51 protein-coding genes (2 of these 51 cut by a window edge) are annotated in these 57,671 nt (G+C 45.1%); 21 read left to right on the plus strand and 30 right to left on the minus strand.

Features of this window, described 5'->3' with window-relative positions:
- A protein-coding gene (ompR, locus tag L2717_RS04660) for an osmolarity response regulator transcription factor OmpR (protein WP_076497291.1) crosses the window boundary here: on the minus strand, positions 1 to 66 show its 5' end (the start). 660 nt of this gene lie to the left of the window's left edge; only the first 66 of its 726 coding nucleotides appear in the window; it begins with the start codon at positions 64 to 66; its stop codon lies off the left edge, out of view.
- A gap of 357 nt (positions 67 to 423) precedes the next feature.
- On the opposite strand from ompR, the gene L2717_RS04665 reads away from it, so the two are divergent.
- The 5 genes from L2717_RS04665 to L2717_RS04685 all read left to right on the plus strand — a co-directional run bounded on the left by L2717_RS04665 (position 424) and on the right by L2717_RS04685 (position 11,528).
- The gene (locus L2717_RS04665; RefSeq protein ID WP_220772066.1) at positions 424 to 5,310 is read left to right on the plus strand and encodes a PAS domain S-box protein; all 4,887 of its coding nucleotides are present in this window, start codon (positions 424 to 426) and stop codon (positions 5,308 to 5,310) included.
- Positions 5,310 to 6,242 carry a diguanylate cyclase gene (locus tag L2717_RS04670; RefSeq protein ID WP_220772068.1) on the plus strand — a complete coding sequence of 311 codons (933 nt, stop codon included), beginning with the start codon at positions 5,310 to 5,312 and terminating at the stop codon, positions 6,240 to 6,242. The genes L2717_RS04665 and L2717_RS04670 overlap by 1 nt, the downstream gene beginning before the upstream one ends.
- A 73-nt stretch (positions 6,243 to 6,315) precedes the next feature.
- Positions 6,316 to 6,819 (plus strand): transcription elongation factor GreB, encoded by a 504-nt coding sequence (gene greB / locus L2717_RS04675; RefSeq protein ID WP_220772069.1) that lies wholly within the window; start codon positions 6,316 to 6,318, stop codon positions 6,817 to 6,819.
- A 162-nt stretch (positions 6,820 to 6,981) separates the two neighbouring features.
- On the plus strand, positions 6,982 to 9,345 hold the full coding sequence (locus L2717_RS04680) for a Tex family protein (protein ID WP_220772071.1): 2,364 nt from the start codon (positions 6,982 to 6,984) through the stop codon (positions 9,343 to 9,345).
- 218 nt (positions 9,346 to 9,563) lie between these two features.
- Positions 9,564 to 11,528, plus strand: a complete 1,965-nt coding sequence (locus tag L2717_RS04685) for an LTA synthase family protein (RefSeq protein WP_220772073.1) — start codon at positions 9,564 to 9,566, stop codon at positions 11,526 to 11,528.
- A gap of 61 nt (positions 11,529 to 11,589) precedes the next feature.
- Here L2717_RS04685 and L2717_RS04690 read toward each other — a convergent pair whose 3' ends face one another.
- Together L2717_RS04690 and bioH are read right to left on the minus strand one after the other, a co-directional pair.
- Positions 11,590 to 12,150 (minus strand): hypothetical protein, encoded by a 561-nt coding sequence (locus L2717_RS04690; RefSeq protein ID WP_220772075.1) that lies wholly within the window; start codon positions 12,148 to 12,150, stop codon positions 11,590 to 11,592.
- Positions 12,151 to 12,211: 61 nt separating this feature from the next.
- Complete coding sequence (bioH, locus tag L2717_RS04695) at positions 12,212 to 13,006, minus strand: pimeloyl-ACP methyl ester esterase BioH (protein WP_220772076.1); 795 nt, start codon at positions 13,004 to 13,006, stop codon at positions 12,212 to 12,214.
- 32 nt (positions 13,007 to 13,038) lie between these two features.
- Between bioH and L2717_RS04700 the strand changes: the two genes are divergently transcribed.
- On the plus strand, positions 13,039 to 13,830 hold the full coding sequence (locus L2717_RS04700; RefSeq protein ID WP_220772078.1) for a ComFC family protein: 792 nt from the start codon (positions 13,039 to 13,041) through the stop codon (positions 13,828 to 13,830).
- 242 nt (positions 13,831 to 14,072) lie between these two features.
- A complete protein-coding gene (nfuA, locus tag L2717_RS04705) occupies positions 14,073 to 14,651 on the plus strand; it encodes a Fe-S biogenesis protein NfuA (RefSeq protein ID WP_076497282.1) in 579 nt (192 codons plus the stop codon).
- A gap of 110 nt (positions 14,652 to 14,761) precedes the next feature.
- Here the strand turns inward: nfuA and L2717_RS04710 are convergent, their stop codons facing one another.
- Entirely contained in the window at positions 14,762 to 16,126 is a 1,365-nt protein-coding gene (locus L2717_RS04710) for an MATE family efflux transporter (RefSeq protein WP_220772080.1), read from the minus strand.
- 22 nt (positions 16,127 to 16,148) lie between these two features.
- On the opposite strand from L2717_RS04710, the gene L2717_RS04715 reads away from it, so the two are divergent.
- Positions 16,149 to 17,195, plus strand: coding sequence for a polysaccharide deacetylase family protein (locus L2717_RS04715; RefSeq protein ID WP_220772082.1), 1,047 nt, complete (start codon positions 16,149 to 16,151; stop codon positions 17,193 to 17,195).
- On the opposite strand, the gene L2717_RS04720 is transcribed toward L2717_RS04715, so the two are convergent.
- The 5 genes from L2717_RS04720 to L2717_RS04740 all read right to left on the minus strand — a co-directional run bounded on the left by L2717_RS04720 (position 17,196) and on the right by L2717_RS04740 (position 21,163).
- Positions 17,196 to 17,828: an SCO family protein gene (locus L2717_RS04720; protein ID WP_220772084.1), complete on the minus strand. Its 633-nt coding sequence runs from the start codon at positions 17,826 to 17,828 to the stop codon at positions 17,196 to 17,198.
- Positions 17,829 to 17,864: 36 nt separating this feature from the next.
- Positions 17,865 to 18,770 carry a heme o synthase gene (gene cyoE / locus L2717_RS04725; protein WP_220772086.1) on the minus strand — a complete coding sequence of 302 codons (906 nt, stop codon included), beginning with the start codon at positions 18,768 to 18,770 and terminating at the stop codon, positions 17,865 to 17,867.
- Positions 18,771 to 18,784: 14 nt separating this feature from the next.
- A complete protein-coding gene (locus L2717_RS04730) occupies positions 18,785 to 19,762 on the minus strand; it encodes a COX15/CtaA family protein (protein ID WP_220772088.1) in 978 nt (325 codons plus the stop codon).
- Entirely contained in the window at positions 19,762 to 20,307 is a 546-nt protein-coding gene (locus tag L2717_RS04735; protein WP_220772089.1) for a redox-active disulfide-containing membrane protein, read from the minus strand. The genes L2717_RS04730 and L2717_RS04735 overlap by 1 nt, the downstream gene beginning before the upstream one ends.
- 91 nt (positions 20,308 to 20,398) lie before the next feature.
- Positions 20,399 to 21,163 (minus strand): SURF1 family protein, encoded by a 765-nt coding sequence (locus tag L2717_RS04740; protein ID WP_220772120.1) that lies wholly within the window; start codon positions 21,161 to 21,163, stop codon positions 20,399 to 20,401.
- On the opposite strand from L2717_RS04740, the gene L2717_RS04745 reads away from it, so the two are divergent.
- On the plus strand, positions 21,162 to 21,380 hold the full coding sequence (locus L2717_RS04745) for a DUF2909 family protein (protein ID WP_220772091.1): 219 nt from the start codon (positions 21,162 to 21,164) through the stop codon (positions 21,378 to 21,380). The two genes, L2717_RS04740 and L2717_RS04745, sit on opposite strands and share 2 nt — an antisense overlap.
- A gap of 10 nt (positions 21,381 to 21,390) precedes the next feature.
- Here the strand turns inward: L2717_RS04745 and L2717_RS04750 are convergent, their stop codons facing one another.
- The 6 genes from L2717_RS04750 to lexA form a co-directional block, all read right to left on the minus strand.
- Positions 21,391 to 22,266: a cytochrome c oxidase subunit 3 gene (locus L2717_RS04750; RefSeq protein WP_220772093.1), complete on the minus strand. Its 876-nt coding sequence runs from the start codon at positions 22,264 to 22,266 to the stop codon at positions 21,391 to 21,393.
- A complete protein-coding gene (locus L2717_RS04755; protein WP_220772095.1) occupies positions 22,263 to 22,847 on the minus strand; it encodes a cytochrome c oxidase assembly protein in 585 nt (194 codons plus the stop codon). The genes L2717_RS04750 and L2717_RS04755 overlap by 4 nt, the downstream gene beginning before the upstream one ends.
- A 1-nt stretch (position 22,848) precedes the next feature.
- Positions 22,849 to 24,441: a cytochrome c oxidase subunit I gene (gene ctaD, locus L2717_RS04760; protein WP_220772121.1), complete on the minus strand. Its 1,593-nt coding sequence runs from the start codon at positions 24,439 to 24,441 to the stop codon at positions 22,849 to 22,851.
- Between the two features lie 9 nt (positions 24,442 to 24,450).
- Positions 24,451 to 25,992 carry a cytochrome c oxidase subunit II gene (gene coxB, locus L2717_RS04765; protein ID WP_220772096.1) on the minus strand — a complete coding sequence of 514 codons (1,542 nt, stop codon included), beginning with the start codon at positions 25,990 to 25,992 and terminating at the stop codon, positions 24,451 to 24,453.
- Positions 25,993 to 26,393: 401 nt separating this feature from the next.
- Positions 26,394 to 26,909: a cell division inhibitor SulA gene (locus tag L2717_RS04770; RefSeq protein WP_220772098.1), complete on the minus strand. Its 516-nt coding sequence runs from the start codon at positions 26,907 to 26,909 to the stop codon at positions 26,394 to 26,396.
- Positions 26,906 to 27,526 (minus strand): transcriptional repressor LexA, encoded by a 621-nt coding sequence (lexA, locus tag L2717_RS04775; protein WP_220772100.1) that lies wholly within the window; start codon positions 27,524 to 27,526, stop codon positions 26,906 to 26,908. Before lexA ends, L2717_RS04770 begins: the two co-directional genes overlap by 4 nt.
- Positions 27,527 to 27,686: 160 nt before the next feature.
- Here lexA and plsB point away from each other — a divergent pair, with 160 nt between their 5' ends.
- Both plsB and mtr read left to right on the plus strand, forming a co-directional pair.
- Positions 27,687 to 30,110 carry a glycerol-3-phosphate 1-O-acyltransferase PlsB gene (gene plsB / locus L2717_RS04780; protein ID WP_220772102.1) on the plus strand — a complete coding sequence of 808 codons (2,424 nt, stop codon included), beginning with the start codon at positions 27,687 to 27,689 and terminating at the stop codon, positions 30,108 to 30,110.
- A complete protein-coding gene (mtr, locus tag L2717_RS04785) occupies positions 30,110 to 31,366 on the plus strand; it encodes a tryptophan permease (RefSeq protein ID WP_220772104.1) in 1,257 nt (418 codons plus the stop codon). The genes plsB and mtr overlap by 1 nt, the downstream gene beginning before the upstream one ends.
- A gap of 104 nt (positions 31,367 to 31,470) precedes the next feature.
- On the opposite strand, the gene L2717_RS04790 is transcribed toward mtr, so the two are convergent.
- The 5 genes from L2717_RS04790 to L2717_RS04810 all read right to left on the minus strand — a co-directional run bounded on the left by L2717_RS04790 (position 31,471) and on the right by L2717_RS04810 (position 38,573).
- Positions 31,471 to 32,640 (minus strand): ribonuclease T2 family protein, encoded by a 1,170-nt coding sequence (locus L2717_RS04790; RefSeq protein ID WP_220772105.1) that lies wholly within the window; start codon positions 32,638 to 32,640, stop codon positions 31,471 to 31,473.
- 252 nt (positions 32,641 to 32,892) lie between these two features.
- On the minus strand, positions 32,893 to 36,042 hold the full coding sequence (locus tag L2717_RS04795; protein ID WP_220772106.1) for an efflux RND transporter permease subunit: 3,150 nt from the start codon (positions 36,040 to 36,042) through the stop codon (positions 32,893 to 32,895).
- A 9-nt stretch (positions 36,043 to 36,051) separates the two neighbouring features.
- The gene (locus tag L2717_RS04800) at positions 36,052 to 37,581 is read right to left on the minus strand and encodes an efflux RND transporter periplasmic adaptor subunit (RefSeq protein ID WP_220772108.1); all 1,530 of its coding nucleotides are present in this window, start codon (positions 37,579 to 37,581) and stop codon (positions 36,052 to 36,054) included.
- Between the two features lie 21 nt (positions 37,582 to 37,602).
- Positions 37,603 to 37,863 (minus strand): heavy metal-binding domain-containing protein, encoded by a 261-nt coding sequence (locus L2717_RS04805; protein ID WP_220772110.1) that lies wholly within the window; start codon positions 37,861 to 37,863, stop codon positions 37,603 to 37,605.
- A gap of 269 nt (positions 37,864 to 38,132) precedes the next feature.
- The gene (locus L2717_RS04810; protein ID WP_246611714.1) at positions 38,133 to 38,573 is read right to left on the minus strand and encodes a hypothetical protein; all 441 of its coding nucleotides are present in this window, start codon (positions 38,571 to 38,573) and stop codon (positions 38,133 to 38,135) included.
- A 478-nt stretch (positions 38,574 to 39,051) separates the two neighbouring features.
- Between L2717_RS04810 and L2717_RS04815 the strand changes: the two genes are divergently transcribed.
- Positions 39,052 to 39,615 carry a NapC/NirT family cytochrome c gene (locus L2717_RS04815; protein ID WP_248937997.1) on the plus strand — a complete coding sequence of 188 codons (564 nt, stop codon included), beginning with the start codon at positions 39,052 to 39,054 and terminating at the stop codon, positions 39,613 to 39,615.
- A gap of 77 nt (positions 39,616 to 39,692) precedes the next feature.
- On the opposite strand, the gene L2717_RS04820 is transcribed toward L2717_RS04815, so the two are convergent.
- Positions 39,693 to 39,977: a DUF1145 domain-containing protein gene (locus L2717_RS04820; RefSeq protein WP_220774410.1), complete on the minus strand. Its 285-nt coding sequence runs from the start codon at positions 39,975 to 39,977 to the stop codon at positions 39,693 to 39,695.
- Positions 39,952 to 40,605, minus strand: coding sequence for a 16S rRNA (guanine(966)-N(2))-methyltransferase RsmD (rsmD, locus tag L2717_RS04825; RefSeq protein WP_220774411.1), 654 nt, complete (start codon positions 40,603 to 40,605; stop codon positions 39,952 to 39,954). The genes L2717_RS04820 and rsmD overlap by 26 nt, the downstream gene beginning before the upstream one ends.
- A gap of 214 nt (positions 40,606 to 40,819) precedes the next feature.
- Here rsmD and ftsY point away from each other — a divergent pair, with 214 nt between their 5' ends.
- The 4 genes from ftsY to rpoH all read left to right on the plus strand — a co-directional run bounded on the left by ftsY (position 40,820) and on the right by rpoH (position 45,126).
- Entirely contained in the window at positions 40,820 to 42,352 is a 1,533-nt protein-coding gene (ftsY, locus tag L2717_RS04830) for a signal recognition particle-docking protein FtsY (protein ID WP_220774412.1), read from the plus strand.
- A gap of 3 nt (positions 42,353 to 42,355) precedes the next feature.
- Positions 42,356 to 43,072, plus strand: coding sequence for a cell division ATP-binding protein FtsE (ftsE, locus tag L2717_RS04835; protein ID WP_220774413.1), 717 nt, complete (start codon positions 42,356 to 42,358; stop codon positions 43,070 to 43,072).
- On the plus strand, positions 43,069 to 44,034 hold the full coding sequence (gene ftsX, locus L2717_RS04840; RefSeq protein WP_220774414.1) for a permease-like cell division protein FtsX: 966 nt from the start codon (positions 43,069 to 43,071) through the stop codon (positions 44,032 to 44,034). Before ftsE ends, ftsX begins: the two co-directional genes overlap by 4 nt.
- Before the next feature lie 234 nt (positions 44,035 to 44,268).
- Positions 44,269 to 45,126 carry an RNA polymerase sigma factor RpoH gene (gene rpoH, locus L2717_RS04845; RefSeq protein WP_076497255.1) on the plus strand — a complete coding sequence of 286 codons (858 nt, stop codon included), beginning with the start codon at positions 44,269 to 44,271 and terminating at the stop codon, positions 45,124 to 45,126.
- Between the two features lie 86 nt (positions 45,127 to 45,212).
- Here the strand turns inward: rpoH and menE are convergent, their stop codons facing one another.
- From menE to L2717_RS04870, 5 genes are all read right to left on the minus strand, one after another.
- Positions 45,213 to 46,625, minus strand: coding sequence for an o-succinylbenzoate--CoA ligase (gene menE / locus L2717_RS04850; protein WP_220774415.1), 1,413 nt, complete (start codon positions 46,623 to 46,625; stop codon positions 45,213 to 45,215).
- 1 nt (position 46,626) lies between these two features.
- Positions 46,627 to 47,721, minus strand: coding sequence for an o-succinylbenzoate synthase (menC, locus tag L2717_RS04855; protein ID WP_220774416.1), 1,095 nt, complete (start codon positions 47,719 to 47,721; stop codon positions 46,627 to 46,629).
- A 27-nt stretch (positions 47,722 to 47,748) separates the two neighbouring features.
- The gene (gene menH / locus L2717_RS04860) at positions 47,749 to 48,543 is read right to left on the minus strand and encodes a 2-succinyl-6-hydroxy-2,4-cyclohexadiene-1-carboxylate synthase (protein ID WP_220774417.1); all 795 of its coding nucleotides are present in this window, start codon (positions 48,541 to 48,543) and stop codon (positions 47,749 to 47,751) included.
- Positions 48,543 to 50,264, minus strand: coding sequence for a 2-succinyl-5-enolpyruvyl-6-hydroxy-3-cyclohexene-1-carboxylic-acid synthase (gene menD, locus L2717_RS04865; RefSeq protein WP_220774418.1), 1,722 nt, complete (start codon positions 50,262 to 50,264; stop codon positions 48,543 to 48,545). The genes menH and menD overlap by 1 nt, the downstream gene beginning before the upstream one ends.
- Positions 50,265 to 50,431: 167 nt before the next feature.
- A complete protein-coding gene (locus tag L2717_RS04870) occupies positions 50,432 to 51,400 on the minus strand; it encodes a LysR family transcriptional regulator (RefSeq protein WP_248937998.1) in 969 nt (322 codons plus the stop codon).
- Between the two features lie 405 nt (positions 51,401 to 51,805).
- Here L2717_RS04870 and L2717_RS04875 point away from each other — a divergent pair, with 405 nt between their 5' ends.
- The 4 genes from L2717_RS04875 to nrfD all read left to right on the plus strand — a co-directional run bounded on the left by L2717_RS04875 (position 51,806) and on the right by nrfD (position 54,457).
- Positions 51,806 to 52,282, plus strand: a complete 477-nt coding sequence (locus L2717_RS04875) for a DUF2726 domain-containing protein (protein WP_248937999.1) — start codon at positions 51,806 to 51,808, stop codon at positions 52,280 to 52,282.
- A gap of 79 nt (positions 52,283 to 52,361) precedes the next feature.
- Entirely contained in the window at positions 52,362 to 52,829 is a 468-nt protein-coding gene (locus L2717_RS04880; RefSeq protein ID WP_220774467.1) for a nitrite reductase, read from the plus strand.
- Between the two features lie 3 nt (positions 52,830 to 52,832).
- Entirely contained in the window at positions 52,833 to 53,519 is a 687-nt protein-coding gene (locus L2717_RS04885; RefSeq protein WP_220774468.1) for a 4Fe-4S dicluster domain-containing protein, read from the plus strand.
- Positions 53,516 to 54,457, plus strand: coding sequence for a cytochrome c nitrite reductase subunit NrfD (nrfD, locus tag L2717_RS04890; RefSeq protein ID WP_220774469.1), 942 nt, complete (start codon positions 53,516 to 53,518; stop codon positions 54,455 to 54,457). The genes L2717_RS04885 and nrfD overlap by 4 nt, the downstream gene beginning before the upstream one ends.
- A 264-nt stretch (positions 54,458 to 54,721) precedes the next feature.
- On the opposite strand, the gene L2717_RS04895 is transcribed toward nrfD, so the two are convergent.
- Positions 54,722 to 55,153, minus strand: a complete 432-nt coding sequence (locus tag L2717_RS04895; protein ID WP_076497245.1) for an Lrp/AsnC family transcriptional regulator — start codon at positions 55,151 to 55,153, stop codon at positions 54,722 to 54,724.
- Positions 55,154 to 55,404: 251 nt separating this feature from the next.
- Between L2717_RS04895 and yjeH the strand changes: the two genes are divergently transcribed.
- Positions 55,405 to 56,676 carry an L-methionine/branched-chain amino acid transporter gene (gene yjeH, locus L2717_RS04900; RefSeq protein WP_220774470.1) on the plus strand — a complete coding sequence of 424 codons (1,272 nt, stop codon included), beginning with the start codon at positions 55,405 to 55,407 and terminating at the stop codon, positions 56,674 to 56,676.
- Positions 56,677 to 56,692: 16 nt separating this feature from the next.
- Here yjeH and L2717_RS04905 read toward each other — a convergent pair whose 3' ends face one another.
- Positions 56,693 to 57,154 carry a tellurite resistance TerB family protein gene (locus L2717_RS04905; protein WP_220774471.1) on the minus strand — a complete coding sequence of 154 codons (462 nt, stop codon included), beginning with the start codon at positions 57,152 to 57,154 and terminating at the stop codon, positions 56,693 to 56,695.
- Positions 57,155 to 57,252: 98 nt separating this feature from the next.
- Positions 57,253 to 57,671: the 3' portion of a DUF2780 domain-containing protein gene (locus L2717_RS04910; RefSeq protein ID WP_220774472.1), read on the minus strand. The gene runs 112 nt beyond the window's last position; 419 of the gene's 531 nt are visible here — the last part of the coding sequence; its start codon lies off the right edge, out of view — the gene reads right to left on this strand; its stop codon occupies positions 57,253 to 57,255.

A 57,671-nucleotide genomic window follows, 5' to 3' on the forward strand; every position in this document is an offset into this window, starting at 1 on the left:
CTCGAGTAACGCTCGCAGGCGCATATCGTCATCGACGACGAGAATTTTCGAGGTTTCTTGTCCCATGGAATGTCCCTTAATTGCACAAATTGGCGTTTAGTTTACTTCTGAAAAGTAGTTAAGATTAACCAACTGGCTGAAATTGAAAACGAATCTGCCTAATATAGCCGCATTCAACACAGGCGACTAGCTCACCTTAGGGCTTAGGCGTAATAAATGCTGACATTTGTTGGTCAATGTTAATACTAAGCAAATGAAATCGCATGAAAATACTCGCGTTTATTCACGCTAAAGGTGAAATTGTAACTAAATTGGCATGAGTAACAATAGGTACATTTATGGTGCATTTATATAACCTTAGTGGCAAAAGGATTTGTATTAGTCCAGAATCATAATTCAATGATTCTATATTCTTAGGTGTTTATGCACGTGTCGATGAGCTATAAAAATGCCTCAAAGTTGGGCTTATTTATCCTTTTAATTGGGGTAACGCTCAGTGCCGTAGCTGCATGGTGGGTACAGAGAACGAATACCCAAACAATCGCACAAGCCTTACAGGAAAACACCGAACAAATCAGTGCAAATATCATCAACCGTATGACCTTATATCAATACGGTTTACGCGGTGTACTCGGTACGATTGTCGCAGCGGGTGAGCACAATATCAGTCGTGCAGGTTTTGGTCGTTATAGTTTGATACGGGATGTAGATCAAGAGTTTCCAGGCGCCCGTGGATTTGGTTTTATTCGCCGAGTCGCCCGTGCCGATGAGGTTAATTTTTTAACCCGAGTACGACAACATAGCTGGCCTGATTTTACGATTCACCAACTTGGCCCCAATAACGGTGAAAGGTACGTTATTGAATATATTGAGCCAGTAGAGCGCAATCAAGCTTCCATTGGCTTAGACGTCGCCTCTGAATCGCACCGCAAACAGGCTGCAGATGCGGCACTATTATCAGGAAAGGTGCGTTTATCAGCCCCGATTACGCTAGTGCAGGCCGAGGGAAAGACTTCACAGTCCTTCTTAATCTTACTGCCAATTTACCGAACCATTTCAGTGCCTAAAACTGAGACGGAAAGACTTTCAGCGGGTTATGGTTGGAGTTTTGCGCCATTGGTGACTAACGAAGTGCTAGCAGGGTTAGCATTAAATCACAAGATGACCAAGCTGTTACTGAGCGACGTCACGCAAGCTTCAGATCCTATCCCTTTTTTTGAAACTCAGCATGATGCCTCGCCACTATCCTCCTATCACCATAAAGTAATCAAAGAGATATTTGGCCGTCAGTGGCAGATAGAAGTCATTGCTTATCCTGCTTTTATTAAGGCGCTCCATCTTAATAAACCGAGCTTAATATTTATCGGTGGTAGTGTATTTAGCTTACTTTTAGGTGGATTAATTGCAATGTGGTCGTTGAATTCACAACGTAAGCAGCAAGTGATCGCAGAGCAAGCAAGGCGCGCTAGCATGTTGGATCATTCGCTCGATGCGATTATTAGTTATGACACAGACGGTAGCATTACCAGTTGGAACCGAGGCGCAGAACAATTATTTGGTTATACCGAAGAGCAGGTCTTAAACCAATCGAGTTGGGACTTAATTATCCCCTCCAATGGAGTGTTAGAAGAGCAGTTATTATTTGCGGAAGTGATGTCGGGAAAAATTGTATTAAATCGGATATCTAGCCATCAAAAACAGGATGGCAGCCATTTATCGACATCAACTACGGCACTACCTATTTACGATGAGTACGGTGCCATTGTGGGTTTGAGCCAAACTATCCGCGATATTAGCCAGCAGCAAGAGGCTGAGCAGCAAATATTAAACCTCAATGCGAGCCTTGAACAACAGGTGATTGCGCGTACACAAGCGTTGCAGCAAGCATTGTTAGAGCACCAAACCTTACTGAATACGATTAATCAACAGCTGCTTTATTCTGTGACCGATGCAGACGGAATTATTCTAGAAGTGAATGATCATTTTTGCTTTGTCAGTGGTTATTCCCGTGAGCAACTGGTTGGCAGTACCCATGCAATAATGAAGTCGAATGAACACGATAGTGCATTTTGGCAAGCGATGTGGGCGCAAATAACCTCTGGCGAGTCTTGGCATGGTGAGATCTGTAACCGCGATCAAAACCAGCAACTAAAATGGTTCGACACCGTTATTGGCCCTGTTATTGATGAGCAAGGTAAAATTGAGCGTTTTGTCGCGTTAAGAATTGATATCACTGGTCGTAAGCTAATACAGATTGAAAAAAATAACTTAGGGTCATTACTCACAAATGTACTCGATGCGGCCTCTGAAATGTCGATTATTGCGACTGATAAAGCCGGTGTTATTACGATTTTCAATCGCGGCGCCGAGCGCTTATTGGGCTACTCAGCTACAGAGGTCGTAGGTAAATCACGGCCGACGCCTTTACACCTAAAAGAAGAGTTACTCACTCAAGCTGCAGAGATCTCCCGTGAGTATGGCCAAGATATTCAAGGTTTTGATGCCCTCATTTATAAAGCGAAAATTCAAGGCTCCGAAACACGTCAGTGGACTTATGTGCGTAAAGATGGCAGCCAATTTCAAGTATCCCTCTCGGTTACCGCGATGCACGATAGCGAAGGTAAAATTATTGGCTATTTAGGCATGGCAGTCGATATTTCGCAGGTATTACAGCAACAAGAGGCACTCATTACTCTCAGTAACCATTTAAGCAAGGCAGCTGAAGTCGCTAAACTGGGTATCTGGGCTTGGAATGTGCTCGATAACACGCTCGAATGGAACGATCGTATGTATATTATTTATGATCACCCCCTAAGCTTACAAAAGCAGGGCGTCACTTATGAGCATTGGTCTATGCGCGTTCATCCTGACGATCTAGTGTCTGCTAATGCCCAATTAGAAGCCGCTTTAGCGGGAACCGTTCAATATGATCCTATTTTCAGGTTGATTAAAGCGGATGGTTCTACTTGCTATGTACAAGCGGCTGCTACCATAGAGCGGGATAAAAACGGTAATGCAGTAAGAGTGATTGGTATTAATATCGATATTACCGAGCAGCGGCAATTAGAAGCAACTCTCAGAGAAGCTAAATTAGAGGCCGATGCCGCCAGCGCTGCTAAGTCTGCATTTTTAGCAAATATGAGCCACGAAATTCGCACACCGATGAACGCCGTATTTGGTATGTTGCAACTCATGCAACATACCTCTCTTTCCTCGCAGCAGCAGGACTATGTTAGCAAGACTCAAACCGCAGCTAAGTCATTGTTAGGTTTGCTTAATGACATTCTTGATTTCTCTAAAATCGATGCAGGTAAGCTAACACTCGATTTACAGCCTTGCTCTATCGAGCTACTGATGCGCGATCTTGCCGTAGTGCTATCTGGTAACCATGGCAATCAAGATGTTGAGGTAATGTTTGATCTTGATTCGGCTTTACCGCCTTGGTTGTTAGCCGATCAGTTGAGATTGCAGCAAATTCTTATTAATTTAGCGGGTAATGCACTTAAATTTACCCTTAGTGGCCAAGTCACGGTTGCGATTAACTGCTTAGCCCGTGATACCGATACGGTTACGTTACAGATTGCGATTACGGATACGGGAATTGGCATCAGTGATGAGCAAATAGAGCGGATATTTACCGGATTTGAGCAAGCTGAATCATCAACATCACGCCGTTTTGGGGGGACGGGGCTTGGGCTCGCCATCAGTAAAAGGCTGGTTGAGCTTATGGGCGGCCAGTTACAAGTCACCAGTCAGGTCGGTATCGGCAGCCGTTTTTGGTTTGATGTGACTTTCCCAATTATGGTTGTTGGAGAAAGCCAGCAGATAGATCTCAGTGGATACCGTGTTTTAGTGGTTGATGATAACCAACTCACTGCGGAGATTTTACACAAAATTCTGACGGGATTGGGTTGTGAGGTTGAGATCGCGTTAGGGGGATATTCCGCCCTGACTCAATCAGCACTAGCTGATGAAGCGTTACGGCCATTTGACGTTATATTGATGGATTGGCGTATGCCTGAGCTAGATGGCCTACAAACAGCCGAAATGCTGCGTGAGTCGCATTCAAATAATCGTACGCCACTGGTGGTGATGTTAACCGCCTATGGGCACGAAGTGATTGCAGAAAGTCAGCAGATTAAAGACGTACCTTTTGTGAATTTTTTAACCAAACCCGTTACTTCACAAGTCTTAGCTGAAACAATTGTAAATGCCATCCAAGGCAAGCCAATGGATACCCACCCTAAGCCGCGTTCGCAGCGATTGTTAGCGGGCCTCACCATTTTAGTGGTTGAGGATAATCAGCTAAACCGACAAGTGATTGATGAGTTGTTAAGCTATGAAGGGGCAAGCGTGATACTGGCCGAAGGAGGCGTATCAGGGGTTGATCTGGTGCTTGAAAATGAAAACCTATTCGACATCGTCATAATGGACATGCAAATGCCTGATATGGATGGCTTGGAGGCCACTCGCCGTATCCGTAGTGATGAACGCTTTGCGACTTTACCCATATTAGCGATGACGGCTAACGCCTCTCAGTCAGACAGGCAAGATTGCCTCGATGCGGGGATGAATGACCATGTAAGTAAACCCATTGATATGCCATTGCTACTACGCAGTATTTTGCAGTTAGTAGGACGAGAGGTTGCAACCACTCAGCAATATGCAGAGTATTATTCCACGGCAACGGTCAGCCTAGAGGATGAGCCATTACTGGATAATATCGATCTTATCTTGCAGCGTTTTGGCGGAAATGAGTCCTTCTTTCATAAAATAGCGCAGAATTTCTCGCCTGAAATGAACAAGCAACTGGCGCAATTGACGCAGGCGACTCGGGTAGCTGACTATGAAAAGGCGGCCGCCGTAAGCCATGCGATTAAAGGCGTGGCCAGTAGTTTTGGGGCTAGACGCTTAGCGACATATAGCGCTTATTTAGAGCAACAATTTAAGCAAAAATCCTTTGAGCAAGTTGAAGTTGAGCATTGGGTTGATAAGTTAGCTGTGTTAATCCAACAAAGTAGCCAACAAATCGCGACTTATGGCGAGTCTACAGAAGCGAGTATTTTCGCGAATGATGGTACAAATCAACTCAGCCAGCCAGCCACAACGGTACAAAATATAAAATTAGAGCTAAATACGCTAATGACGTTATTAGCAGAAAATAATTTAGAAGCTATAACGCGAGTTGACCAGTTAGCACCATCGTTATCGGGCCACCCACAATGGTCAGTGCTATACACGCAAGTGCAAGCTCTCGAATTCGCCCAAGCATTAGATACGCTACACATTATCGTGTTGGAGGATAAATAATGGATGCTGCAGACATAATGATGCCACTTGAAACTGAGAAAGGTAAAATTCTTGTCGTTGATGATCAACCGCTTAATATAAAAATATTGCATCAACTCTTGCATGAAGATTACGACATGTTTATGGCGACTAATGGCCAACAAGCGATAGCATTGTGTCAACAATTGCAGCCGGATTTAGTGTTGTTAGATATTGAAATGCCGATAATGTCAGGCTATGACGTTTGCCAGCAACTTAAAGCCGATCCGTTAACCGCCAATATAGGGGTGATTTTTGTTACCGCACATTTTGATGAGGTTCAAGAGGTTAAGGGATTTCAGCTTGGCGCCGTTGATTTTATACATAAGCCTATTAACCCCATTATTACTACCGCGCGGGTTAAAAATCAGTTCATTCTTAAGCGGCAAACCGATTTGCTGCACTCCATCGCATTACTCGACAGTTTAACTGGGGTGGCTAACCGACGTCAGTTTGAACAACGTTTACCTGAAATATGGAAACATAGTTGCCGAACCCAATCGCCTTTATCGGTGGTGATGTTAGATGTCGATTTTTTTAAACTTTTTAATGATCGTTATGGCCATCAAGAGGGCGATCAATGCTTACGTCTGGTTGCTAAAGCGATTAGCGCTGCATTAAAGCGTTCGGTGGACTTTGTGGCGCGATATGGCGGTGAAGAATTTATTTGCATTCTGCCAGAAACCCCGTTGCTAGGTGCAGAACATATCGCGCAGAACATAGTCGATACAGTACAGGCCTTGCATCTTGAACACCTTGATTCTAGCTTCAACGAAGTCACCATTAGTGCTGGTGTTGCCAGCATTCAACCCCAAAATGATGTAACCTGGCAAACGCTTATTGAGGCGGCTGATCAACAATTATATCTTGCCAAACAAAATGGTCGTAATCAAATCAGTGGCTTGGTTCTGTAGTTAACCTGTTTTATATTTTTTGGCGATCCTATGGGATACCGCTATTTTTGCTCAGTATGTGGATAAGAGAGTTATGAAAGCACATTTGATCACCCGTCAAGGTTGGCAAGCTTTAGATAAAGAATTGAAGTATTTATGGAAAGAATATCGACCGCAAATCACCCTTAAAGTGCAAGAGGCGGCAGCGCAGGGTGACCGTAGTGAGAACGCTGATTACACTTACAACAAGCGTTTGTTAAGGCAAATTGATGGCCGAGTCAGATACTTAGTTAAGCGGTTAGAAGAATTAAAAATTGTTGATTACTCGCCACAGCAAGAAGGTAAAATTTACTTTGGCGCGTGGTTTGAACTCGAAAACGAAGCGGGTGAACGCGTACGTTACCGTATTGTGGGTAAAGATGAACTCGATACTAAATTGGGCTACATCACCATTGATTCACCGATGGCGCGCGCATTAATTGGCAAGCAAGTGGATGACGAGGTGGTAGTACAAACACCGTCAGGACCAAAAGAATGGTATATCAATCAGATACGTTATTCACCGTTTGAAGATAATCTCACTGGTGTGCCCGAGTAACGATTGGATGGCGCGGGTCAATTTTAGATAACGGCGAAGAAACTCAGGGAAAGATCAAACTCTGTGATTTGAACTTGGCTTTAGCATGAAACTTACCGCGCGCCTGTGGTATCTTTGGCGCAATAACGACTTACTTTATCAGCTAGGCACGACACTTTATTTATGCAAACTCATGCTCATAATATCGCTCAAATTATCGCTCAAGAACTGAATGTTCGTGAGCAACAAGTCACCGCAACCATCACTCTGCTTGACGATGGTGCCACGGTTCCCTTCGTCGCCCGCTACCGTAAAGAAGCCACGGGCGGTTTAGATGATACGCAACTGCGTACCTTGTACACACGTTTAGGTTACCTGCGTGAGCTGAACGACAGGCGTCAAGTGATCCTGTCTAGCATCCAAGCTCAGGGTAAGTTAACGCCAGAATTACAATGGGCGATTGACGAGGCGGACAGTAAAACACGTCTCGAAGACTTATATTTGCCCTTCAAACCTAAGCGCCGCACTAAGGGGCAAATCGCGATTGAAGCAGGATTAGAGCCATTAGCTGATGCGTTATTGGCTGACCGTAACGCCGATATAGACGCTAAAGCGAGCGAATATATTAATAGCGATGCAGGGTTTGCTGACATCAAAGCCGTGCTTGAAGGTACGCGCTATATCCTCATGGAACGTTACGCCGAAGATGCCGAGTTATTGCGTAAGGTGCGTGAGCATTTAGGCCAAAATAGCGTATTAGAAAGTCGCCTAATCGCTGGTAAAGAGAAAGAGGGCGCGAAATTTCGCGACTATTTCGAGCATACCGAGCAGTTAGCTAAAATCCCATCACACCGTGCCTTGGCTATGCTACGGGGCCGCAATGAAGGCTTTTTATCCCTATCGATGAATGCCGATCCCGCTGCGCAAGTGGGTCAAGGTAGTTATTGTGAGGTGATTATTGCTGATCATTTACACCTTAAACTGGGTGATAGCGGCGTCGATCAATGGTTGAAAACTGTAGTTACGGCAACATGGCGCATCAAAATTGCCCTGCAAATGGAAACCGAGTTTATTTCGCAAATGCGTGAGCGCGCTGAAGCAGAAGCGATTAAAGTCTTTGCCCGTAATTTAGGCGACTTACTGATGGCGGCACCTGCAGGCGCAAAAGCCACTATGGGACTGGACCCCGGTTTACGCACTGGCGTGAAAGTGGCTGTGGTGGATAACACTGGCAAGATGTTGTGCCATGCGACGATTTTCCCGCACGCACCACAAAATTTGTGGGAAAAGTCGATTCGTACTTTGGCGAACTTAGTCAAAATGCATAAGGTTGAGTTGATTGCGATTGGTAACGGTACCGCATCGCGCGAAACTGACAAATTAGCCGCTGAGTTAATTGCCAGCGTGAAAGATACCCATCCACAGTTGACCAAAGTGATGGTTAGTGAAGCGGGTGCATCGGTATATTCAGCCTCTGAATTAGCGGCGCTGGAGTTCCCAGATCTTGATGTCTCGATTCGTGGCGCGGTATCGATTGCTCGCCGATTGCAAGATCCGTTAGCTGAGCTGGTTAAAATTGAGCCTAAATCTATCGGTGTCGGTCAATATCAGCACGACGTGAGTCAGAGCCAACTATCGGGTTCGCTCGAAGCTGTGGTTGAGGATTGCGTAAACGGTGTGGGTGTCGATCTTAATATGGCTTCTGCGCCCTTGTTGTCGCAAGTGGCGGGTTTAAATAAAACATTAGCTAAAAATGTAGTGGATTATCGCGATGCCAATGGTCAGTTTAAAAACCGCAAAGAGTTATTAAAAGTACCACGTTTAGGGCCTAAGGCTTATGAACAAGCGGCAGGATTTTTACGCATCAGTGCTGGTGACAATCCACTGGATGCTTCATCTGTGCATCCAGAGGCGTATTCGCTGGTGGAATCAATTGCTAAGGCTAAGCAAGTTGAATTGGCGAGCCTGATAGGTAACTCAGCGCTATTGCGTAGCATAAAAGCGCAGGACTTTATTACGCCAGATTTTGGTTTACCAACCGTGACCGATATTTTGGCTGAGCTTGATAAACCCGGCCGCGATCCCCGTGGCGAGTTTAAAACTGCAACCTTCAAAGATGGTATTGAAGAGCTTAAGCATTTAAAAGCCGAAATGGTGCTTGAGGGTGTGGTGACCAACGTGACTAACTTTGGTGCTTTTGTCGATATTGGCGTGCACCAAGATGGTTTAGTACATATATCTTCATTGACCGATAAATTTATCAGCGATCCCCATACCGTGGTGAAAGCAGGTGATGTAGTGAAAGTTAAAGTAATGGAGGTGGATGTTGAGCGCCGCCGTATTAGCTTAAGTATGCGTTTGGATGAAGCTATCGATCAAACTAAATCCCAATCACGACCCAGTAGCCAAAGTCGAAGTAATAACGCTAAGACCCCCGTGTTGGCAAAACCTATATCTCGACCTGCACAAAAATCGGCACCTAAAGCCTCTGCCAATGCGGCTATGGGAAATGCGTTTGCCGATGCCTTCGCTAAACTGAAAAAGTAACTGCTGTAATATCAAGACTCGGATACAGATTGTGTCCGAGCCATCATTTTTTACTTGTTATTCACAAAATTGTTGCATAAATGCCGCTTTACGGAATATAACGTTGGCATTTAATGCAACGTTAAGCAAAGTCAGTTGTCATAGCATGGCTTATTAACTGATTTTCTCGAATTGACACTCCAAAGCAGAGTGGCTTTTTATATGTTTTGGGGTAACACATGCAAGCAAGTTTATTTTCTCGTGGGCAGAATAAGGCCCATGGGCCTTTTCGTACCGTCTTTATATTTTCGCTATTAGTCATATTGGTTACCACCTTAAGCCGTATCGCTTTGGGGTTGTGGCAGGCCGATCGCGTCGCTGCTGTTGATGGTTGGTCACACCTCTTAATGCAGGGGTTACGCGTTGATATAGCAACTCTGTGTTGGTTATGGGGTATCGCAGCGTTAGGAACCGCACTCTTTTCTGGTGATCATGCCGTTGGGCGTTTATGGCAGTTTATTTTACGCGTATGGTTAACGGTTGGTCTGTGGGTCATCCTATTTTTGGAGGCATCGACGCCTGCATTTATTGAAGAATACGGTATTCGCCCAAACCGTTTGTATGTGGAATACCTGATCTACCCGAAAGAAGTGTTATCTATGTTCTGGGCGGGCCGTAAATTCGAACTCTTTTTCTCGGTATTGTTAACAATTGGCACGCTCTGGGGTGGTTGGATATTAAGCGGTAAACTCACAAAAAATCTTCGCTTTCCACGTTGGTATTGGCGCCCTGTGTTGGCGTTGCTTGTGATTGCTCTCACGATCGTAGGTGCTCGCTCAACTTTAGGCCATAGGCCGATTAACCCTGCGATGGTAGCTTTTGTCGATGATCCATTGGTGAACTCTTTGGTTATTAACTCTGCTTATTCATTAGTTTTTGCAATCAAGCAGATGGGGAATGAAGAAGAGGCGTCAGACGTTTATGGCGATCTAGATGATAAGGATATTATTGCTACTATTCGGCAGGAAAGTGGCCGTCCTGAAAGTGCATTTACCTCAACCGATGTTCCGTCGCTGAGCTTTAATCAAGCCAGTTATACCGGTAAGCCAAAGAATTTAGTTATTTTATTGCAAGAGAGTTTAGGCGCGCGTTTTGTGGGTAGCTTAGGCGGTTTACCCCTCACTCCTAATATCGACGCTTTATCTAAAGAGGGTTGGTATTTCGATAATTTGTACGCCACAGGAACTCGCTCCGTGCGCGGAATCGAAGCAGTAACCACTGGCTTTACGCCGACGCCAGCTCGGTCGGTGGTCAAATTGGGAAAAAGCCAAGTTGGCTTTTTCAGTATTGCCGAACTACTTAAAAATCATGGCTATACCACCCAATTTATCTATGGTGGCGAGAGTCATTTCGATAATATGCGCAGCTTTTTCTTGGGCAATGGTTTTAGCGACATCATAGACCAGAAAGATTATAAGTCTCCGGCCTTTGTCGGCTCGTGGGGCGCATCTGACGAAGACTTAATGCGTAAGGCTAATAGTGAGTTTGAACGCCTGCACAGCGAAGGCAAACCCTTCTTTAGTTTAGTCTTTAGCTCAAGTAATCATGATCCATTCGAGTTCCCCGATGACCGTATTAAACTTTACGAAGAACCGAAACAAACTCGTAATAATGCGGCAAAGTATGCCGATTATGCTATTGGCGAGTTTTTTAAGTTGGCGAAAAATGCCGATTACTGGAAAGACACGATTTTTATCGTTGTTGCTGACCATGACAGTCGGGTCGTTGGTGCAGATCTGGTACCTATATCGCGTTTTCGTATTCCGGGTTTAATCCTTGGGGATAATCTAGCGCCAAAGCGCGATCAGCGCATTGTAAGTCAAATCGATTTACCACCAACACTGTTATCATTGATTGGTATTTCGGACTCTTACCCTATGCTTGGCCGTGACTTAACGCAAGTCAGTGATGATTGGCCTGGCCGCGCGTTAATGCAATACGATAAAAATTTTGCCTTAATGGAAGGTAATGACGTAGTCATTCTGCAGCCAGAAAAAGCTGCACAAGGTTTCCAATATAATAAACACACTAAGCAACTAACACCTCACATCCCAGCGGCACAAGCGTTAGAAAAGAAAGCATTGAGTTGGGCTTTGTGGGGTAGTTTAGCGTATCAAAAAGAGCTGTATCGCTTAGCGAAATAAATATTCAATAGAATAAAAATGCCGCTATTTAGCGGCATTTTTATTTGTGTAAATAAAGAGATTAAATCGACGTCGACAAAGCGGGTTCTTGTTCTGGTTGTGTTTGCCGTTCATAGAACAGGCTAATACGTTGCCCGAGTTGTTGATAGAAATGGTTTGGCTCATCTTGGGGGAATTGCCGCGTAACGCTAATTGTTGTGTTAGCTTTAGCACTATTGTTGATATAACTTGCTGCGTCTTGGCTGACTTTGAGGCGTATATCCTTACGTTGTAGTGCTGCTTGACCTCTTATGGCCATTTTTAGCATTTTGGGCAAAACACGCTCAGCGACTACAAGGGGCGCCTTTCTCTCTTGCTGTTGTTGGCTTTGTTGTTGGGAGGAGTGTTGCTGCTGTTGTTTTTCTTGAACTTGTTGCTGATTATGCTCAAGGGTTTTGGTTTGTTGTTGAGTTTGCTCCGCTGTGCGTTCATTCTGCGGATTAAAGGCACGTTCTTGGTGCCCCTTAGTTGCTGCTTGTGGGGGAATGACCACAGGTTTCAGTTGGTTGTCGACCCGAGCCGAGTCCGTCGCGACATTAGTGGTCGCTAGCGGAACTTGGGGGTAGTTACTGACAACTAACATAGAAAATCCCTTAGTGCATTGATGGTTAAATACTAGCCATTAATCGCTTAAAGATAAAGCATTAGCGTGTCTGTAGTGTTAACCAAGGCATAAATACCTGCAAAAACTCCTGTTGATGGGAAATAAACGGCGCATGGGAGGCTTTGGCTAACATAGCATCTTCAATGTGGCTCGCCATTGGCATTTTAGGTTGCACGCGTTTAGGCACAAGTCCATCAAGTCGCCCCCAAATTCTAAGCCAAGGCAGCTGTAGCTCTGTAAGTTGCGATCTTAAGTCGATGTCAGTCAACATACTTAAGCCCTGTGCTAACGCTGTGGCAGTCGGTAAAGGGCGGGCCAGGACAAGATCGCGCAGCTGTTTGATATCTTCTTTAGCGGTTTCGCTGCCCATAGCTTGAATTGCCAGAAATCGTTCTATCGTGCGAGGTAAATTTTGCTCAAGCTGTTCACTAAATTGATTGAGTACTTGGGGGGGGATACCTGGCCAAGCTTCATCATCTTTCGCCATAAAACAGGGGGATGAGGCGATAGTCATCAAGCCTTTGATTTTTTGTGGATAACTCAGTGCTGCCTGAGTCGCAACAAGCCCCCCGAGTGACCAGCCCGCCCAAATGGCGTGTTCTGGTAATGCTGCCACTAAGGCATCAACCCAAGTGGATAGCCCACCTTCTATCTGCTGACTATGGCCAAAGCCCGGCAAGTCGACATAGTGCACCCTATACTGAGACAGTGACTCATGTAATGGCGTAAACACAGCGCTATTGACTCCCCAACCGTGAAGCATCACCAGATCAGGCCCTTGGCCTATTATTTCAATATGTAAATTGGCTGAATGTGTGGATGTCATTTGGCTCACTTGAGTGCCTCAAAAATCGATTAGGTGAATATATGTCGCATGTTGTCAAAAGGATTTGGCTGCCAGCCGCTTTGCGGATAATGCGTTTAGGATATCAACTTGGTACTACTTGGCTAGCGAGCAGTTTACCTAACCGTTGCTTGCTGTGCCACCAATCGATATCACTCCCCGAGAGCGGCATTTGTGCTATTTGCCTGCATTCTGGCTTATATCACGGCCCGATTTGTTTAGGCTGCGGCAAGTCGATGCAAATTGAGGTCGATTATTGTGGTGAATGCCAAAAACACCAACCGCGAAAAGTGATTGCGCCTTGTAGTTATCATCAAGGTTTAGGCGCTTGGATTGGCGCTATAAAGTATCAAGGTCAGCTTGCGGCTTTACCTGTGTTATGTCGTGCTTTAGTCACGCGTATTAAGGTATTAGAGCAACAAGGATTAATCACGCTTCCCCAAGCCATAATGCCTGTGCCGCTACACCCTAAGCGTTTACAACAAAGGGGATTTAATCAGGCATGGTTAATTGCCCGTGAGTTATCGCAGCTCTTACAGTTGCCGCTGGTGGACGAAGGGCTAACGCGCAGACAAGATACTCGACCGCAGGCAGGGCTTTCGGGTGCACAGCGACGACGCAATTTACATGATGCCTTTATATTAGCGGATGATTTTGCGTTCCAACGTGTTGCACTGGTTGATGATGTGGTCACCACAGGGACTACTGTTTCTGAAATTGCGCGCTTATTTGAGGCGCGCTACGTGCATGTTCAAGTGTGGTGTCTGGCGCGTGCTGAGGCTCCGGGCTTGCTCGATGACCTTGATAGCGAATGAACTGGCAAGTTTGTGGTTCTAGTTGATATCTGATTAAGTGATTGTCTTATTAGAATTATTTCATTTTTATTTATCGATGCTATGCCGTTATATTCATCGAAATAGTAGTGTTAAATGGTGACCGTTATGGCAAAAATCCATAAACTTGCTATCCAAGGGACTACAAAGCAAGGGTGAGTCGGAGTATCATACGGCTAATTCTTACTAAAACACTCAGGTATCCCCTGACGGAGCAGGTTTTCATGATTACTATTTCCGATACGGCTCAAGCCCATTTTGTTAAGTTGTTAGCAGATCAACCTGAAGGCACTCATATTCGCGTATTTGTGATCAGTCCAGGAACCTCGCAAGCCGAGTGCGGTGTGTCTTACTGTCCACCAGATGCTGTTGAAAGTGATGATATTGAAATCGAGTTTACAGGTTTCAAGGCTATGGTTGATGAAAAAAGCGCGCCTTTCCTTGAAGATGCCACTATTGATTTTGTGACGGACCAATTAGGTTCTCAACTTACGCTGAAAGCCCCCAATGCTAAAATGCGTAAAGTGTCTGGTGATGCACCTTTAGTTGAGCGTATTGAATATGTGATCCAATCTGAGATTAACCCTCAGTTGGCAAGTCACGGTGGCAATATTATGCTGGTTGAAATCACGACCGAAGGCGTTGCAATATTACAGTTCGGCGGTGGATGTAACGGTTGTTCTCAAGTTGATATCACCTTAAAGGATGGTATCGAAAAACAATTGTTAGACATGTTCCCAGGTGAGTTGACTGGTGTGCGTGATGTGACAGATCATCAGCATGGCGAGCATTCTTACGCTTAATCTTATTTACTGATTTTAATAAAAAACGCGACCTTTTGGGTCGCGTTTTTCATTTTACACTCGCAAATTATTTTGTGGCACTAATAGGGTTGTTTACGAGCCGTGTTAGTTTAAACCAAGAAATCCTTACTGAAATAATAGTGACCCGCAAGCGTTAAACTTCTCACGATCATAAAGGCGCTAATGGCAGCCCAGAGTGCATGATTACCTTGCTCTGGCGATAATAGCTGTTGCAGTAAATACCAAGTGGGGAAAAATGCGCCGAAGGTAGCAAGTATCATGCTGTTACGCATTACTTTTCCTTTAGCTGCACCTATGTAAACCCCATCGAATAAATACGAGCTAAAGGACCATAAAGGCAAGAATATTAGCCAGATAAGATAGGTTTGCGCAGTAGTTCTGACCTCATTAATGCTGGTTAATAATGCGATAATTTTGCTACCAAAAAGGCCGAAAAAGGCACAAAACCCTAGAGCCGTAATCGCGGACCAACACCAAGCTAAGATCACCGCTTCCTTTAATTGCTTAGCTTGCTTTTGCCCGTAGGCTCGGCCGACTTCTGCCTCAGCGTAATAGGCAATACCATCCAGAGCATAAGAAATTAACAGTAGTAAATTCAGTAACACTGCATTGGCGGCAACGGTATTATCGCCTAAACCAGCACCATGAAATGTCATAAAGGCAAAGGCTATCTGCAGGCACAGGCTGCGGATAAAAATATCGGTATTTAGCCTCAGTAATTTGCCATAACCCGCAAACGTAACATGGGTAAGTAACTGGGATAATTGAAAATCGGTTGCGCGTTTAAGTTGTTGTAACACCATAGTCAGCGCGACGGAGAAGGCGGTCATATCGGCAAATACTGAGGCGAGTGCTGCGCCTTTAACACCCCAGCCAAAACCGAGTACGAATATGACATCAAGAATAATATTGGCAAGGTTGGCTAAGATAAGTTGCCACATAGCGGCTTTAGGTTGTTGCCGTCCTAATAACCAGCCTAACATCACTAAATTGAGCAAGGCGAAGGGCGTTGACCAAATCCGTACCTGAAAATATTCGCGGCAATATCGCTCAACCTCACTACTCGCTTCGGATAACCCTAGTGCTAAATTGAGTATCGGGACTTGCATCGCGATAACTCCAACACCCAATAATAGCGCTAGCATAGCGCCTTGGACTAAGAGTTTATGCTGGGCGGGCAGATCGTCAGCGCCAAATGCTTGTGCGACTAACCCCGTTGTCGCCATACGCAAAAATCCCAATAACCAAATGATTAATGTGATAATTGTTGACCCAACAGCGACTCCACCTAAATAATAGGCTTCACTCAGATGACCTATAACAGCCGTATCGACTAAGCCCAAAAGTGGAATAGTGATGTTGGAGAGTATCATGGGCAACGCGAGCGCCAGTAATTGACGATTTTTCGCGCCGTTAAACATTAGGTCGAGCCAAGTTGATTTAGTCGTATTCATTAATTTTAGAGGTATTCACATTATGGTTAAACGTGCGCTGTTGGCACTCATCGGGCTAATCACTTTTTCGGCCCACGGGGTGGTTATTTTGCAATACCACCATGTGTCAGAAACCACTCCGGCGGCGACCAGCGTTACACCTGCACAATTTCGTGAGCAAATGCAGTTTCTCGTTGACGATGGCTTTAAGGTGATCCCGCTTTCTCAAGTGGTTGAAGCGATAAAGCAAAAACAAGATTTATCCGCAAAAACAGTCGCGATTACCTTTGATGATGGCTATCGCAGCATAGCCACGACCGCACATCCCATCCTAAAGGAATTTGGATTCCCCTACACCTTGTTTGTGGCAATTGAGCCGATTAAACAAAAGTTTACCGAGATGATGAGCTGGGATGAATTGGTTAAGTTAGCGAAGGAAGGCGCAGATATCGCCAATCACAGTTGGGCTCATGAACATTTGATCCGTAAGTTAAGTAATGAATCACAGGCACAGTGGATAGCACGAATAAAAACCAATATTTTGGATACAGAAAAAGCCATTTTAGATGCGACTGGGCACAATTTTAAAATGCTGGCGTATCCCTACGGTGAGTACAATCAAGCTTTGCAGGACATGTTAACCGCCAACGGTTTTGTCGCTTTTGGACAACAGTCTGGTGCTGCAGGCCCTTATTCGCCCTTAACCGCGCTGCCGCGATTTCCAGTTGCGGGACAATATGCTGATTTAAAAAGCCTTAAGGCTAAGTTATACAGTTTAAATATGCCTGTGATAACGCAAAGTCCTAGCGATCCAGAATTAACGGGCGGCCATTGGCGGCCAGAGCTTAAAGTCACGCTCGATATGAGTGACATCTCTGCCAAAAAAGTGATGTGTTATATCCAAGGTCAGGGTTCAAAAAAGCCAACTTGGCACAGTGAAAATGAGTTTAGTATTCAAGCGGATTTAGCCTTACCTGCGGGACGCTCGCGTTACAATTGCACCGCGCCCAGTAATGCGCGTAATGGCTACTATTGGTTTTCTCAGCCTTGGGTGAGGCCAAAGGATGATGGCTCTTGGATTAAAGAGTGATTAATAGCTTGATTTATAGTAGGTTACGATTTTTCTAAAATCATTGATCATTTTATCATTAACGACCTGCGGTGGTTTTCCCAAGGTTGCCGTAGGTTTGAATACTGCGACTCGTGTTCCTTGCGGGGACACCAATACATAGCCTGCGCTGTGGTCAACTTGGTAGTTATCCCCCTCACCAACCATGGCATAAGCCAGCCCTAAGCTGCGGGTGAGAGGAAATATTTGTGTTTGTTCGCCTGTCACTGCTTTAAATTCCGGATTAAAAAAATTCACATAGGTCAGCAGTTTATCCGGTGTATCCCGTTTAGGATCAACGGATAAAAATACCACTTGCAGTGGCGCTATTTGATTGAGTTCAGGATAAGCGGCGGTGAGTTTATTTAAGGTAGTCGGACACACATCGGGGCAAAAAGTAAAACCGATAAAAAACAAGCTCCACTTGCCTTGTAAGTTGGCATTAGTAAAAGGTTGTTTGTGCTGATCAACTAATTCAAAGGGCGCTATTTCATAGGCCTGTGGAAATAGCAAACCACTCTCTAATTCGAGCGGTTTAGGCGAGTTAAATTTCACCGCAAATAGGCCGCCAAGGCCAATCAATAAAATGGCGCCGACTAAAATTCTTTTTTGCATACAGTAAGCTCCATCAATACTCGTTAGCGCTACAAACTAATTCCACAAATAATGGTCAAGTAGTAATGCCATGAATAACAACATCAAATGGTAGATAGAAAAGCGAAATACCTGCATTGCTAGGCCATCATGATCGCGATATTTAAGTTGCCACGCCTTATAGATAAACCCTGTACTGAGCAAGCTAGAGCATACAAAGTAGGCTGGTCCACACATGCCAACCAGTACGGGTAATAGGCAAGCAACCGCTAATAATACCGTGTAAAGCAAGATGCAGGTTTTGGTAAATTCGATTCCGTGGGTAACAGGTAACATGGGAATATCTACTTTGGCATATTCGGCACGTCTGTGAATGGCTAATGCCCAAAAATGTGGTGGCGTCCACGTAAAAATAATGATCACGAGCAACAATGCATGGCCGTGCAATTCGTTAGTGACTGCTGTCCATCCCAATAATGGTGGCATAGCACCCGCAAGACCGCCGATCACGATATTTTGTGATGTCGCGCGTTTCAAATAGGCAGTATAAACCAAGGCGTAGCCAATCAGGCTGGCAAACGTTAACCAAGCAGTGAGTGGATTAACCCATAAATATAAAATAATAAAACCAAAGCTACCTAAGCAGGCGGCAAAAATTAACGCACGTGAGGCCGAAATGCGTCCCTTAGGCAGTGGGCGATTGTAGGTGCGCGCCATTAAGCCATCGATACGGCGATCGATCAGATGATTTAAGGCCGCCGCCGAGCCTGCCATCATGGCAATGCCAAGCATACCAGCGAGCAAAGGTTGAACGGGTACCGCATGGGGCACAGCCAAACACATGCCGACTAAGACAGTGAGTAGCATCAGTGCGACTACTTTAGGTTTAGTCATTTCAAAATAGGCGCGCCATGTCACGCTAAAAGTGGGTAGGCTACTAGTGATTGAGAGTGGTTTTGCCATCTTGGATCCCTCGCTTATGCTTTGCGCCATAAAAAATAGTTGATTGCGACTAAGGTCAGCAGCAGTAATGCCGCCCCGCCGTTGTGAGATACGGCAATGCCGAGTGGTAAATGCATCACTACGTTAGAAATACCTAAGCTCACTTGTAGGATCACTAGTCCCACCAATAAAAGGCTTAAGGCCCTTAGCCCAACAGTGCCAACAAATAATCGATAGGCGAGCACGAGTAATACACTCGCGGTAACGATAGCGCCAATTCGGTGGGCAATATGGATAGTCATACGGGCAGGGTAATCGAGCACCCCAAATTCGAAACTGTGGTGTTGGCCTTGGAACGGTGAAAAAGCCTCGACTATAGCCAAATTATCCACCCAGTTACCTTCACAAATAGGTAAAGAGGTGCAGGCGAGCGCGGCATAATTAGAGGATGTCCAAGCGCCCAGCATGATCTGACCCACAAGGACGAATAGGCTCACCAGTGCCAGCGGTGCCAGATTGCGGGCATAGGTTTCGCTATTAAAAATACGCCGTGGGCGAATGCGTAGATAGAGGAGCAGCAGCAGTGAAATCAAGCTAAAACCACCAATAAGATGCGCCATCACCACTATGGGCATGAGTTTCATCGTTACTGTCCACATGCCGAGAGCGGCTTGAAAGAGGATCAGTAGCACTATAATGAGCGGCAATTTTTTCGGTGCTTCTGGCGTTTTCAAACACAGCAATAAGATACACAACACCAGTAAGCCAAGTCCGCCAGCGATATATCTATGGATCATTTCCAGCCAGGCTTTCTCTGGGTGGATATCATGATCTGGAAATATGCTTTGTGCATGGGCGATTTCATGGTCTTGGGTGGGCACCTTGATATGGCCGTAGCAGCCCGGCCAGTCAGGGCAACCTAGCCCCGCATCCGAGAGGCGAGTGTAGGCACCCATTAAAATCACCAATAAGGTAAAGGCTAAGGTTAAGCGTAGAACCCAAGTGAGCTGCATCAATCTACCCTCGATAGTTTTAGCAATTTACGCAGATCCGCAATCAAGGCCTTGCCTTGAGCTAAATGGGCTTCTCTACCCTGCACTTGGGGATAGCGCAGCACTAAGCTGCCTAAGGGATCGACTATGATCAGTTGCTGTTCATCTAGCCAATGGCTTAAAGCAGGATTGACAGTGTGTGTGTTGAAGTTGAAGTCTTTTAAGGCGTTCAGATCGCTATCGGGATGGGTAAGAATAAGTGGCTCGACTCGCACCTGATCTGGCCCAAGTGCAGTATGGCTTTGACGTAAAATATACAAGCGTTCGCGGCAAGTCTCATCGCAATGGGCTGGTAGTAGATATAGCAGTTGCCATTCTTTGGGATTGGTATTTTCAACCCCAAGACTCGTATAACTGGTTTCAGGGCTGATTAGTTCACCATGATTGGTGGCGCCTCCATGGTATAAATTGAGGCTTAGTACTAACTTGGCGATGACCACGGGCGCGATAAATGCCAGCAGTAACAACCCTAATATCTTGTGTTTAGATTTACTCTGGGAGTTCATGCTTGCTCCTCTCATTCAAATTATCCCTAATTTATTGTTTTATATTTATTTAGTTTTTATTTTTGTCGTTATAAGTATGGTACGAATTTCTCTATTTGCTCGTAGAGTTTGTTATTGTTTGGGCGTTGTGGCGCTTCATATACTTAATCCCCTGCCACAGCATGAGCCCTGCAAACACGGTCGCCATCGAAAACCATTGCAACGCATAACCCCAATGTTTTTGTGCCGACAGCGGAAAGGGTTGCCAAGGATGTGGTAAATCTAGAGAAGTTAACTCATCCGGTTGCAGCACTGCATCTAGTAAGGGATGACCTAGCGCTTTAGCTATTTCGGGCATATTGAGATTTTGAAAACGAATGCTTGACCCTGTCTCAGCCATGAGTGACTGACTCAATGGGTTGATTTGTTTTTGATAAAGTCGCCCTTCAATATTTAATTCACCACTCAGTGCTGTGATGTGAGGTAACTCATCGCGGTGGGAACTGGCGGCGACAAAACCTAATTCGACTAGTAACCAAGGCTGGTTAGCCTCGATTTGTAGAGGTTGAAAGGCTAGATAACCTACTTGCCCCTGATAGATTTGATTATCCAGCAGCCAGATCTGCGAGCTGGCGGGTGTGGAATGTATTTGTAGCCGATAACCCGTTACGGCTTCTTTGTCTATTTTGTGCTGGAGCTGTTCAAAACTTAATGCAGGTAATGATTGCCTCGCTTCCATTTGGGCCAATAGCGCGGTTTTTTCCTCGCCTCGTGCTAATTGCCATAGCCCTAGCTTGACCAAAATAATAAATACCGCCACAGTCAATACCAGTAAAAAAAGCGTTAATTTATTCAGCAGAACATAAGGATATTGTATGAATGCCCTGTTCATTTTTAAGTTAGTCTTAATTCTGCTATTGCTGTTTATCATTTTTAATTTAGGCAGGGCCTTATTTATTATGGTGAAAGGTGACATCCAAGTGCCGATGAGTCGTTACCTTGGTCGCCGAGTAATATTCTCAGTGTTGGTAATTTTGCTGCTGTTAGTCGCCTTAGGCACTGGACTCATCAGCACCCATCCCACACCCTATTAAGTTTTAGGTTCTACAGCACGTACACGAAAATAAATAAACATAACCAAACTACATCTACAAAGTGCCAATACCAACTCCCCGCTTGGAAAGCAAAGTGTTTATCTGCGCTAAAGTGACCTTTCAAAACTCTGAAAAATAAGACTAATAAAAATAGAGTCCCAAGTGTCACATGCATACCGTGAAAGCCAGTTAATAGGAAAAAAGTATTGCCATAAACTCCAGAGGTGAGAGTGAGCCCCATTTCATGATAGGCATGCATATATTCTTCTACTTGTAAGACGAGGAAGCTAATCCCCAAAAGTATGGTGATCCCAAGCCAAAGTTTGATAGCTGAGCGTTTACCCTTTTCAAGACTCACATGAGCAAAATGTAAAGTTACTGAAGAGGTTAGCAGTACTATGGTGTTAATTAACGGCAGGCCAGTCCACGGCATCGCTTCGGTTTTAGTGCCATCGGGGGTGGTGAGCAGTGGCCAAATCGCTTCGAAATGTGGCCAGAGCACTTCATGGGTCATGGCATTATTGGAGGCGCCGCCCAGCCAAGGAACTGAGATCATGCGGGCATAAAATAGCGTGCCAAAAAATGCACCGAAGAACATCACCTCCGAAAAAATAAACCAACTCATACCTTGGCGAAATGATCGATCCATTTGGTGCGAATAGAGCCCAGTCATGGATTCATTGATCACGGTTCTAAACCAACCCACTAGCATAAATACGATCACGGTTATACCAGCGAGTAATATATAACCGCCACCCGATGCTCCAGATTTCAACTGATATATAAAGTGTCCAGCACCCAGAGCGATTAAAAACAACCCGATAGCACCAATAATGGGCCAAGCGCTTTGGGCGGGAACATAGTAATGTTGATGTTTTGTAGTCATTTTGCAGCTCCTTGCTCTATGGCAGACGCTAACTGCTTGTCGGTAATGTCGTAGAGTGTGTAAGAGAGGGTCAGAGTGTGGATTGATTCAGGTAACTGAGGATCCACAAAGAAAATGAGTGGCAACTCAGTGCTTGTCGAAGCTGCTAAGTGCTGTTGATTGAAGCAAAAACATTCTGTTTTATTAAAAAACGCAGCACCTTGTCCGGGTGATACCGAAGGTATCGCCTGACCAACAGTAGCCCTGTCTGACATATTGCGTGCCAAAAATGCCGTGTGGATTAGCTCACCAGGGTGGACTTCGAGCCGCTTGGTTTGCGGCTCGAACTGCCACGGCATACCGGTTTGTACTTGGGAGATAAACTCCACAGTGACAATACGGCTAGTATCTACAGTTATCGCTTGGTAACTACTGGCGGTATTAGCAGGTTTGCCATTTATTCCTAGTTTTTCACACAGCACATCGTATAGCGGCACCAGCGCAAACCCAAACCCAAACATGCCGATACAGCCTATGACTAGCATGCTGATAAGCTTACGGTTTGACTTGGGCTTATTTACTTGTTGGTGCTCAGTCGTCATGTCATTTCACCTCAGGTGGTGTGGTGAATGAGTGATAAGGCGCAGGGCTTGGTAATGTCCATTCTAAACCCTCGGAACCTTCCCAAGGTTTAGCGGGAGCTTTTTCACCGCCACGGATACACTTGATGACTAAGACTAAGAAAATCAATTGCGATAAACCAAAGGCAAACCCACCAATTGAGACAATTTGATTTACATCGGCAAATTGAATCGAGTAGTCGGGGATACGCCTTGGCATGCCGGCGAGTCCAAGGAAATGCATTGGGAAAAATAGCACGTTGACGGAGATCACCGAGCACCAGAAATGCCATTGTCCTAGTCGCTCGTTGTACATGTGTCCCGTCCACTTAGGTAGCCAATAATAGGCTGCTGCCATGATGGAGAAAATGGCCCCAGTGACTAATACGTAATGAAAATGTGCCACCACAAAATAAGTATCGTGGTATTGGAAATCTGCAGGCGTAATGGCGAGCATTAATCCCGAAAATCCGCCAATGGTGAAGAGTATGATAAAGGCCACAGCGAATAGCATTGGCGTTTCAAAACTGAGTGAACCGCGCCACATTGTCGCGACCCAGTTAAATACTTTTACGCCTGTTGGTACCGAAATCAGCATAGTGCAATACATAAAAAACAATTCGGCAAAGACAGGCATACCTGTGGTGAACATATGGTGTGCCCACACGAGGAATGACAGAATAGCAATGCTGGCAGTTGCATAAACCATTGATGAATAGCCAAATAATGGTTTGCGGCTAAAGGCTGGCACTATGGCGGAGATGATGCCAAAAGATGGCAAAATCATAATGTAGACTTCAGGGTGGCCGAAGAACCAGAAAATATGTTGAAACATCACTGGATCGCCGCCGCCCGCAGCTTCGAAGAAACTCGTGCCAAAAAACTTATCAGTCAGCACCATAGTTACCGCACCTGCGAGCACGGGCATAACCGCGATCAGTAAAAATGCGGTGATAAGCCAAGTCCAGACAAACATCGGTAGCTTCATCCATGTCATACCGGGGGCGCGTAAATTGACTATGGTCACAATCACGTTGATAGCACCCATGATGGAGCTTATCCCCATGATGTGAATAGAGAACACGAAGAGTGCTGTGCTGTCAGGACTATAAGTGGTCGACAGTGGGGCGTAGAAGGTCCAACCAAAGTTAGGCCCGCCGCCTTCCATAAATAGTGAGCTGAGCAAAATAGTAAAAGCGAAGGGTAGGATCCAAAAACTCCAGTTGTTCATCCGTGGTAATGCCATGTCAGGCGCACCGATCATCATAGGGATCATCCAGTTTGCCAGCCCAGTAAAGGCTGGCATTACAGCGCCGAACACCATGATCAGCCCGTGGACTGTGGTCATTTGGTTGAAGAAGTTGGGTTCGACCAATTGTAATCCGGGCTGAAAGAGCTCAGCGCGGATCACCATGGCCATAGCGCCGCCAGTTAAAAACATGATGAAGCTGAACCATAAATACAGAGTGCCTATGTCTTTGTGGTTGGTGGTTAGCACCCAGCGCATGATGCCCTTTGGCGCACCATGATGATGGTCATCATGGGCTGCAGTTTGATCTTGAGTCGTTGTGCTCATCATAATCCTCTACTGTCCATGGCTTGCGATATCAGCAGGTTGCACTGTATCGCCGGTATTGTTGCCCCAAGCATTGCGCTCATAGGTAATGACTGCAGCCAGTTGCTGTGGGCTGAGTTGTTTGCCAAATGCCGGCATAGCCGTACCTGCTTTGCCGTGCATCACAATATTGATGTGACTGGCAACGGGCCCTGTGGCAATAGTGCTGCCAGCGAGTGCGGGAAAAGCAGGTGGAACTCCCGCTCCCGTCAGTTGATGGCAGGCTGCACAAGTGGTGGCGTAAACAGTTTCACCTTCGGCCATCAGGGCATCATGGGTGAGTGTGGGCAGGCTTGCGGGATCGACAACTGCTGGCGCCTCAGCTGTCGGAGTCGGATTTTGAGTTGTACTGGTTGGTGCTGTGGCGACAGAGGCTTGTACGTTAGGGTTGCCGCTCCTGTGCTCGCTAACATCCTTGGCTTGTACAGCATCACCAGTATTATTGCCCCAAGCATTACGCTCGTAGGTAATCACGGCGGCAATCTCTTGCGCCGATAGTTGCTTACTAAAAGCTTGCATCGCTGTCCCTGTTTTGCCGTTGAGCACAATCTCAAGATGACCGCCGAGTGGGCCAGTGGCTATCGGGCTGCCTTTGAGGTGTGGGAACACACCTTGTAGCCCTTCGCCATTGGGCTGGTGGCAAGCCGCGCAGTGGCCCAAGTAAATTTGCTCACCTTGGGTCATTAGCTCATCTTTGCTAAGAGTTTGTGATAACGCAGCTGTCGCTGCTACTGCCGCAACACTTGCCGCTTGTTTTTGCTCAGCCACCCAAGCCTCAAACTCGGCTTCGGGTAGGGCTTGAACTACGATTGGCATAAAACCATGGTCTTTACCGCAGAGTTCAGCGCACTGACCACGGTAAATGCCGGGTTTGTCTATGCGAGTCCAAGACTCATTGATAAACCCAGGATTAGCATCTTTCTTCACGGCAAAAGCAGGTACCCACCATGAATGGATCACATCTTCAGAGGTCATCAAAAAGCGGATTTTGCGGTTTATCGGTAAGACGAGCGGCTTGTCGACTTCCAATAGGTAGTTTTCACCTTTGGTTTCGGTGCCGTCGATTTGTGCTCTGGGGGTTGCGAGTATGCTGTAAAAATCAATGTCCTGATCGAAATAGCTGTAATGCCATTTCCATTGGGAACCGGTGACTTTAACGGTTAGATCGGCATCGCTAGGGTCTTCCATCGCAATTAAGGTTTTTGTCGCAGGAATAGCCATTAATATCAATATGATAAATGGCAGAACGGTCCAAGCAATTTCGACTTTAGTGCTTTCGTGAAAGTGGGACGCGACCGCGCCTTTAGATTTTCGGTGATTGATGATGGCATAAATCATCACGCTAAAGACCACAAGGCCGATTGCGCAGCAGATATACAAGATGGTCATGTGCAAGTGATAAACCTTGCCACTGATCTCGGTCACGCCAGGGGTCATGTTGAACCGCATGTCCGCGGCGGCCAACGGTGGTGCGAATAACACCACGAGTAAACAATACAACAATTGCTTCACAAGACTTCTCCTCTGCCAATTGCGAATAGCAACTACAAAGAAGAGCAACACAGTAAGTCTCAACTCTATGCAAACTCTTCAGTTCCCAAAAAAGCTTTTTTGACTTCAACGTGCGTTGGCGGCTGTTACTTTTAATTAAGTATTGTTACTTCTGGTATTAGCCACGTTTACACATACGACTGAAATACATCTGTTCTCTATTTTTAATAATAGTTTGAGCTCGATAACGGTTCGATTAATTAGCCAAGGATACGCTGTATCATCATTGACTGAACTAACCATACTTGCTGTTTAAATATTGATCAAGATCACTCGTTTAGCTAATTATTTGAAAAATTGCCAAAAAAAGCCTCACATTCATAGGTGAGGCGGCTTTTAAGCTAAAAAATTAAATAAATATTTTAATGTATTGCACTAAAAAAAGATGGCTGACTTAGTCGCCGTCCTTGTTCAATGTGGAGATCGTTAGGTAAGTGATTGTTTACATCTTCCAGCACTATACCCATAGCGCGAGCACTTTTCGCCACAATCTGTAGGCGGCGATTATCGCGGGCATCTAATGATTGGGTCCAAGTTATCACTGCACTAGACGTTCCACTCGTTAGCGCCTTTTCCATCGCCCAAAGGGTTTCGACATCATCTTTAGCGTGTACGAGTAATACTCTGTCCATGCGTACACCTGCGCTGGCCAACATTTGTTTATAGCCAATGCTGGGTGGATTGATAAGCACTAACCAACGGCCCTGTTGGCTTAGTTGTGCGAGTTGCGCGCTCAGGTGAATGAGTTCTTGGCGGCCTTGAGTTTTAGTGGGCATACAGGCGATAGGTGTGTGATGCCAATCATAATCGGCTGCACGAACTTCATCATCACGCCACAATCCCGGATGGCGCGGGGCATTGCCAATTAGTTTGTTCATAGCCAATCTCCATTACGGATCACACCGACGGCGAGTCCTTCAATTGTTAAACTTTGAAAGCCTAAATCCACTTTAATTGGAGAGTAGTCTTCATTTTCGGCGTGTAGATAGACCACATTACCTTTTTTTTCGAAACGTTTAACCGTGACATCGTCGTCGACTCTAGCGACAACCACTTGACCATTTCTAGCTTGCTCAATTTTATGTACTGCCAGTAAATCTCCTTCGAGAATACCGATATTTTTCATACTGTCGCCTTTAACTCGTAGTAAAAAGTCGGCAGCGGGATGGAACATGTTTGGGTCGACTTGGTAATACTGTTCTACGTGTTCTTGGGCGAGAATCGGTTCACCTGCAGCTACTTGGCCTATAAGAGGTAAGCCTGTTTCAGTTACATCCTCGACTTCAGCAGTGAGACGAATACCCCGCGATGTGCCAGGTATAATCTCGATACAGCCTTTTTTCGCCAACGCTTTTAGATGTTCTTCAGCTGCATTGGCACTCTTAAAACCTAAGCGGGTGGCAATTTCAGCCCGAGTAGGTGGCATGCCAGTGTCGGCAATATTTCGTTTGATTAACTCTAAAATTTCAGCTTGGCGTGGCGTCAAAGGTCTCATGGTCTTTCCTGTTTTTCTATACAGTTACTGTTAGTATATACAGTATTGTTTGCAGCGCAAGTATTAACCACTTTTTAACCATATCGGAGAGAATTAGCGAATATTCCCTATAGTCTGGTATTCTATCGGGCTAGTGAACGTACTTAATTGCATAAGAATAATGCCTAAACATGACTCTCTTTGGTTAAAATCATTACGTTGGATCCAAAAACAATTGGTGCATACCATTGTGGTGCCTCAGGATCCCTTTGCCGATCTGAATCTGGATGCCTCCAGACCTCTTGCTTATGTGATGAAAACAGAATCACTTAGTGACATTGCTGCACTGAGTGAAATAACCGCTAAACTCGGGCTGCCTAGTCCCTATGAGCCGTTAGTCGCTAATGGCGTAGTTGCACCGCGAGTCGTTTGCCTTCAAGGGCGCAAGCCGTTGTTTGGTGAGCGTACCGGCAATGAACCTTTTCTCGAATGCTTTATGCGCTTATTAGCGGTGCATAAACAACATCCTGAGCTCGATATTCAACTGGTACCTGTCAGTTTGTATTGGGGGAGAACGCCAGGGAAAGAGGACGACACGATGAAGGCGGCCGTATTTGAGCGGGAAAACCCGACTTGGCTGCGCAAGTGCCTAATGATTCTGTTCTTAGGCCGACATAACTTCGTGCAGTTTTCCAATGCAGTATCTCTGCGTTATATGGCTGATGAACATGGTACTGATATGGGTATTGCCCATAAGTTAGCGCGAGTGGCGCGAGTGCATTTCCGTCGCCAACGTAAAGTGATGACAGGACCTGTGTTGCCTAATCGCCAAGCGTTATTTCATTCGCTGTTAAAATCTGAATCAATACGTAAAGCGATTCAAGAAGAAGCCGCCACCAAAAAGATTTCAGAAACCCAAGCGCGTGAGACGGCTATTGAGTATCTCGATGAAATTGCTGCTGATTATTCTGATAGCTTAGTTCGTATTGCCGAGCGTTTCTTAACTTGGTTGTGGAATAAGCTTTATAGCGGAATCAACATCAAAGGTGCCGAGCAGGTTCGTCAGTTGCACCACGATGGTCACGAGATTGTCTATGTGCCTTGCCATCGCAGCCATATGGATTATCTGCTGTTATCGTATATTTTGTATTATCAAGGTATGGTTCCGCCGCACATTGCTGCTGGTATAAACCTTAATTTTTGGCCCGCTGGGCCTATGTTCCGTCGCGGTGGTGCTTTCTTTATTCGTCGTAGCTTTAATGGCAATAAGCTTTATACCGCAGTATTCCGTGAATATTTAGATCAACTGTTTGCTAAAGGTTATTCGGTAGAATACTTCTCTGAAGGCGGCCGCTCACGTACGGGTCGTCTGTTGGCGCCCAAAACGGGCATGATCGCCATGACAATGAATAGCGTACTACGCGGTATCGAACGTCCAGTCACGCTAGTGCCTGTGTATTTAGGCTATGACCATGTGATGGAAGTGGCGACTTACCATAAAGAGTTAAGTGGTAAGAAAAAGAAAAAAGAATCAGTGTGGCAGGTATTTGGTGCTATTCGCAAACTCGGTAATTTCGGTCAAGGCTATGTTAACTTTGGCGAGCCGATTACTGTGCAAAACTTTTTGAATGAACGCGCACCCAACTGGCGTGCTGAGCTTGCTGAGGATCCTGAGCAAAAACCAAGTTGGTTAACACCAGCGGTAAATGTTCTGGCTAATCGGGTTATGACCCATATCAATGATGCCGCGGCAGCGAGTTCAGTGACATTAACAAGCTTGGTGTTACTCGCCACAGATCAAAATGCCTTACAGCGCAGTGTGCTAGAGCGTCAGCTTGATTTGTATTTAACCTTACTTAAAAAAGTGCCTTACACTACCTATACTTCGGTTGCCGAAGGCGATGGCAAGCTGTTAGTGCAGCAGGGCTTAGAGCTCAATAAGTTTGTTGTATCCGCCGACTCCTTAGGTGAAATCGTGTCGATCGAAGCAAGTCAGGCGGTCTCTATGACTTACTATCGTAACAATATCATTCACTTATTTATTGTACCGTCATTAATCGCTAGCTGTTTAACGCATAATGAGCAAATTCAGCGTCAGCAAGTAGCGTCAATCGTTGCCGATTTTTATCCACTGCTAAAAGCTGAACTTTTTATGGGCATTAATGATGTACCTGCCTATGTCAATCAAGTGTTGGATTTCTTCATTGAACAAGGATTAGTGGTTGAGGCTGATACCTTAGCTATCGTGCCTGAGCACACTAGCCAACTATTGTTGTTGGCCAGTTCAGTGAGTGAGACCCTGCAGCGCTACGCCATTATTTTCAACTTGTTAGCGAATAGACCTAAGATGGAACGCTCAGAGCTTGAATCTGAGAGTCATCTACTGGCCCAGCGTTTAGGGGCTTTGCATGGTATTACCGCACCTGAGTTTTACGATAAAAAACTTTATGGCACATTGAGCGTTAAGTTAAAAGCATTGGGCTATCTGGCAGATTGCGAGGATAAGTCCAATATCAATCGCATTCGAGATCAAGCCAATAGTTTATTACGTCCGTCAGTGAGACAAACCATAGTGGCGAGTGTCACCGCGGAGCACATTGTTTAATGGCAAATCATATGAATGCGGCTAAAAATAAGCCCGCTGGTAAGTCCTTGCTTGGCGGTGCGATGATTATTGCTGGCACTACCGTTGGTGCCGGGATGTTTTCTCTGCCCGTGGTGGGGGCGGGTATGTGGTTTGGCTATTCTATTTTAATGTTATTGGGTATTTGGTTTTGTATGTTGATGTCGGGTTTATTGCTACTCGAAACTAATTTACATTTCGAACCCGGTGCCAGTTTTGATACCTTAAGTAAGCAAACCCTAGGGCAATTTTGGCGAATAGTGAACGGCGTTTCCATCGCTTTTGTGTTGTATATTTTAACCTACGCCTACATTAGTGGCGGTGGTTCAATTGTAAATCATAGCTTACAGGGCATGGGCGTTGAGTTACCACAAAGTGTCGCTGGGCTGGTATTTGCCATTGTATTAGCGTGCATAGTGTTAATTAGCACTAAGGCAGTGGACCGGATTACCACGATTATGCTCGGTGGCATGATCATCACTTTCTTTCTCGCTATCGGCAATTTACTGATTGAAATCGATGTGACTAAGTTGCTCGAACCCGATGGGAATAACAGTTTTTCGCCATATCTGTGGGCGGCTTTACCCTTTGGCCTCGCCAGCTTTGGTTACCATGGTAACGTCCCCAGTTTAGTCAAATATTACGGCAAAGATGCCTCTACGATTATTAAGGCGATTTTCGTTGGTACTTTTATCGCGTTGGTAATTTATGCCTGTTGGTTAGTCGCCACTATGGGCAATATTCCCCGCAGCCAGTTTATTGATATTATTGCCCAAGGCGGCAATATGGGTGTATTAGTTGGCGCTTTGTCTAAGGTAATGGCGAGTAGCTGGTTAAACAGTATGTTGTCGCTGTTTGCTAACTTGGCGGTAGCTTCATCTTTCTTAGGGGTGACCTTAGGCTTGTTTGATTATCTCGCCGATTTATTTGGTTTTGATGATTCGCGTTCAGGCCGCATGAAAACCGCGTTAGTGACCTTTGTGCCGCCCACTATCTTAGGTTTACTGTTTCCCGATGGTTTTTTAGTGGCGATTGGTTTTGCGGCATTAGCTGCAACCATTTGGGCAGTAATTGTTCCAGCATTAATGGCCTATAAATCGCGGCAGTTATTTCCTGATAGCACAGGTTTTAGAGTGATGGGCGGTACACCCTTGATTGTCGTAGTCGTGTTATTTGGCATAGTGACGGGTGCTTGCCATTTATTGGCAATGGCGAATTTACTACCGCAATATTCATAATTGAGCTCAATACAAAAAGCCCTCATCACGAGGGCTTTTTGGGATGATAGCGATGGCCATTTTATTCATTATAACCAAGTTGCTATTGGTATTTTAAATTACATCTAGTTTGGCTTATCTATCGTTATTGTTTCAGGGCAGGTGCTTTTTTTAGCCTTATTGGCTTTGGCAAGCAGACTCGGCAAGGAGTCCGAGGCTTTAATGTCCTCGGGCAAGTTTATGCGTATTTCACTTAATAATCCCTTAGCACATTCTAGGCTCATTTTTGTGTGAGCACCTTTACCGAAACTAGCATCAAAACTTTGGTTTAATTCACGTTTAGTGACATCTTTACCAATACGTTCATGAATAAAACTTTGCACCCATGCTGAGGCGTTTACCGCTTGGGTCAGCTGGGTTGCCAATAAAAAGTACTCGTTAGGGTCTTGGCTACGGCAAGTGCCGTGTTTCCACCATTCGTGGCGTTCTAAACAGGTGCCGTATTGGGCGCTAGGCATGACTTCTTCTAAATTTTTACGAACTGATGGATTCAGTTCAAACTCAGGATAAGTACAAAAATCGTTTGGTTGCAATTTTACTGTGCCGCAATAGCCATAACGTGTGCCACATTGCTGTTTATTCGGCCACAGTCCGTGCAGGCTAAAGTGCTGCCATTGGGTCGACTCACTCGTTTGGCTTAACGCGCGGCATTCTGCTTTTCGGCTGCCATAGAGTTCGCAAAAAGTGCTTTGCCAGCTTAATGCTAATACGTTAGCGTCAAATTCGCCGCCGATTCGGCATTGATCGCCTTGGCGTTTCTGCGTGGTGCCATGATCTTTAAGGCTATCTCGACTTTTAGCTTTGATATCCGCTGCTGTGGTGGTTTGCGTGGGTTCGACTGCCGTTGCAGGTGTTGATAGGTTACTATCTGCAATATTGGACTGATATTGGCCGCAAGCACCGTTAATCCAGCGCATGGGAGAGTTTACTGCATTGGTACGCACTCGCAGCCAATCAGGTTTGACGCTGTTGCCGAGAATTTCGAGTACAGGATAACGTTCGCCAATATTGCTTTGCCACTGATCTGGATTGGTTTGTTTATTTTTCGATTGGAATAACTCACAGCGTTTATCGGCGATAAATTCACCCGTCGCGGGTGCAGAAAAAGCGGGAGTGGCTGTAATGATTAGCGTACCGCATAGACCAAATGTGGCAAGTAATATGCGAGATGGGCGCTTAAGTAAAAGTGATGGCAGCTTTATCCGGCTGATGATTAAACAAAATGATTTTATCATTTAATGGAATCCTTTCTGCTACAGAGAGTTGAGTCAATCCTGTGGTGCGCTGCGTTAATGGTACACATAAGCGTTATAAACTTAGAGGCTTATTTTATTGAGAGTGATTTATAGCGCTATTGCTCATGTGATCTAAAGCGGGCGTTAAGGTTAATCCTTGTATGAGTAGAGTGAGCTAAGTTTTCGTTTTGTAGAATAAAAAATCCCCTCAATCGCAATCGACTGAAGGGATTTTGTGGATTGCGATTGTGGTTAGCTTAAGTGCGCAGCATCTTTCTTTAGCTTGCGCGAGTAAATCAGTAGATAGAGTGCGGGCAGTACAAACAGTGACAATAATGGTGCCGTCACCATGCCGCCAACCATAGGCGCAGCGATTTTTTGCATCACATCGTTACCTGAACCAGCGCCCCACATAATGGGTAATAGACCAAAGAAGATGGTTGCGACTGTCATCGCTTTGGGGCGAATACGCATCACCGCACCTTCAATTAAAGCTTCTTTTAAATCGCTAACACTGTGGTAAATATCTTTTTCTTGCCTGTGTTTGATGGCGTTATTGAGATACACCAACATCACTACCCCAAACTCGGCGGCAACACCCGCTAAGGCAATCATACCCACGGCAACAGCCACTGAGATGTTGTAATCGAGTAGATACAATAACCAAGTGCTACCAACCAGCGCGAAGGGCAGACTGAGCATGATAATACTCGCCTGAATGGTGGAGCCGAATGTCATCATTAACAGGATAAAAATAACCGCTAATGCCATAGGGATGACCTGTTTGAGTTTAGCATCGACCCTTTGCATATATTCGTACTGGCCCGCAAAGCTATAGCTGTAACGGGATGGGACTATCAGCTCTGCATCTAAAGCAGCTTTAGCAGTGGCGATATACTCACCGATTGAAGTGCCTTCGATATCGATAAACACCCAAGAGATTAAGCGACCATTTTCACTTTCTAACATAGGTGCGCCATCGGTGATCTCGATATCGGCCAAGTTACGCAGTGGCAGATAATGCCCCGACTTAGTGATGACGGGCAGCTCACGGAGTTTCTCTATGTTGTCGCGTAGCTCGCGGGGATAGCGCAGATTGATAGGATAACGCTCTGCACCCTGTACCGACTCGCCAATATCCATACCGCCAATGGCGTAACGCACCACATCTTGAATATCTTGCAAAGTCATACCGTAACGCGCGGCAACGTCCAGTTTGGGGCTGATGTCGATATAGCGTCCTCCGCCACTACGTTCAGCATAGGCCGATTTGGTGTGCGGCACCTTGCTAAGAATCGCTTCAATTTGAATCCCTATTCTTTGCAGCTCGCTGACATCCGCACCTGTGATCTGAATGCCGACGGGGGTTTTTATCCCTGTTGAGAGCATGTCGATACGCGTTTTGATGGGCTGCACCCAAGCATTGGTCAGTCCCGGCACTTTTACTGTTTGTTGCAACTGAGCAATGATGCCATTTAAGGTTATGCCTTCACGCCATTCGTCATGGGGTTTGAGCATGATAGTGGTTTCAAGCATCGTCAGCGGCGCGGGATCGGTGGCGGTTTCGGCGCGGCCGACCTTACCAAACACGCGGGCTACTTCGGGCACGGTTTTAATCAAGCGGTCGGTTTGCTGCAAGACCTCGGCGGCTTTACTGGCGCTGATGCCGGGCATTGCCGTTGGCATGTAGAGTAAATCTCCCTCTTCAAGAGCTGGCATAAACTCACTGCCCATCCTGGTCATGGGATACCAAGCACTGGCTAGCGCGACTAACGCTAACATTAAGGTGACTTTAGGGAATTTAAGCACCAGTTTGAGTGACGGCTCATAAAGTGCAATCAAAAAACGACTGATGGGATTACTGCGTTCGTTGGGGATTTTTCCGCGAATAAAGTAGCCCATCAAAATTGGTACTAAGGTGATTGATAAAAAGGCCGCCGCTGCCATGGCGAAGGTTTTAGTGTAGGCCAATGGCGCGAATAATCGACCTTCCTGCGCTTCTAGTGCAAATACCGGAACAAAGCTTAAGGTAATAATAATCAATGAGAAAAATAGCGCTGGCCCGACTTCAATAGAGGCTTCGGTGACGATACGCCAATGCTCTTTGGTATCTGGCTCGCGATCATGATCTGCTTTGAAATGTTCTAAATGCTTGTGTAGGTTTTCGATCATCACAATCGCACCATCTACTACTGCGCCAATAGCAATAGCGATGCCGCCAAGACTCATGATATTGGCGTTAACGCCCATCTTATTCATCACGATAAAGGCGATAAGGATGGATAGCGGCAGGGTGATCACCGCCACGAGCGTTGAGCGCGCATGCAGTAAAAATAGTAAACAAACTAAGCCGACTACCAACATTTCTTCGATGACTTTGCTAAATAGGTTGTCGACAGATTTAAGAATTAAGTGGGATCTGTCATAGGTAGGGATTATCTCAACGCCATCGGGCAGGCCTGCTTTGAGTTCTTCAAGTTTCACTTTCACCGCTTCAATCGTGGCTAAAGCATTTTCGCCGTAGCGCATTACCACAATGCCGCCTACGACTTCGCCTTCGCCATCAAGTTCGGCAATACCGCGGCGCGAGGCAGGACCTTTACGCACAGTGGCAACATCTTTGAGCGTTAAACCTGTACCAGAAGGGCTGGTGATACCAAGGGGGATTTCGCGAAAATCCTCCAAGGTTTGGCGATAGCCTTTGGCGCGCACCATGTATTCGGCTTCGGCCATTTCGATTACAGAGCCGCCAGCTTCGCTGTTGGATCTATCTATGGCTTGTTTAATGCTGGCGATATCGAGCTTATAAATCGCCATTTTATCGGGCTCTAACACTATCTGATAGGTTTGCTCCATGCCACCTACGGTGGCGACTTCAGACACGCCCGCTACGCTTTGTAGCTCTAATTTAAGATACCAATCCTGCAGACTTTTGAGTTGCGATAAATCTAAATTGCCAGAGCGATCGACCAGCGCATATTCAAACACCCAACCCACGCCAGATGCATCGGGACCGAGGGAGGGTTGCACGTTTTGTGGTAAACGGCTGCTGATCTGGCTCAAGTATTCGAGCACCCGTGAGCGTGCCCAGTATATGTCGGTGCCATCTTCAAAAATTACATATACGTAGGAGTCGCCGAACATGGAATAGCCACGTACAGTTTTGGCACCGGGCACGGCTAACATGGCGGTTGATAAGGGATAAGTGACTTGTTCCTCTACTAATTTTGGCGCTTGACCCGGATAAGGGGTTTTAATAATCACTTGCACGTCGGATAAATCCGGCAGTGCATCGAGCGGCGTTTTACGCAGCTCCTGTACGCCCCAAACCGTGATCATGATGGCGATAATCAGCACCATAAATCGCTGCCTGATTGACGCCTCGATAATATATTTCAACATAATGCGCTCCTAGTGCTGATGACCGCTGCTTAAACGCATTAAACTGCCTTTCAGGCTAGCCTCTGAGTCGAGTAAAAATTGCCCCGAAATCACTACTCGTTCACCTTCATTCAAGCCCGAAATAATTTCCGCTTTGCCTTGGCTCATCATGCCTACCGTGACTTTTTTAGCGGTAAAGCTGTCATCGGCTTGTTTGACGATTACGCGATTTTCTTTACCCGTTTGGATTAAGGCTTCTTGCGGGATCACCAGTACATTTTTATGTGGCCCGCCGAATAGCGAGACCTTCGTGAGGGTTTTGGGTCTTAAATCTACCTTGGTATTGTTGAGCACTACCCGTACTCGCAGGCTGCGAGTGACTGGGTCTAGCTCGGGATAGATGTAATCGATAGTGCCTTCGATACCGCTAATATTCATGGCCGGAACGGCAATTTCGGCTTTTTGTCCTTTGGCAATCCAGCTTTGCTCATTCTCGAATACGTCAGCAATCACCCAAACTTTAGAGAGATCCACCACAGACATCACCTCGGTCGAAGGCTGAATGTACATGCCATCACGCACATCGAGCGCCTTGACGATCCCCTCCTGCCGTGCATAAAAAGGTACGCGATATTGTGTTTGTTTTGACTCGGTGAGTTGATTGATTTGTTTATCGTTAAGCCCAAGGAAAGATAATCGTAAAGCCGCATTACGAACCAGATCTTTATAGCGACCCTGCCCGTTCGCTTTAGCGGTATCTAGGGCGAGTAGGTAATCGTTTTGCGCATTGATTAAATCGGGAGAGTAGATCTCATAAAGTAGCTGATCTTTCTTAATGGTATCGCCGACTGACTTGATCATCAGCTTTTCAATCCAGCCAGTAACGCGGGCATGAATATGGGTAATTTGGCTTTCGTCGTAGTCTACTTGACCAACGGTTTCGACAAATTTCCACAATGTATCGCGTTCCACTTTTGCAACTTTAAGTGCCAGCGCTTGTTGCATACTGCCAGAAACATTGATGTTGATTTCTTGGGTATTACCACCGGTTTCGACTTTCTCTAAATTCATGCCGCAGATAGGACAAGTGCCGGGCACATCACTAATGATGTGGGCATGCATAGGGCAAACGTACTTGATTATTGCCACGTTATTTGGTGCATCGACCAAGCTGTCGGCTTTCGGCACTGAAGTATCGAATACCTGAGTCGAAGCCTTGGCGGCCGAGGTTTGTCCATGTTCAGAGGTCTGGTGATCTGCGGCTTGATGCTCTGTATATTCAGCTGCAGGAACTGCGGTATCGAGTTTTTCTACTAAAAACATATTGCACTGAGGGCAGCGGCCAGGTTCATGGCTAATGACTTCAGAGTGCATCGGGCAAGTGTAGGTTTTTACTTGAGTTATAACGTTCGCCTGTTCATGGTTGTTAGCTTGGTGTGCAGCAGTTTTATCTGTACTTGCAAGTTGTGCATGACTCAACCAAGGCGTACTAATAAGTAAGCTACTCAATAGTAGTACGGCCTTAGGGGCTTGTTTTTTTACGTTGTTAAATGGATTCATATGCCTCATCTCCAGCCTAGCCTAGTGGTGTTCGTGCGCGTTGTGCAGCGTACCTTCAGCATGTTTTACTTCCGTCGCTTTTGGCTCTAAGTCCATGCCACATTTAGGGCAAGTGTCCTCTTTGCTGCCTGTCACTTCAGGGTGCATAGGGCAAATATAGGTTTGCGCTTGTTGCTGTGGATTTGCATTATCGTGCTGATGTTCGTGCGGGGCAGTTGCCGCAAACACACTGGTTCTGGTCAGCAAGTATGTGATTAAGGCGAGATTGATTAGTGTTTTCATATTGTTTACTCCATCGGATTAACGGCCGAATATTGAGCGCATAAACGTCTGTGAGCACAGTGGAACAAAGCGGTTCGCTTCGATAGACGCATTGATGCCACAACTTGGCATTCGACTCAGTACGCAACGTTTTGCTAGGCTCGGGTGCACGATTTAACGATAAGGCACCACAATAAACGGCTAAATTTGACGTTAGTTTAGGACTAACTGAATTGTCGTTTTAGCTTGGCTTCTTTAAAGGCGATTTGCCCATTAAGCGTAAAGTAGGCTTAGGCTATCGGTGGTTTAAAGGCCGAAGACAAAGAGATAGAGTGGAAATGAGGCATAGGAGTGGCCATTGCGGTATCGCTCATGCTCACACTTGGCCAGAGGTGTGGGCTGAATAGAGTGCCAGCAACTGAAATCGTTAAACAATGCCCACAATCATTTGAACATGATGTGGTGCCATCACAGCAATGCTGTTTCGCGCCGGGAAGCATTGTATCGTTGCAGCAATCCGCGTTGGCCATTGAATGTGAGTCAGAACTGTTCTCTGTGTTCATCGGCATCACTGTGGTGTGGTGCATTTCTTGGGGGGAAACATCATGATCCATCGCACTCATACCCATAGTGTGCGGCACCATTGCGTGACCATTAGACACAACAGTTTGCCCGACGAGTGCGAGTAAAGTGAATATGACTAAAAAGTAACGGCTGAGTGTGTGATGCATAAGTATCCCAGATGATGAACGGCTCGATTCTAGCATAGCGATATTATTCTGTAATGGGTTAGTTCACGTTTTAGAATAACCAATAGATTTTCATTCTCAATAGACCCTTCACAGCAGTTAATTATTCATGCTTGTCTCTGTATTAATCTAATCCTATGCGCTCAGTAAGCGTGTCACAGATCACATTTAAGAATTCTGCAAATAAGATTTAACTTAAGTGCATTTAATTCGAATATTAATCATTAAAATAGAGCCCCGTGTTTTATTTCGATTAGATGAATGTGAATCACCATGTATTACGCCTTTTGTTAGAAGGTTTTAGCTGGTTACAGCGGTGATAGTTAGATCTAGGTCTCATTTTACGCTTTTAAACGTCATTCAATGATTAGATTTTGGCTTAGAATCAAATTTCTAATAAATGGAAAAATATAAACTAGACTTATAAAAACTAAATTTATCAATTTCGGAGAGTAGAGTGATGAACTGGCGTGCACTATTTAAACCTAGCGCGAAATATTCAATCATAGCATTACTGGCCGTGGGTATTGTTGTTGGAGTTGTGGGCTACTTTGCCACCCAAACGACCTTACACGCTACCAGCCAAGATGCATTTTGTATGAGCTGCCATAGCCAACACTCATTGAAAGATGAGGTTATGTCATCTCCCCATGGTAACAACCGTGCGGGTATTGTGGTTCAGTGTCAGCAATGTCACATCGCACAGGAACCATTTCAATATCTGAAGAAAAAAATCATCGTCTCTAAAGACGTGATTGGTTTCTTAATGATAGATAACTTTAATACTCAAGCTTGGTTAGATGAAAACCGTAAAGAACAAGCTGAACTCGCACGTGATTATTTACGTTCGATAGATTCTTCAACTTGTCAAAATTGTCATAATCGTATTTATGAAAACCAATCAGAAAATATGAGTAAAATGGCCGTAAGAATGCATAGCAATAACTTTAAAAAAGCGCCAGAAGATAGAAAAACTTGTATCGACTGTCATAAAGGTGTGGCTCATCCTTATCCTAAAGGATAAGTTTTAGCATAAGGTTGCCTGTGCTGCCGCCATAAAAAAACCCTCTTCTGAGGGTTTTTTGTTATTTGGAATATCGGTTAAATCGCTTGAGCCATTGCTTGTTGTCGATAGGTGAGCAAACTAAAAATCCCAAAGATAAAGACCTGTAAATAATCTTGCTTCGTTAATGGCAGCAAGGTTTTAAACAACATATGGAAGATAGCAACCTGAAAGCAATGCATCATGCAGGTAATACCGAGCAGGATATTCAAAACAATCGCAACATTACCTTCAAATGGGGCAACTAAGTTATAGGCCATCATCAGCCACGCAATAAGCGTGAAGGCTTTACCTAAGCTAATCAACAAGGGCATGGTTTTCATCTTCTCTAGGCTCAGCCGTATTTGCGGCTTGATGTTGATATAAGCGATAACTGACTTGTCCTGTATGTTTTTCTTTTAGGGTTTGCCAGCAAGAGGGTATCGCCAGTTGTGTTAATTCTGATTCGACTTCAACATAAATTAATGCGCCATCATTGAGCCAGCCTTGGGTGTCGAGCAGTTGAGTCGTCTTTTCTGCCAATCCCTTGCGAAATGGCGGGTCGATAAACACTAGGTCAAAACCTTGATCGCAGCCTTGTTGTAACACCATTAATGTGTCGGCGTTGAGCACTTCGGCCTTATCGCATTTAAGGGTTTGAAGATTTTCTTTTAATTGCAAAGCTGCGCCGCGTTGTAACTCGATAATTTTAGCGTAACTTGCATAACGAGATAGAGCTTCGAGTGCTAATGCGCCGCTCCCGCCAAAACAGTCGAGCACGCGAGCATTAACAACACTATTGGCTAACCAGTTAAAAAGCGTTTCGCGCACTCTATCTGGTGTTGGTCTTAAGCCATCGAGATCCTGAATAGGTAAGCGACGCGAACGCCATTGCCCGCCAATGATCCGCACCTGACCACTACCAAGCTGACTTTTAATCGGTTGATTTTTTATCGAACGATGATTGACCAAAACGCCCCCGTGATTTTGCCTGAAGAAAGAAAGTGGTAGACTATGCCACCTTAATAAAGACCACTATTTTATATCAAAGTCTCACCAAAAGGTGAGAAGGCTGAGTGAGCTTAGCTAATTGCCGACTTTTTGGGCGTAATTTCCGAGGCAATCTGGTATAACATCAGGGTCTTATTCAAAAATTCAACACTGAAGTAGAGCGCTGGAATCACACATGGCAAAGAAAGGTTTTTTCTCTTGGTTTCGTAAAGATAAGTCACAAGATGAGGTCGTCGCTGAAACTCCAGTTGTTACGCCAACACCAGACTCTGAAATAGCACCGTCTGTAGAACAGGAACAAGCAGAGCTACAACGTTTAGCTGCTGAGGCTCAAGCGACAGCGGCAGATTTGGCTGCCATACAGTTAGGGGCTGAACAACTTGCTGCTGATAAGCTAGCCGCAGAGCAATTAGCGCAAACTAAGGCTGAGGCTGAGCGCATTGCCGACGAGCAAGCGCAAATTGAAGCCGAATGTATAGCAGATCAACAAGCTGAAGTTGCACGTCTGGCTGCTGCGCAGTTAGAGGCTAAACAACTTGCTGCTGAGAAGCTAGCCGCAGAGCAATTAGCGCAAACTAAGGCTGAGGCTGAGCGCATTGGCTACGAACAAGCGCAAATTGAAGCCGAGCGTATAGCGGATCAAGCCGCGCTTGTCGCAGCGGAAGAAGCTGAACATGCTCGCGTTGCTGCTGAATTAGCCATAGAACAACTCGCTGCTGAGCAAACCGCTGAGCTTAATGCTGAATTACAACCAGAGCCGCAGGCTAGACCAGTTAAAGAAGGCTTGTTTGCTCGCCTGAAGCGCGGCTTAATGCGTACCAGCGAGAATATTGGTAGCGGCTTTATCGGACTATTTCGCGGTAAAAAAATTGATGATGATCTGTTTGAAGAACTCGAAGAACAGTTATTAATTGCCGATGTTGGCGTTGAAACCACTACGCGTCTTATTAAGAATTTGACTGAGCATGCATCACGTAAACAACTAAAAGATGCCGAAGCTTTATATGAGTTATTGCGCGATGAATTGCAAAAAACACTTGATCCTGTCGCCATTCCGCTAGTGCCAGATAATGCCAACGGGCCATTTGTTATTTTAATGGTGGGTGTTAATGGTGTGGGTAAAACGACTACCATCGGTAAAATGGCCAAACAGTACCAGAGCCAAGGTAAATCGGTGATGTTAGCTGCGGGTGATACTTTCCGTGCTGCCGCGGTTGAGCAGCTACAAGTTTGGGGGCAGCGCAACGACATTACCGTGATTGCCCAGCATACGGGCGCTGATAGTGCTTCGGTATTATTTGATGCCTTACAAGCCGCCAAAGCGCGTAAAGTAGATGTATTGATTGCCGACACCGCGGGTCGTTTGCAAAATAAAGCGCATCTAATGGAGGAATTGAAAAAAGTTGTGCGAGTAATGAAAAAGCTCGACCCCGATACACCACATGAGGTCATGCTGACATTGGATGCCAGCACAGGACAAAATGCGATTAGCCAAGCGCAATTATTCCAAGAAGCTGTTGGGGTAACGGGTATTACAATCAGTAAGTTAGATGGAACGGCTAAGGGCGGTGTTGTGTTTGCGATTGCCGACAAGTTTAATATCCCCATCCGTTATATCGGTGTTGGTGAGCAAATTGATGATTTGCGCCCCTTTAATTCGAAAGAATTTATCGAAGCCTTGTTCACCCAAGAAAAAGTGGATAGCTAATTTATGATTGATTTTCAGCAGGTCAGTAAGATTTATCCTGGCGGCCAAATGGCGCTGGAAGATGTGAATTTTCATCTACAACAGGGTGAAATGGCATTTTTAACCGGCCACTCGGGTGCGGGTAAGAGTACGCTGTTGAAATTAATCACGGTTATTGAGCGCGCGACCACTGGTCGCGTGGCGATTAATGGCTTCGACATTGCCAAGTTAAGCGCTAAGCATGTGCCGTATTTACGCCGTAATATCGGCATGATTTTTCAAAACCATCATCTGTTAATGGATCGAAGTGTTTTTGATAATGTCGCTTTGCCGCTGGTAATTGAAGGTTTCTCCCATGGTGAGATCCGTAAGCGTGTGGCTGGCGCCCTCGACATGGTGGGGCTATATGGCAAAGAGCGTCATAACCCAGTTATGTTGTCAGGCGGCGAACAGCAACGTGTCGGCATTGCCCGTGCGATTGTGAATAAACCGCTTTTACTACTCGCCGACGAGCCAACGGGTAACTTAGATCCCAAGCTATCGATGGATATTTTACGCTTATTTGAAACCTTTAATGATGCAGGCACTAGCGTGCTCATCGCCACCCACGATTTGGGATTAATCGCGCGGATGAAATATCGCACTTTTACGCTTAAACAGGGGCGTATGTTGGACACGCAAGAGCTACATCACAGCGTGCACGCGCGTAGTACACCGCTCAATAGAGGTGAAGGCCAATGAGCAATAGCGCAAAATTAACCCGTAGTAAACTACCCTTTTCGGGGCGGTTTGTAATGTTTTTTATTCGTCATGCGCAGCAAGCGATGGCGAGTTTGGGTGAGCTCTGGCGTAATCCAATATCTTCTGTGATGACGATGGCTGTACTCGGTGTGAGTTTGAGTTTACCGGCAGCCTTACAAGTATTAGTCAAAAATGCGGAAACCATCACTAGCTCGTGGAATAGTGCTGCTGAGATCTCCTTGTTTATTGATGATAATCGCAGTGACCAAACAATCCAGAGTTTGTTGACGCGTATTGGTACTTATTCTGAAGTTGATAAAGTGCTGTATATCGATAAAAACCAAGCTTTAGAGGAGTTTCAACGCCTGTCAGGGTTTGGTGAAGCCTTGGCCTATTTGGATCAAAACCCCTTACCGGCCGTGATAACCGTGACACCGACTAAGCGTTATTCAACGCCAGCGGGGGCGAGAGAGTTATTAACTAAACTAGAACGGGAACCTGAGATTAGTTTTGGCCGTTTAGATATTGAATGGTTAGAGCGTTTACAAGCTGTGGTTCGTCTGCTCGAGCGGACTGTGATGGCCATTGCGGCTCTCCTCATATTGGCTGTGGTATTAGTGATTGGCAATACTATCCGTCTTGCGATTATGAATCGACGTAGCGAAATCGAAGTCATGAAATTAGTCGGCGCAACCGAAGCTTTTATCCAGCGTCCCTTCCTTTATACGGGTATTTGGTATGGGGTGATTGGTGGTATATTAGCTTGGCTTATCATTAACTTATTAGTGTGGTATCTCGATTCGGCGTTGGCAGAATTGCTAGGGTTGTACGGTAGTCAGCTTGAGATGAAATCACTGACGTTTACTGAGCTATTACAGTTAGTCGGTCTAGCATCGTTTTTAGGTTGGTTGGGTTCGTATCTATCGGTTCGTCAACATATACGCGCTATTGAGCCGTCGTAATCACTAACCTGTGAAGTTAAAAAATAGCGAAAAAGTCACTAAAAAAATCCATAGTGATGAACTTTTTTTCACTTGATATGTCTATTTTAACGAGTTAAAAAGGCTATCGGTAAACGCGCTAAGGTTGACATAGTCTGTCAATTAGCCGATAGTTCATCAGCTTATTCTTGTGGTGTTTTGTTAACAAACCCAAGAATACACTCGTAAGTAGTCTGATAAAATGTAGGAGAGCGAATGACCTTTCAAACGCAATCAATGGCACTGACTGTCCCACAGGGCGCCAGTAGTCTAGAAGCTTATATCAATTCAGTGACTAGCATCAGCATGCTGGATGCTGAGGCTGAGTATGAGTTAGCCAAGCGTTTGCAGGAAACAGGCGATCTGCAGGCGGCGAAGCAACTGATTATGTCGCACTTACGTTTTGTTGTGCATGTCGCAAAAGGCTACTCAGGCTACGGTCTGCCACAGGCTGACTTGATCCAAGAAGGCAACATAGGTTTGATGAAAGCGGTTAAACGCTTCGATCCTGATGTTGGCGTGCGACTGGTGTCTTTTGCTGTGCACTGGATCAAAGCTGAAATACATGAATATGTGCTGAAAAACTGGCGCATTGTTAAAGTTGCCACCACTAAAGCGCAACGTAAGTTATTCTTTAATATCCGTAAAGCGAAAACTCGCTTAGGTTGGTTCAGCGATGCTGAAGTCAGCATGGTAGCTGAAAATCTCGGTGTTTCTAAAGCTGACGTGACCGAAATGGAATCACGTATGGCGGCGCAGGATCCTGCATTTGATTTGACTAATGATCAAGATGAGGAGCATGACTTTGCTCCTGTGCATTATCTAGAAGATCATTCGTCAGATTTAGCGGAGAATATTGAAAACGACAACTGGGAATCCGATTCTCAAGGTCGTTTATTATCGGCGATTAAAACCTTAGATGAGCGTAGCCAACATATTCTGCGCGCTCGTTGGTTAGATGATAATAAAACGACACTGCAAGAACTGGCAGAAACCTATCAAGTGTCGGCTGAACGTATTCGCCAACTTGAGAAAAATGCCATGAATAAACTAAAAGCGTGTATGGAAATCTAAGTCGCATCACTTATTAAGCGAAGTGATTTCAACCATAAAAAACCTGCTACGGCAGGTTTTTTTATGTCTGAAATTCGTGTTAAAAATTAGCCTTGAATAAGGCTAGCAATCAGTGATTTTCGGTTCACTTTCAGCCCTGTCTGCTCACTACTTTCTGGCCATGGGTAATAGTGTCTTGGACGTTTGAAACGGGCGATTTTATCGGCGAGGAATAATTCGAGTTCGCTGGTTATCGCCTCAGGCTGACGGGCTAAACTACCGCGAATAATGGCGGCTGGAAGGTGACCAAATTTGTCGTCAGGGATAGCGAAAACGATAGCATCGTCTATTTGTGGGTGCAGCTTAAGCGCGGCTTCAATTTCTTCTGGCTGGATATTTTCGCCACCGCTGATAAACATATTATCGACGCGGCCGAGGATGCGTAGATTACCATTTTCATTCCATTCACCCCTGTCTTTGGTATAAAACCAGCTATCTTGATCAACGCACGCTTGTATTCCATCGGGAGTGAGATAGCCCATAAATAGGCAAGCGCCGCGCACCCAAATAACACCGTCTTTGATTTTAAGTTCACGTTTCGGGAGTAATTTGCCACTGCTGCCGTCGCTTAAGGCGGGACCCGTGGTGATTTGTGAGCCCATTTCTGTCATGCCGTAACTGGTGTAGCTGGCAATATTACGCTGCTTAAGTTGCGTGAGTAAGTCGAGTGAGACGGCGCCGCCACCGAGTAATAAGGCTTTGATGCTTTTAAGCTTGCTACTGGTGTCGGTTAATAGTTTATTCAGCTGTGCAGGAACCAGAGAGAGATGGCTTAGTTTATCTTGGTCAATCTGTTGGCTTAGAGTTAGTGCGTGATCTGGCATGACAACACAAGCGCCGACTAAGGCGCAGCGATTTAATATTGCCAGACCACCAATGTGGAATAAGGGGAGTGATAGTAACCAAGCATCACCTTGTTCTAGCGCGATTAAGCTGCGAGCACCCTCAGCGTTGGCAATATGGTTCGCCAGGCGATGAACAGCCGCTTTGGGAAAGCCACTGGAGCCAGAGGTTAAAATCACATTGGCAGGACGTGACACATCGATAGGTTGAGGTAAGTCATTGCTAACGCATTCAAAATCTAAGTCTAGTAGACGACAGTGTTGTAACTCAGTATTTTCCTTACTCCAAAAATAGCCTATCCGATGTTCATCGATTAAACCTTGGATCTGCGTTAGGGGGAAGCGTGGCGAGATAGGGAAAAAGATTGCCCCGATATCAATACAGGCCCAGTAGAGGCAAATCATCTCCATACTATTACTGGCAACGCAAGCGAGGGATTGGCCTTGGCTGATACCCACAGCACTTAACTGCTGATTAAGTGCGATAACGCGCTGGCTTAATTCAGAGTAACTAGTGTATTGTCCTGCTCGCTTGATGGCCGTTTGCTGTGGAAACGCAAGCGCAGCTTGGTGTACAGGTGACAATATTAGTGGTGGCGATAGGTGGGTATTTGGCAAGCTATCTTTCCTCACCCTTAGCGATACTAGAATCACTTTGCAGTGTTAAATCAAGGGTGTGTTGCGTAATAAGCTCAAGTTGCGCCAGGGTCAGGCAGTGTTTTTTACCCGATGATATTAATAAATCTTGGCTAAAGGCGCTGAGGGTATCGAGTCCTGGGATTTCATCGGGAGTAAGGATAGTGGCTAGATGAGCTAAATCGTGAATACCTAAACTGCTCTCAAGGCTCGAACTAATAATACAACGCACGCCATAGCTCTGCGCCATATCGATTAAATCAGCGAGCCTTTCGACAGTGCCGAGCAACATAGGTTTAATCACCAATGCCGTTAGACCCTTTTGCATCTCAAATTGATATTCGGGATCATTAAGCGACTCATCGAGGGCATATGGCATGCCAATCGCTTGATAAAATTCCATATTATTCTTTGGGTTATGGCAAGGTTCTTCAATATATTCAATAGAATCTAGGGGGAGGCACGCAGCAAATTCGATCGCTTGCTCGAGTGTAAAACCTTGATTTGCATCTAAGCGTAGTTTGAGGTCGGGGCGGGTACGTAGAATGCCATAAATGAGTTTAAGCTCATCTTTGATTGAGGCCTGAGCCACTTTCACTTTCACTGAGTGAACGTCCATACCAAGCGCAGCAATTTTGCTATCGAGTAAGTCTATATTTGCATCCGTAGGATGATAAATCAAAGGAACAGTCGCGCTTTGCTGACGGATAGCATCAAGTTTACCCATTAACTTGGCATGTAATAGACTTAGACCGAAAGCTAAGGAAGGGTAAGCGCTAGTGTTGGCATATTTCAGTAATCTGTCGATATGTTGACCGCAGAGTTGTGGTAATAACTCAACTAAAGAGTGTTGTACTTGAGCCAGCGATTCGCGGCTAAATCCTGCTAAGGCTTGTTGATTGATATCAACGCCTGCGAGTGGCGCAATATCAACTTCGACTTGTCGATACTCGCCCTCAATACTTATACAGGCTTGCAGCACTAATCCCGCTCTGTGATCAATTCGTTGCTTGCCTACGGGCAATAATACGTCGAGCGGTAGTCGATATTGATACAGGTTAAGCGAAGTTAAGATCATATATTTCCTACATTTTAATACTATTATTTACCCAAGCAGCTTAATTATTGTTGAGCTTAATACCTCGGGAGCCGCTTGGTGTATGTTGTGTCCAGCGCCGCTAATACTATGGACGAGAATGGGCGCATGTAATTGCCACTCTTGAGCGAGGGCGTGGAACTTGGCATCTTGGCTGCCGGCAAAGAAATGGCATTCACAGGCAAGTTGTGAAGGCACATCCCATAATGAAACTTGGCGCGCCAATGAGGTGGCTAAGAATACCTGTTTAAGTATTTGCTTAGGATGCATGTCCAATATATGGGTTCGATATTCGATTAAGCTTTTCCGTTTGGCGGCGCTCATATCGGCAAATACGGGCTGCTGGTACCACAAGCTTAAAAAATCTTTACTATTAAGGTTGAGCAAACGTTCGGCCCACAGGGCATCACTTTGGCTTCTGGCGAGTTTTTCCTGCGGATCTTTAAGCCCTGGATGGCAGGACTCGAGATTAAGACTCAATAATCGCTGCGGATAGGCTTTAGCAAGATGCAGGGCGATGCGCCCCCCTAATGAATAACCGTAGAGATGAAACTGGCCGTTACTTAGACTAAGGCTATCAAGCCGCGTCATTATGTCTTGCGTGCAAAAGTTAAAATCAAACTTAGCCTCAGTCTCCCCCTCAGCTTGATTATCACCATGGCCCGGCAGATCCAGACAAATACAATGAAAGTGTTGACTCAAGGTGGGCATTAACGGCGACCAGTCGACCTTAGTGCCTAAAAAGCCATGTAGTAGCACTAAAATGGGTAATGAAGCGTCACCGTAACGGGCCATAATTGGCATTAGCTTTGTTTCACCCATAAGTTGAGCGCGGCAATTTGGTCGCTGGCTTGGTTTTGGCTCACATTGACTTCAATGATCGAAGCCCCCTGAAAATCTAGCGCCTCATTATAGCTATCTTGAAAATCGGCTAAATTATCCACTTGATTATAGGGCAAATTAAACATAGCTGCGGCATAACCAAATTCTAAGCCGTGGCTGAGTCGATAATAATCACTACGAATTTTCTCATTAGGCACGGGTAATAAGTTGAAGATATTACCGCCATCGTTATTGAGAATGACGATGACTAACGGGCTAGTTAAGCTTTTAGCAATCGCTAGCGAGTTAAGATCGTGCAATTGTGATAAATCACCAATGATCAAACTCGTGGGTTTACCTGCGTGAGCCGCAATGCCACATGCCGTAGCAAGTAGGCCATCAATCCCAGATGCGCCACGATTGGTAAAGGTGGTTGCTGTGCAGCAGCTCACGGGGGCATACATGTCGTACAAACGTACTGGTAGGCTGTTCCCGATAAAAAGCTGTTGTTCTAGCGGGCGTGTATTGGCGATCGCCCGTACTACTTGTGCTTCACCAAATTCACCATGATCGATATTGCGCACAAATAAGTTATGTAATTCATCATTATAGGTAATTAAAGTATTTGCCCAGTTTGCTGAGGATGAACGATACCAGTTCAATGCGGCAAACTGCGCAGCATTAGCGTGCCAAATGTGTTTGGCATTATGGCTAGGGTCGAGCCGGTCCTGCTCTGGCAAAACCTGCCAGTAACTGTGCCAATTTTGCTCGGCTAAATATCCAATCAAACGCTTTGATAATAGGCGACCGCCGAATACGAGTACGCGATCGGCTTCTTGTAATAAATTGCGCGCCCTTGGGTGTTGCAGTAATTGATCGATATTGCCGATGACGGCAGGGTGCTGACGCAGTTGTGACTGTGCATCAGTGAGAAGCGGCCAGCCAATTTTTTGCGACAAGGCAATGAGCTGCTGTGGATCTTGTTCAGGCGTAAGCGTGCCGACAACAATGACACCTTTACCGTGGACGAACCGCATAATGGCATCATCACTTGGGCTACTCAGCTGTTTACTCTTGCCATATTGAGTATAAGGGTGCGTTAACTGTAGCCAAGAGTGTAGCGGTTTGAGGTAGGGCGATTCTGCATCGAGAATCGCGCCACTAAGTTCACTTGGATATAAAGGCTCACGATACTTACAGTTAATGTGTACAGGACGAGTTTGATTCGCTACTGCCTCATCGAGGGTAGTGAGCAACGCTTGCGGCGCAATGCGTGTATCCGGCGTAGGTAAATTTACTTGCATGGCGTAATTGGCAAAAATACCGGGCTGGACTATCGCTTGGTTGGCGCCGCAGCCGAGTAATTCTGGCGGACGATCGCCACTTAAGATAATTAAAGGCACATGCGTTAGCCAGGCTTCAACTATCGCGGGATACAAGTTGGCGACGGCAGTGCCTGAAGTGGTAATAATAGCGACGGGTGCTCGGCTGGCTTTGGCTAGCCCTAAGGCCATAAAGCCGAGTCCACGTTCATCGAAATGCAAATGACGCTGGAGCTTAGTTTGCTGGGCGGCGGCGAGGGTTAATGGCGTTGAGCGCGAGCCCGGTGCCATACACACATGTTGCACGCCAAGACGTGCTAATTCCTCAAGAATAAGGGCGCCCCAAATAAGATTAAGAGTGGCAGTATTTTCGGTCCGCATAGCTGAATCTATTAGGATAAAGATGGGCTTAGTGTAACGTGTTTGCGGCGTAAGATGTATGGTTGGCTTAACAATTTCGCCAAGGGTTATCTAGGGGATGAGGTGGAGCTTAAGCTAAGGCAGGATATGTCTATCACCTCTATATCGTGTTCTTTCACTTTTTTGAGCTAAACAATATGATCAACAATTTTTTTAATCTGCCCATTTAGCCATACTAAATCGTCATTGGTGTTATTCGGTTGATTTTTTTGCACTAAGAATATTGTTGGTACTTCCGTTTCTGCATATAAACGTTCGGCCTCAAGTTGCGACAACTGACATGTATGTAATTCGGAGATATCACTCGCCATTTCGTAGACGACACGATAGGGCAATAATGATAGCGCCTGACTTTCACCGAGGTATTCAAACAAACTTGAAATACTGGTAATGTTAATTTCAGTATTAAGATGGATGCTATTTTTGATACAAAAATCTTGATAAGGACTGAGTTTAGTCTTGGAGTTACCCAAATCAGTATTCACATAGGGATATTCTGCAATCGTTTCTAAGGTGATATCCCGTTTGAAAATAGGATGGTTTCGGCTAGCAATAAGATAAACTTTATCCATGTGTTGCAGTGCCGTTGTCAAAAGCTTATCACCGAATGCGGCCACGTCTGCTGCGCTTTTATTACAGCAAATCCCTAACATAGTATCGCCGTTAATAATATCTTGAGTGGTATGTATTGACCACGGAGTGATATTAATATGCATGAGCTTTTGTTCTTCTTTAATGGCCTGCATAAGTGGTTTTGGGAAAGCATAGGCAATTAAACCTGGGGCAGCTATTTCCACATGAGATTTGACTAAATTACTATTAGCTGCTCTGGCTTTATGAAACTTATCTGCACACTCAATGGCTTCTTTTGCTATTGGATATAAATGAGAAACAAACTCATTAGGGAAAAGTCCATATTTACGTCGAATAAAAAGCTCGTCGCCAAAAATTTCCCGCATATTTTTAAGACTGCGACTAATCTTAGGCGCAGGAATGTCGAGAGCTTTAGATACATAAGTTGCCGACTTGTTTTCATATAATGAAACGAGTATTTTCAAACTTAGAATATCGAGCCCATCAAGATTGCTAATATGCATTTTTTATATCCCTTAAATTGGAGCAAATGCTTTAAATATTGATTGATTATGGCTTGGTTGAATAATATTAATGTGAAATGTATCTCAACTTTAAAACTATAGCGCCTCAATTCATAAGTGCTTTTTTATATTTATATTTTTTATATATTAAAAAATATAAAAGATGTTTTTAAATATATGAAATTCACTTTGCAATATTGCAGATATTGCAAATGTAGATTTTATGTATTCCATTATCAAGATTTGCGCTAAGTAATAATGAGGGTTAATTCTTAATTTATTGTTTATTATTAGGTTGTTATTGCCAAGCGTGATCCTTGTCAAGTAAATAAGTTTGCTTCACGTTAATACTAAAGTTGTTTGAAAAAGGTGATAACAAAAAATAAATAGGTTATTGGAGGCGTTATGAATACTTCAGCTATTCTCAGTTATGCGTTTATGTACTTTGTGCTGTTTGTCGCAGTGCCATTCGTTTTTGTTATGTTCGTTATGACCTGTATTAAGTTTTTTAAATCAGGTCCAGATGATGCAGAACATCACGAAATTAAACTTAAACCCATGCTATTTGATAAACAAAGTTTTAGATTTTTTAAATCATTAAAAACCGTAGTGGAAGGCAAGTACGATGTTTTTTGTAATGTGCCATTAGATACTGTATTTGAGATGGATCAGCATGATGCTAGTTTGAATCATGATTATCGTCTCGATTATGTATTAATAGATCAAGACTCATCCGAAGTTAAAATGGTGATCAGTGATTCTAGTAAAGCAAATAACTCACTAATGAAAAAACTATTTAGTAAGTTCAATATTAACTTTATTGAAATGAATCAACAGAAATCGTGGGATGCACAAAGCCTTAAGCAAGCGCTAGCTGTCTGATTACGACCGTCGGGTTCAGATCATTCTGAACCCTGACACTCATCTTCGCCCTTCCCCAAATAAATGTGAGGACTCCTTAATGTCCAAAATAAAATGGCTGTGGTCGATTCGCTTGGGCGCAATTGCATTGCTTTTAAGCTTTAGTGCAGCGAGCGCCGAATCACCCCTTCAAATTAATAGTGATGCTGCTTGCATGAAGTGTCACAAGCGAAACGGTTCAATGTTAGGCCATCATGGTCAAGATACGATGAAAATGTCCTGCTCAAGCTGCCATGGCGAGAAAGGAGATCATCCCAAGAAGCCAAACGACTTAGTCGTGTTTAGTCTGCAAGAAGGATCTGAGCTTGATAAACAGCTCGCCGTTTGTCGCAAGTGTCATACACCGAAAAAACTGAGCGCAGCAGATTGGACACATAACGTACATGCTAAAAAAGTGCCTTGTGCTGCCTGCCATAAATTACATAGCGCAACCGATCCCATGGCTGAAATGACGCCAAAGGTTCGCAGTGAGTTATGTAGTAGTTGCCACGCCGGCAAGCAGGAGTAAGTCATGGAAAATTCAAAAAGAAGATTTCTAAAGGGCACTTGTGCTTTATTAGCAGGCGCAACAGGCGCAACACTTCTTACTACAGTGAATGCCGCAGAAAGCGCTAAAGCCGAAGCCGAGATTAAGTATGCGATGGTTCACGATGAATCTAAGTGTATTGGATGCCGTGCATGTGAAGTGGCATGTCGTGAGGTAAATGAGGTTCCCGAAGGAGTGTCTAGAATTGAAATTCTGCAAACAGGCCCCTTTGGTGAATATCCTAACCAGTTTTATCACTTTAGCCGCAAGTCTTGTCAGCATTGCGAAGATGCACCTTGTGTCAATGTGTGCCCAACGGGCGCCGCGTTTATTGATAAAGAAACCGGCATCGTTTCGGTTGATGCATGGAAATGTGTCGGTTGCCAATATTGTATCGCTGCTTGTCCTTATCAAGTTCGCTTTATTAATCCTGTCACCCACGCAGCGGATAAGTGTGATTTCTGCCGCGAAACTAACCTAGCTCAAGGCAAACAACCTGCTTGTGTTGCTGCCTGTCCAACCAAAGCATTGGTGTTTGGTAATTTAAAAGATTCGACTTCTGAGATAGTGCAAGTGCTGCGAGCTAATCCAACTCAACGCGCCAAAGTTGCTCTCGGAACGCGACCTAAGTTGTTCCGTATTCTGGCGAAATCTGGGGAGGTAGTGCTATGAGTGCCTTACATTTTGATACCTTAGTATGGCATTGGCCCATTGCCATTTACTTGTTTCTCGCAGGTGTTTCGGCAGGGGCGATGTTCTTCGCTGTATTGTTAAAACACTTTGTTTTAAAGCAAAACGCTTATAAATCTGGTTTTGTGCGCGCCGCTTGTATTGTCGCGCCAGTGGCGGTAATGGCTGGATTGGGCATTTTGGTCGTAGACTTAACGAAACCCCTCGATTTTTGGAAGATTTTAGTGTTTTACAACCCTAAATCTGTCATGTCGATGGGTGTACTTATTCTGCTAATTTATCAAGTATTCATGTTTATGTGGATTGGTTTAACCTTCCGTAAACCGGTCGATGATTGGTGTGAAACACGCTTTCCTATCGTGCTGAAGTTAACAGCATTATTGGCTCGGTTTGAGGCTGCCATTACGGGATTACTGGTGATCCTATCTTTGGCTTTAGGAGCTTATACGGGCTTCTTACTCTCAGCATTGCCTGGCTACCCTATGCTTAAAAACCCAGTCTTACCTTTGTTGTTTTTAGTCTCTGGGCTTTCCTCTGGTGCTGCTGCGGCTTTACTCGGGGGCGTGTTGATGAACGGCAAGCCTGATGACAAAGAGGTGCACTTTATCCATAAAGTTGAGATCCCGTTGATCTTAGTTGAAATAGTATTGTTGTTTACCTTCTTTATGGGGCTAGTACTCACCGGCGGGCAAAGTAAGGTCGCGACCTTTAATGCCTTAGGTTATGGCTTCTGGGGATGGGTGTTCTGGGTGGGTATTGTTGGGTTCGGTTTATCTGGTCCTTTAGCGATGAATCTATTTATGACTTCGACATCGAAACGTAAATGGGCTTATGTCGCAGGAACGGCCTGCTTAAGTTTGCTCGGCGTTATATTGCTACGTAACTTTATCCTTTATACGGGGCAAATGACCATAGCCTAAAGGAGAGTCGTGTATCTCTGTAAGCATAATGATAAGAGTGGAAGGACATCGACAAATCGCGAAAACAGTATTTAAGGATAATATTGTAGATAAACCCTTGTGATGCTAGCTCTCAAGGATAAGTCTAGTCGCGATTTGTTGTGTAACAGGGAGGTCGCTGGGCAGGATGCCATTTTCTAGACTTGACTATTTTGCCCTGCCTCCAAATGGGCGTTGCCACCTTTATTTTTAGGGTGGCGTTTCTTGTTTTGGGGAAAATATAATTTATTCGCCGAGATTATTGATCCATTCACTCATAACCACATGGGTTTTGATTTTGATTATATCGGTATGAGTATCAATGTATTCACGGATCTCGTGTAAGCGGCGCATTGAAGGTGCGTTGACATAAACCAGTAAATCCATATCGCCAGAAATTCCACGGCAGGTAATTACTTCGGGTATCGCTTGAAAAACGTGTACTACGTCAGCACAGCGTGGACATTGATGCTGGATCTCGAAATAAGCCGATACGCCCTCTTTTTGTGATTCGCTCAACAGCACTTGATAGCCACGAATAACCCCAGTTTGTTCTAATTTTTTAATGCGCTCAGCCACCGCGCTGCGTGACAGGTTTACCTGTTCAGCAATATTCGACACGCTTTGACGTGCATCCTGACGCAGACTATGAATGATGGCGGTATCAAATTTATCCAAGGGTGACTCCAGTGAAAATGCTTATATTAAATCTATATACTATTTTGTCATTATTTTGAATGGCAAAAGAATTTACTAATTATTTAGATTTTGATTTTCGGAAAAATTTAAGTTGTCCGTCATTTTGATGGTTATACACCAATTTTCCGTGATTTTGTCTGTTCTGGATGTGAGTAACACTGAAATTAACGGCAGATTGTGGGGCTAAATTTCACTATACTGGCAGCTCGAAAACCATAGAATATTAGCAGATGAATTCAAATAGCGGAACGATAGGTCGTTGGCAAGGTGCAGGGTTGATGGCGACCACTTTGCTTGGTACTGGGGTATTTATTTTGCCTCAGATGACAATAGATAAGGCGCAATCTGGCGCGCTAGTCGCGTGGATATTACTTACTTTGGCCATTATTCCAGTGGCACTGGTCTTTGGTCGTTTAGCGAGTGTATTTTCCCATGCTGCTGGCCCCGCCTACTTTGTCGAAAAAGCATTTGGTCGCACTGCTGGTCGAACCATAGGGCTGATCTTTTTACTGGTGGTGCCCATGGGGGCGCCCGCCGCTATTTTAATGACCTTTCAGTTTGTAAATGCCTTGGTGCCTATATCGGGCTGGTCGAAGGTTGCAGTTGAAGTGCTGGTTATTTTTGGCTTGTTCTTGATTAATTTAAGGGGCATTCAAGTGTCGGCTAAGCTTCAATTTGGCCTGACACTGTGCATAGTGGCCGTGGTTGTGGTGCTGTTTAGCGCAAATAGTTTTCAACCAGACCAGCTAACCATACTTGCTAGCCACGGTATGCCCGAAATGCCGACCGTAATGATGGCTGCAGGCATTGCTTTTTGGAGTTTTTTGGGTATCGAAGCTATGACCCATCTCGCCGATGATTTTCGCCGTCCGCAACAAGATATGATCCCCGCGATGATGATGGGGACGATATTAGTGGGGGTTATTTATGTGGCTTGTACACTATTACTCTTGTTAGTCCCTACAGATAAAAGCGTCGCTATGATTGGTGTGTTCGATCAATTGCTAGGCGGTTATGGTGCGCAAGTTATTGGCATTTTAGGTATTGCGAGCGGGTTGGCTACAGTTAACGTATATGCCGCCAGTGCGGCTCGTTTAGTATGGAGCTTTAGTTGTGAGGGTATTTTGCCGCGCTTTTTTGCGGTAAAGAATGCCCACGGTGTTCCTATTCGCGCTTTAGCAGCGTTGTTATCGGTAATGGCAAGTGTCATTGTGCTCACCTATATTTCTGGGCAAGAGCTTGAGCACCTTATCGCATGGAGCAATAGTGTGTTTGTGGTGATCTATCTGATGGCGATGTTAGCGGCAGCTAAATTATTACCGCGGCATAATTGGCCGTTAGTGGCTCTCGGTTGTATATTTTGCGTTGTACTGGCCTTTGCGCTTGGCGCCAGCATGTCCTACGTGTTGGTATTAATATTAGTGGTGGCGCCATTCCTGTGGTGGCAAAAGAGCCACATTATCCGTAAGCAAAGTTTGTCTATACCAGAGTCATTACTGTGATCAGCAGGATTAAAACCTACTGGGTATGACTGGTTGTTTCTATGGCAATATTGCGCATGTGGATTAATTCGCTGTGTTTTAGATAGAGCAAATCAGCAGTGCGGCGAATGATTTGGTCTTCGTACTGGGATAACTGCCCATCGGCGTAGGCCAGTTGCCACATTGCGAGCAATAGTTGTTGCTTCTGCTCAAGGCTAAATTCAGCATTAATGGCGGTGGTGAACTCAAAGAGTGAAGTGGCGTTGCCTTGGACTCTTTTGGCTTCATCGATTAATACTTGCGCATCTGCTTGCGACATTGACAAGGTTTCGGTCAGTAATTTAGGTAATAACTCAGCTTCTTGTGGTGACAGTGTCTCATCGGCAAATACTACTTCGAGTAACATACTGGCTGCAGCTAGCTTAAGTTGATGCGCCTTGTCTTCTGGCGATACGGCTTGGGTATGCGCTTCAAGAAATCGTCTTAATTTTGTAATCATATGTGGCGCTTCTCATGCAGGAGGAATATAGAGTAGAGTCGATTGTGAGATGAAAGTTCACCCTAAGTATCGAGCTCCTAGGGTGAGGGGATGCTGGGTTAAAGTAGTGAACTCAAGCCTTTTGTGAGTAACTCAGAGGTACCTTCTGTGCCATTAGCCTCTAAGTAAGACTTAGCAATGTTGATCATTGGCATGGCTAAGTCTTTAGAAATGCCTAGTTTTTCAAAGGCATCAAATACCATTGCACTACTTTGTAGTGATGATCCTAAATTACCCGCTTTTGACAATAAGCCAGAAACGCCTGAGGTTGAGTCTAGTGTAGGTGCTGCCGCTAACAGACTATCAGCATTAGGGATGCTGGCTGCCAGTGTTGAATAGTCAGTCGTGCCAAGGCTAGATTGCGCTAAACCTAATAAACTGCCTAAACCACCCTCTGCCTGAGTTTGATTTAAACCTAGCTGTGACATAACGTTACCAACCAAATCATTTGACTGAGTTGCTGTTGCCGTCGCGAGCG

This window comes from Shewanella glacialipiscicola, assembly GCF_023283485.1.
Lineage (GTDB): Bacteria > Pseudomonadota > Gammaproteobacteria > Enterobacterales > Shewanellaceae > Shewanella > Shewanella glacialipiscicola.

What these genes read in the sequence shown, in the direction of transcription:
- menH (WP_220774417.1), bottom strand. Translation starts at nt 48,543, where the DNA reads ATGCCAATTATGGCCCGTTACGGTGACGCTTCATTACCCATTTTAGTG.
- ftsY (WP_220774412.1), top strand. Translation starts at nt 40,820, where the DNA reads ATGGCAAAGAAAGGTTTTTTCTCTTGGTTTCGTAAAGATAAGTCACAA.
- L2717_RS04700 (WP_220772078.1), top strand. Translation starts at nt 13,039, where the DNA reads ATGTCGCATGTTGTCAAAAGGATTTGGCTGCCAGCCGCTTTGCGGATA.
- cyoE (WP_220772086.1), bottom strand. Translation starts at nt 18,770, where the DNA reads ATGGCAAAACCACTCTCAATCACTAGTAGCCTACCCACTTTTAGCGTG.
- L2717_RS04880 (WP_220774467.1), top strand. Translation starts at nt 52,362, where the DNA reads ATGTCCAAAATAAAATGGCTGTGGTCGATTCGCTTGGGCGCAATTGCA.
- L2717_RS04720 (WP_220772084.1), bottom strand. Translation starts at nt 17,828, where the DNA reads ATGCAAAAAAGAATTTTAGTCGGCGCCATTTTATTGATTGGCCTTGGC.
- L2717_RS04905 (WP_220774471.1), bottom strand. Translation starts at nt 57,154, where the DNA reads ATGATTACAAAATTAAGACGATTTCTTGAAGCGCATACCCAAGCCGTA.
- ftsX (WP_220774414.1), top strand. Translation starts at nt 43,069, where the DNA reads ATGAGCAATAGCGCAAAATTAACCCGTAGTAAACTACCCTTTTCGGGG.
- L2717_RS04745 (WP_220772091.1), top strand. Translation starts at nt 21,162, where the DNA reads ATGAATGCCCTGTTCATTTTTAAGTTAGTCTTAATTCTGCTATTGCTG.
- L2717_RS04665 (WP_220772066.1), top strand. Translation starts at nt 424, where the DNA reads ATGCACGTGTCGATGAGCTATAAAAATGCCTCAAAGTTGGGCTTATTT.
- L2717_RS04670 (WP_220772068.1), top strand. Translation starts at nt 5,310, where the DNA reads ATGGATGCTGCAGACATAATGATGCCACTTGAAACTGAGAAAGGTAAA.
- rpoH (WP_076497255.1), top strand. Translation starts at nt 44,269, where the DNA reads ATGACCTTTCAAACGCAATCAATGGCACTGACTGTCCCACAGGGCGCC.
- L2717_RS04770 (WP_220772098.1), bottom strand. Translation starts at nt 26,909, where the DNA reads ATGAACAAACTAATTGGCAATGCCCCGCGCCATCCGGGATTGTGGCGT.
- nrfD (WP_220774469.1), top strand. Translation starts at nt 53,516, where the DNA reads ATGAGTGCCTTACATTTTGATACCTTAGTATGGCATTGGCCCATTGCC.
- L2717_RS04815 (WP_248937997.1), top strand. Translation starts at nt 39,052, where the DNA reads ATGAACTGGCGTGCACTATTTAAACCTAGCGCGAAATATTCAATCATA.
- L2717_RS04790 (WP_220772105.1), bottom strand. Translation starts at nt 32,640, where the DNA reads ATGATAAAATCATTTTGTTTAATCATCAGCCGGATAAAGCTGCCATCA.
- L2717_RS04875 (WP_248937999.1), top strand. Translation starts at nt 51,806, where the DNA reads ATGAATACTTCAGCTATTCTCAGTTATGCGTTTATGTACTTTGTGCTG.
- L2717_RS04685 (WP_220772073.1), top strand. Translation starts at nt 9,564, where the DNA reads ATGCAAGCAAGTTTATTTTCTCGTGGGCAGAATAAGGCCCATGGGCCT.
- yjeH (WP_220774470.1), top strand. Translation starts at nt 55,405, where the DNA reads ATGAATTCAAATAGCGGAACGATAGGTCGTTGGCAAGGTGCAGGGTTG.
- plsB (WP_220772102.1), top strand. Translation starts at nt 27,687, where the DNA reads ATGCCTAAACATGACTCTCTTTGGTTAAAATCATTACGTTGGATCCAA.
- L2717_RS04820 (WP_220774410.1), bottom strand. Translation starts at nt 39,977, where the DNA reads ATGAAAACCATGCCCTTGTTGATTAGCTTAGGTAAAGCCTTCACGCTT.
- L2717_RS04690 (WP_220772075.1), bottom strand. Translation starts at nt 12,150, where the DNA reads ATGTTAGTTGTCAGTAACTACCCCCAAGTTCCGCTAGCGACCACTAAT.
- L2717_RS04730 (WP_220772088.1), bottom strand. Translation starts at nt 19,762, where the DNA reads ATGCAGCTCACTTGGGTTCTACGCTTAACCTTAGCCTTTACCTTATTG.
- L2717_RS04735 (WP_220772089.1), bottom strand. Translation starts at nt 20,307, where the DNA reads ATGAACTCCCAGAGTAAATCTAAACACAAGATATTAGGGTTGTTACTG.
- greB (WP_220772069.1), top strand. Translation starts at nt 6,316, where the DNA reads ATGAAAGCACATTTGATCACCCGTCAAGGTTGGCAAGCTTTAGATAAA.
- lexA (WP_220772100.1), bottom strand. Translation starts at nt 27,526, where the DNA reads ATGAGACCTTTGACGCCACGCCAAGCTGAAATTTTAGAGTTAATCAAA.
- L2717_RS04750 (WP_220772093.1), bottom strand. Translation starts at nt 22,266, where the DNA reads ATGACTACAAAACATCAACATTACTATGTTCCCGCCCAAAGCGCTTGG.
- L2717_RS04885 (WP_220774468.1), top strand. Translation starts at nt 52,833, where the DNA reads ATGGAAAATTCAAAAAGAAGATTTCTAAAGGGCACTTGTGCTTTATTA.
- mtr (WP_220772104.1), top strand. Translation starts at nt 30,110, where the DNA reads ATGGCAAATCATATGAATGCGGCTAAAAATAAGCCCGCTGGTAAGTCC.
- ftsE (WP_220774413.1), top strand. Translation starts at nt 42,356, where the DNA reads ATGATTGATTTTCAGCAGGTCAGTAAGATTTATCCTGGCGGCCAAATG.
- menC (WP_220774416.1), bottom strand. Translation starts at nt 47,721, where the DNA reads ATGATCTTAACTTCGCTTAACCTGTATCAATATCGACTACCGCTCGAC.
- L2717_RS04810 (WP_246611714.1), bottom strand. Translation starts at nt 38,573, where the DNA reads ATGCATCACACACTCAGCCGTTACTTTTTAGTCATATTCACTTTACTC.
- L2717_RS04795 (WP_220772106.1), bottom strand. Translation starts at nt 36,042, where the DNA reads ATGTTGAAATATATTATCGAGGCGTCAATCAGGCAGCGATTTATGGTG.
- ctaD (WP_220772121.1), bottom strand. Translation starts at nt 24,441, where the DNA reads ATGAGCACAACGACTCAAGATCAAACTGCAGCCCATGATGACCATCAT.
- L2717_RS04800 (WP_220772108.1), bottom strand. Translation starts at nt 37,581, where the DNA reads ATGAATCCATTTAACAACGTAAAAAAACAAGCCCCTAAGGCCGTACTA.
- L2717_RS04715 (WP_220772082.1), top strand. Translation starts at nt 16,149, where the DNA reads ATGGTTAAACGTGCGCTGTTGGCACTCATCGGGCTAATCACTTTTTCG.
- nfuA (WP_076497282.1), top strand. Translation starts at nt 14,073, where the DNA reads ATGATTACTATTTCCGATACGGCTCAAGCCCATTTTGTTAAGTTGTTA.
- menD (WP_220774418.1), bottom strand. Translation starts at nt 50,264, where the DNA reads ATGCGGACCGAAAATACTGCCACTCTTAATCTTATTTGGGGCGCCCTT.
- L2717_RS04870 (WP_248937998.1), bottom strand. Translation starts at nt 51,400, where the DNA reads ATGCATATTAGCAATCTTGATGGGCTCGATATTCTAAGTTTGAAAATA.
- L2717_RS04710 (WP_220772080.1), bottom strand. Translation starts at nt 16,126, where the DNA reads ATGAATACGACTAAATCAACTTGGCTCGACCTAATGTTTAACGGCGCG.
- L2717_RS04680 (WP_220772071.1), top strand. Translation starts at nt 6,982, where the DNA reads ATGCAAACTCATGCTCATAATATCGCTCAAATTATCGCTCAAGAACTG.
- L2717_RS04805 (WP_220772110.1), bottom strand. Translation starts at nt 37,863, where the DNA reads ATGAAAACACTAATCAATCTCGCCTTAATCACATACTTGCTGACCAGA.
- L2717_RS04755 (WP_220772095.1), bottom strand. Translation starts at nt 22,847, where the DNA reads ATGACGACTGAGCACCAACAAGTAAATAAGCCCAAGTCAAACCGTAAG.